The organism is Pantoea sp. MT58, from assembly GCF_014495885.1.
Lineage (GTDB): Bacteria > Pseudomonadota > Gammaproteobacteria > Enterobacterales > Enterobacteriaceae > Pantoea > Pantoea eucalypti.
In genome coordinates this window covers 3,262,301-3,319,971 of sequence record NZ_CP061083.1, presented here as the reverse complement: position 1 = coordinate 3,319,971, position 57,671 = coordinate 3,262,301, and the positions used below count along the sequence as shown (strand labels likewise).

The following is a 57,671-nucleotide window of genomic DNA, read 5'->3' as shown; positions in this document are numbered from 1 at the left end:
TTGATCTGGCGTCTGACCTGCTCACGTTGCCTCACGGGATCAAAGGCACCTTCACGATCAAAGGTGGTGACGATGGCGGTCAGTACGCCGTTTATTTTCTTATTCATGACAATCCTCATTACGCCTGGCAGGAAGGGAACAGCGTCAGGTAGACGGCGCGCACATCGTCGGCGGTGACCGCCATCGGCACGTTTTTTATCAGACGCTGAACGTCGAGTGCCGCTTCCACTAAATAGGGCAGGTGATCCGGACCGATGCCCAGCGCTTCCAGGCTGGCAGGCAGCTGCAGTCGCACCACCAGCGCGGTGAAGTAGTCGACTAGCGCATGTGATTTTTCTTCATCGTTCAGACGAAGGTTGGCATCGGGCAACAGGTCATAGGCCTGAGCAAATTTACTCACTGCGGCCGGACGGACAAAACGCATGCAAGGTGCCAGCAGAATGGCGTTGGCGACGCCGTGTGGCAGGTGGTATTTGCCGCCGAGAGGATAAGACATTGCGTGTACCAGATGTGTACCCGCGTGGGCAATCGATGCGCCGCCATAATAGGAGGCCCAGAGCATCTCCAGCCGCGCCTGCAGATTCTCTGGCTCGCGCAGGGTGGTTTCAAGATGAGCGAACAGCTTCTTCATGCCAATCAGCGCATAGTTGTCGCTGACCGGATTGGCCACGTTGGCGGTGAAGCACTCGATCAGGTGACACAGGGCATCAATGCCGGTAGACGAGGCGATGTGCGGTGGCATGCTGGTGGTGAGTTCCGGCACCAGCGCCACCACATCGGGCAGCATCACTGGTGAAATAATGCCGACTTTGGTCTCTTTCTCCGGGATCGCCAGAATCGCATTCGGCGTCGCTTCAGAACCGGTGCCGCCAGTGGTCGGGATGAGCATTGAACGGGTGCGGCGCTGCGGTTTTTCGCCTGCCAGCAGAGCGTCCAGCGACGGTGCTCCGTCGATGCACAGCACCGAGAGCAGCTTCGCCACATCCAGCACGCTGCCACCGCCGATGCCAATCACCATGTCGGCCTGGCGCTGCGCGAGCGTTTCTATAATCGCGGCCACATCATGCTGGCTCGGCTCGGGCGGCACGCTGTTGACCACGCTGATACGCGGAATCTGATCCCGGAGTTGCCCCATCAGCGCCTGAACCGCCGGAATCGCTTCAATGTTCCGGTCTGTCACCACTATCGCTGTCGTTACGCCATTCAGCAGATAGCGCATGTCGTTTAACGCCTGATAACCGCTAATCACCGTGCTGTTAATATTCATTTCATACCCTTTTTTCTGTCATGACTGAGCAGATGATTAATTTTGCTCAGCGCAATGCGAAGTCAGTCACTCTCTGTGGCTAATTTTATAAGGCATATCGATTTCGATTAATTTGAACTTGCTCACATATAATCAATCATGATTGAATATAATCAAATACAGCGGCAATAGCCTGACAGGAGTGAGGATGGGCTCATCAATATGGAAAACCCCGGTGCTGGTCATCGCCGATGACTTTACCGGTGCTAACGATGCAGGTAGTGGACTGGCACAGGCCGGTGCCCGTGTACATGTGCTGTTCGGCACCGCCGCGCCGCAGCCCGACGAGGCGGCGGATGTGCTGGTAATCAGTACTGACAGCCGGGCGGTCAGCATCAGTCAGGCGGCAGAGCACGTCACGCAGGTGGTACAGCATTACGCGGCACAGTTTCAGCAGGGCTGGCTGTTCAAAAAGATCGACTCCACGCTGCGTGGCAACGTCGGTGCTGAAACGGTGGCGGCACTGCGCGCCAGCGGCAAAAGGCTGGCGCTGGTGGCACCGGCCGTGCCGCGCCTGGGCCGCACCACACGTGAGGGCAGCGTGTGGGTGAATCAGCGGTTACTGACGGATACCGAATTTGCCAGCGATCCCAAAACCCCGATCCTCAGCGCCCGGATTCTCGATCAGATGCAGATCGACGGTATGGAGATCGATCTCGCCACGCTGCGCAGCGATCGGCTGGATGCCGTGCTGGCAGCTGCGCAGGGCGTGGTGGTGGTAGATGCCGAAACGGAGGCCGACCTGGCGCGACTCATTACCGCTGCGGCGCGGCTGGCAGAGAAGCCTCTGCTGGTCGGGGCCGCCGGATTAAGCGATGCGCTGGGTGCTGCGCTCTCAGTTCGTCCTTCTTGTCCTTCGCGGCCTGTGCTGGCGGTGGTGGGATCGATGAGTCGTCAGGCAGAGCAGCAGATCGCCACGCTGCTTAACCAGCAGGCAGTGGAAATCGTGGATGTTGATATTCGTCAGCTGTTTCAGCAGCCCGCCTGGTGTGGCCGGGATAGCTGGATTGAACAGGCGGCTGCCGCACTGCGTGCCGGTCGCCACACGGTGATCCGTACCTGCCAGCATGAATCCCAGCGACACGCGATCGAGGATCTCTGCCAGCAGCACAGCGTGACGCGCCAGCAGCTGGGTGAGGCGATCTGTCAGCTGCTGGGCGAAATGACCCTGAGTCTGTGCCGGGCACAGCTGCCGCATGCGCTCTATCTGTCGGGCGGCGACGTGGCGATAGCCGTTGCTCAGGCGCTGGGGGCCAGCGGCTTTAAAATTCAGGGTCTGGTGGCGGGCTGTGTGCCGCACGGGGTTCTGCTTAACAGTGAATTTACTCTGCCGGTGATGACCAAAGCGGGTGGCTTTGGTGATGAAAATACCCTGGTAGCAGCCATTGGTTTTATTGAGGAGAAGTCGAGTGAGTAAAATTATTGCGATCACCATGGGCGATCCGGCGGGCATCAGCCCGGAAATCATCATTAAAGCGCTCTCTGAAGGTGAGCTGAATGGCATTCCTGCCGTGGTGATTGGCTGTGCCAGTACGCTGCGCCGCATTATGGCGATGAACATCACGCCACAGGCCGAGCTGCGGGTGCTGGATCGGGTACAGGATGCACGGTTTGCGCCCGGCATTATCAATGTGATCGATGAGCCGCTGGCCGATCCCGACGCGCTGAAACCTGGCGTGGTGCAGAAAGAGGCGGGGGATCTGGCATGGCGCTGCGTAAAGCGTGCCACCGAACTGGCATTGGCCGGTGAGGTGCATGCCATAGCCACCGCGCCGCTGAACAAAGAGGCGATGCATGCGGCGGGCCATCTCTATCCGGGTCATACCGAACTGCTGGCGCACCTGACTGACACCAAAGATTACGCCATGGTGCTCTACACCGATAAGCTGAAAGTCATTCATGTCACAACCCACATTGCACTGCGTAAGTTCCTCGACACGCTCAATCAGACGCGCATCAAAACGGTAATTGGTATGGCGGACACCTTCCTGCGTCGTGTCGGCTACAGCGCCCCGCGTATCGCCGTGGCAGGTGTTAATCCGCACGCTGGCGAGAACGGGCTGTTTGGCGATGAGGAGATCACCACCGTTGCCCCCGCGATTGAGGCGATGAAAGCGCAGGGGATTGATGTCTCCGGGCCTTGCCCGCCGGACACGGTGTTTCTGCAGTGCCAGGATGGACGCTATGACATGGTGGTGGCGATGTACCATGATCAGGGGCACATCCCGCTTAAACTGCTGGGCTTCTATGATGGCGTGAACATTACCGCAGGCCTGCCGTTTATCCGCACCTCTGCTGACCACGGCACGGCATTTGATATCGCCTGGACAGGTAAAGCGAAGTCTGACAGCATGGCGATCTCGATTAAACTCGCGATGCAGCTCGCATAGGGAAATATGAAGGGACAGAGCCGTCTTGACCAGATTATGGATTACCTGAAAAGCCATAATCTGGTGACTGTTGAGCAACTGGTCAGTGCGATTTCCGCCTCACCCGCCACGATTCGACGTGATTTAATTAAGCTGGATAAAGAGGGCGTGATCAGCCGCAGTCATGGCGGCGTCACCCTGAATCGTTTTATTCCTGCCCAGCCGACTACGCTGGAGAAAATGCAGCGGAACCTGGCCGAGAAGCAGGCGATCGCCGCATGCGCCGCCAGTTTTGTCCGGGCGGGCGATGCGGTGGTGCTGGATGCAGGAACCACCATGCTGGAGCTGGCGCGACAGCTCACCCATCTGCCGCTGCGGGTCATTACGGCCGACCTGCACATTGCACTGTTTCTGTCTGAGTTTAAGCAGATCGAAGTGACGATTATTGGCGGCCGGATCGACGACTCCAGTCAGTCCTGTGTGGGTGAACATGGACGGCGGTTGCTGCGCAGCATCAATCCCGATATTGCGTTTGTCAGCTGTAACTCCTGGAGCCTTGAGCGCGGTATTACCACGCCGACTGAAGAGAAAGCGGGGCTGAAACATGACCTGCTGGCCAATGCGGCGCGTCGGGTTCTGCTGGCGGACAGCAGTAAATATGGCTCCTGGTCGCTGTTCTGCGCGTCACCGGTGGATGATCTGACCGATGTAGTGACCGACAGCCGGTTAGACGAGGATGTCTGTCGCACGCTGCGCGAGCGCGGTATTACGCTGGCGCTGACCTCTGCCTGAACTGAACGCGCCGTGCTTCTCTGACCTCATCGTAAAGCAGGGTGAGAGCAGCACTGCGCGTTTATCTTCTGCAGTCGCCGTTAACGCGCGTAGGCGTCATGCTCTTCGCGCGTCATTGCCGGCGCGTCTACCGTAACCCGCTCAAACCTCAGATTCGTTACGCCCGCTATTTTGCCAAACTCCTGCGCCTGCAGCGTAATATCGCTGAAACTCAGCTGTTCGATTGGGTTTTCCGGCGTGCCTTCAACAAAAAAGGCGCGGGAAAACGCCGCTGGCTGAGTCAGGCTGCTGCTGATATGACTGATACTGATATTCTCAACCCGCGTCAGGCCAGCATCACCCGTGACGCCTGATGCCAGCTTACGCCAGTGTGGCGGCTGTTTGGTGTCGGCGGGCTGTTCGCTGTAGCTGTACTGCGGGAACCAGTTCAGCTGCAGCATAAACGGATAACAGACATCCTCCATCTTCAGATGGCGAACCACGATGTTTTTGATCCAGCCGCCGCGATTTCGGGCGGACTTGATGCGAAAGCCGACGCCAGTGCCGGAAAAACGGTTGTGTTCGATGATGACATTTTCGATACCGCCAGAGGTTTCGCTGCCCAGGGTAATGCCCGAACCTTTCAGCAGAGTGCAGTCGCGAATAATGATATCGCGTGCGGTTCTGCCGAGCTGCTGTGCTTCCGCGCCGCGACCCGATTTCACGCAGATATTGTCGTCATTGCAGGAGACCGTACAGCTCTCCACACGCACTAACTGGCTGGAATCAATATCAATGCCGTCGGTGCTGGGGCCGGTGGCGTTCATGACACGTAGCCTCTGCAGATTCACCTGTTTCGAATAGCAGACGTGCAGGTTCCAGAAGCCGGAATCCTGTGAGGTGAAGTCCTCCAGCGTCACGCATTCGCTCTCGTAAACCACTACGTTACGTGGACGCCTGCAGTCGTAATCCACCACCCAGCGCAGGCCGCGACGGGTATAGTCCGCCAGCATCCCGCTGTTCTCGTCGTCGCCCCAGAATTTATGCCACCAGACGGCACCCTGTCCGTCGAACGTGCCGCTGCCGCAGACGGTGACGTTGCGACAGTGATTAATGTTAAGCATCGCCGCGGGCCAGACCATATCAATTCCCGCCACGCGCGTAGGGATGTCCGGGTAGTCCTCCAGCCGCTGGCTGCCGAGCAGCATGGCATCTTTCGCCAGCTCCAGCGTCATCTCACTTTTCAGAAACAGCGCACCGGTCAGAAAGCGGCCAGCCGGGATCAGCACCGTGTCGCCTGCTGATGCGCTATCAATCGCGCGCTGTATCGCCTGAGTGGAAAGTGAGGTGGCGTCCGGGACGGCAGCGAAATCAATAATGTTAATTCTTGCCATTTTTTTTGCCTGTAGTGGTTGAGAAATGAGCGTTCAGCGCTGAAAGTAGCACGCTCTGGCAGGCAAATTATTGCTGGCGATCAGGGAATTACGGCGGTTGCCGTGATGAAAAGTCGGAGGGATAAGTGGGAAGAGACGCGCAGGTTATGGGGTGTCACGCTGCGCGCCGGATCATCAGAGGGTTTTCAGGCCCACTGAGGGGATATTTCTGCCGTAGTAGATCTCACGCATCTCTTTCCACAGCAGGTCAGTAATACGCTTATGCTCCTGCGGGCTGAGATCTTCCGGGCGGGTGTTAAACAGGTAGTGTTTCAGGTCGAACTCTTTCAGCAACATCTTGGTGTGGAAGATGTTCTCCTGATAGACATTCACATCCACCATGTCATACATCGCTTTCATATCGTCAGACATGAAGTTCTGAATCGAATTGATCTCGTGATCGATAAAGTGCTTCATCCCTTTCACATCACGGGTAAAACCGCGCACCCGGTAATCGACGGTAACGATGTCTGACTCCAGCTGGTGGATCAGGTAGTTCAGCGCCTTGAGCGGTGAGATCACGCCACAGGTTGAGACTTCAATGTCCGCACGGAAGGTGCAGAGCCCGCCTTCAGGATGGCTCTCCGGATAGGTATGCACGCAGATATGGCTTTTATCGAGATGCGCCACTACCGAGTTTGGCAGCGGGCCTGGATGCTCGGAGTTATCGATATCTTTGGGATCGATCGGCTCTTCACTGACCAGAATCGTGACGCTGGCTCCCTGCGGTTCATAATCCTGGCGTGCAATGTTGAGCACGTTAGCCCCGATAATTGAGCAGGTCTCCGTCAGGATTTCCGTCAACCGGTTAGCGTTATATTGTTCATCAATGTAGGCGATGTAACCATCGCGTTCAGCTTCAGTATTCGCGTAACAGATATCGTAAATACAAAAACTCAGGCTTTTCGTCAGGTTATTGAAGCCATGTAGTTTTAGCTTTTGCAATTTTGTTAACCCCTTAAAAATGCCCGATCAGCACGCGGCAGATAAAGCATTTAACAGATATTGAGGCAGAGCAAAGCTGCCGGTATGAATCGCTGGTGTGTAATAACGGCAGGTCAGGCCAGCAGCCTTGAAACGTGTCTGCAGAGTGGCGGTATCAAGCTGGCGCAGCGCCGGATTATCACTCGCCCAGGCAAAGGTCATAATACCGCCGTAGTAGGTCGGAATCGCCGCCTGATAGAAACTGACATCGCCAAAATAGTGGCTCAGCTTGCGATGGCTGTTGACGGCTTCATCCTGCTGAAGGAAGCAGACGCCATTCTGCGCCACGAAGATGCCATTTTCATTAAGGGACGCTTTGCAACCCGCATAAAATTCGGAGGTAAACAGACTCTCGCCCGGACCAATTGGATCCGTACAGTCAGAGATGATGACATCGAATTTTTCCTGGGTCTGATTGACGAAATTAACGCCGTCATCAATCACCAGCGTAAAGCGTGGGTCGTCATAGGCGCCTGCACTGTGGTTTGGCAGATACTGGCGACAGAAGGTTACGACGCCCGCATCGATCTCCACCATAGTAATCTTTTCGACTTCAGGATGACGTGATACTTCACGCAGCATTGCGCCATCGCCGCCGCCGATAATCAGGACGCTCTTCGCCGCGCCATGCGCCAGCAGTGGAACGTGAGTCATCATTTCATGATAGATAAATTCGTCGCGTTCGGTGGTCTGAACAACGCCGTCCAGCGCCATAACACGGCCCATTGCGGCATTTTCGAAAATGATTAAATCCTGATGCGCAGTCTTTTCACGGTAAAGCTCTTTGTCTACCGTGAAATACTGGCCAAAACCAGCATGAAGGGTTTCATACCACGTTTCATTTTGGGCCATGGTGCTCTCCTCTGATGACATCGCCATGAAGATGGGCGGCACATGATAGCTAACACTGACCGCCGTTGCACGGTCAATGTCCGGCTGCAGAGGGCAGAGCTGTTACCTGACGTAGGCCAGCAGGCTCAGGGAATCGCGGGCCAGTGACTTACATTTTTTATCGTTGGTGATGGCGATGCCGCTGAGATCGCGATAGCTATCTTCGCCCAGCGCCTTCATGTTGTAGTTGCTGTAATTACTTAAATCCCAGCGGTTCTGCTGAGCAAAAAAGACCAGCGCTTTGCGAATCTGCGCGTCCGGTAAATCCTGATAGCCACAATCATTTTTCAGATAGACGAAAACCGCCGTGAGATCAGCCAGATCTTCCGCTTCGGATTCACTCAGGGCAAAACTGGTGGAGGAGAAGCCAAGGAGTCCCGTCAACAGCAGGATCCTGATACTTTGCTTCATAGTCTTTCTCTTCAATGGATATTGCTCATGACGTTAGCACAGTTATTCTCAGATTTTCGATTAATTTGGCGCTGCAGGGCGCTGTACCGCCTTTTTTCGTCAGATTCTCACGGGTAAGACTTGACCTTCCCATAAGGTCAGGGTTTAGGCTGTCTGCACTGATGCCACAAGGATGATCACCATGCAACGTCGCCATTTCCTGAAACTCACCGCCACACTGAGTGCAGCCGGAGCTTTGCCGCTCTGGAGCCGTTCGCTGATGGCGGCCACCCGTCCACTGTTGCCGATCCCGTCGCTGCTGGAACCTGATGCCAGGGGAAGCTACAGCCTCACCGCGATGCAGGGCACCACCCAGTGGAACGGCAAAGCGGTGCCGACCTGGGGCTATAACGGCAGCCTGCTGGGACCGGTGCTGAAGATGCAGAGTGGTAAACCGGTTACGGTCAACATCTATAACCGCCTCAATGAGGCGACCACCCTGCACTGGCACGGTCTGGAAATCCCCGGCGCCGTCGATGGCGGCCCGCAAGCGGTGATTGCGCCTGGTGGTTCGCGTCAGGTCTCTTTTACGCCCGATCAACCCGCCGCCACCTGCTGGTATCACCCGCATTTGCACGGTAAGACCGGGCATCAGGTGGCACAGGGGCTGGCGGGCCTGATCCTGCTGGAAGACAAAGAGAGCGGAACGCTGCGCTTGCCTTCGCAGTGGGGCGTGGATGATGTGCCGCTGATTTTCCAGGATAAGCAGCTGACCAAAGATGGCAGCCATATTGATTATCAGCTCGACGTGATGCGCGCCGCGGTGGGCTGGTTTGGCGACATGATGCTGACCAACGGCGTGCAGTATCCGCAGCATGCAGTACCGCGGGGCTGCATGCGTCTGAGGCTACTCAACGGCTGTAACGCCCGTTCGCTGAACATTGCCGCCAGTGATAAACGTCCTCTTTATATCATCGCCAGCGATGGCGGTCTGCTGGCTGAGCCCGTAAAGCTCGACGCGTTACCGCTCCTGCCGGGCGAACGTTTTGAGGTAATGATTGATACCTCTGATGGCAAGGCCTTTGATCTGGTCACGCTGCCGACAGAGCAGATGGGCATGACGCTACCGCCGTTTGACCAGCCGTTGCCATTGGTGCAGATCCTGCCGCTGCGGGTGATGGCCAGCGCCACGCTGCCGGATCGGCTGGCGACGCTGCCCGCGCTGCCGGCCACCGACGGACTGACGACACGCTGGCTGCAACTGATGATGGATCCGCAACTGGACCAGCAGGGCATGCAGGCATTGATGCAGCGCTACGGCGAGAAAGCGATGGGCAAGGGCGGTCATCATTCGATGCCGCAGACGCCGAAGAAAAAGGCGGCAGAGCCGATGGACGGTATGGAAGGTATGGAAAACATGGAAGGTATGGATCACAGCATGCACGGCAATGCGCCGCCCGCCGGTTACGATTTCCACAACGGCAACAAGATCAACGGCCAGGCCTTTGACATGAAAAAACCGTCGTTTGCGGTGAAACTGGGTGATTATGAAAAATGGACGATTTCAGGGGAGGGCGATGCCATGCTGCATCCGTTCCACATTCATGGCACTCAGTTCCGTATTCTCTCTGAAAATGGCAAACCGCCCGCTCCGCATCGGCAGGGCTGGAAAGATATGGTGAATGTCGACGGCTGGCGCAGTGAAGTGCTGGTACGCTTCAATTATGTCGCCGCCGCCGAACACGCTTACATGGCCCATTGCCATCTGCTGGAGCATGAAGATACCGGCATGATGCTGGGCTTTACCGTGAGCTGATTACACCTGATCGAGCGCCAGTTTGATGTCTTCAATCAGGTTGCCGGCGTTCTCGATGCCAATCGACAGCCGCACCGTGGCGTCAGTGATACCAATACGCTGACGCACCGCCTGCGGCACGCCGGAGTGGGTGGTACTGCCAGGATGGCTGGCCAGCGACTCGGTACCGCCCAGGCTCACCGCCTGCTTAAACAGTGACAGCGCATTGAGAAAACGGAACGCCGCAGCCTGGCCGCCGGTGATATCAAATGAGAAGGTTGAACCCGCGCCGCTGCACTGTTCACGATAAGTCTTCCCTTCGGCGCTCTCCGCATCCAGATAAGGTAGCCAGTGCAGCTTCGCCACTTTCGGGTGATCGCGCAGAAACGCCGCGACCGCTTCCGCATTTTGAAAAGCTTTCTCCATCCGCAGCGACAGGGTTTCCAGCGAGCGGCTAAGCATCCAGCTTGAGTGCGGATCCAGCTGCGTGCCGATGGCGCTGCGCAGGGCGCGCACTTTCGCCATCAGCGCCTTACTGCCCATTGCGGCACCCGCAATAAGGTCAGAGTGACCGCCTACATATTTGGTTAACGAATAAAGCGATAGGTCAGCGCCCAGCGTCAGCGGCTGCTGGAACAGCGGGCCGAGCAGGGTGTTGTCACAGGCGATAATGGGTCGTGAACCCTGCTGCTGGTCAATCTCATCGGCAATACGCGCCATCAGGCGGATATTGACCAGGCTGTTGGTTGGATTCGCCGGCGTTTCAATCAGGATCACCGCCACCCGGCCCTGCGCCATCGCCTGCTGAGCGGCATCCCGCACTTTGACTTCATCATTACCGTCGCTGAAACCCACGGCCTGAATATCCAGATTGTGAAGCGTTTTGCTGAGCAGCGTTTCGGTGCCGCCATAGAGCGGCTGGGAGTGCAGGATCACCTCGCCTGGACGGGCAAACGTCAGCAGAGCAGTGGAGATGGCGGCCATGCCGGAAGAGAAAAGCGAACAGCTTTCTGCCTGCTCATAAACCGCCAGCCGATCTTCAACAATTTCGCTGTTAGGGTGATTAAAGCGGGAATAGACCAGACCACCAGATTTGCCTTCCGGTGGCTCACGTCGGCCAGAAACGTAGTCAAAGAAGTCCCGCCCCTCTTCGGCGCTGTCGAAGACAAATGTTGACGTCAGAAACACGGGCGGCTTCACCGCACCTTCAGAGAGGCGGGGATCATAGCCATAGTTCAGCATCTGAGTTTCAGGGTGAAGTGGCCTGTCGCCAATATGCGTTTTTTTGCCTGAATATGAAGTCATTGTGATCTCCGGCCAGCGGCGCGAGTAGAGTAACGATCTGTTGGATAAAGGCTACCATGCAGCGAATCATGCTGGTAAATGCCAGAATGTTCTAAGGTAATGCGCATTTCTGTGAGCTGCAGACCCTGTATGATAAATTTCGCGACGTAATCGTTTGCTTCGGGTGCCGCACAGCCGTCGCGGCTGCGTCTGTGATAGACTTCGGGGCTTTCTGACGTAACCGGGCTGAACGCAATGAAACACACTGTTGAAGTGATGATCCCTGAACAGGCAATCGCCACGCGCATCGCTGAACTGGGCAAAGAGATTAACGAGCACTACCGCGACAGCGGCAGCGATATGGTGCTGGTAGGGCTGCTGCGCGGCTCATTCATGTTCATGGCTGATCTCTGCCGCGCCATTGATGTGCCGCATGAAGTCGACTTTATGACGGCTTCCAGTTACGGCAGCGGCATGTCCAGCACACGTGATGTGAAAATCCTGAAAGATCTGGATGAAGACATTCGTGGCAAGGATGTGCTGATCGTCGAAGATATCATCGACTCGGGTAACACCCTGAGCAAAGTACGTGAGATTCTGCAGCTGCGTCAGCCAAAATCACTGGCGATCTGTACCCTGCTGGATAAGCCAGAGCGCCGTGAAGTCGATGTAAACGTTGAGTATGTCGGCTTTGCGATTCCGGACGAGTTCGTGGTGGGCTTTGGTATCGACTATGCTCAGCACTATCGCCATCTGCCTTATATCGGCAAAGTGGTGCCGCTGGAATCCTGATCCCGCTCTGACCGCACATTCTTCCAAGGCCTGCACCGGTTAGCTGGTGTAGGCTATGTCGCGCTTTACGCCGCGATCGGCTCAGGATTCGCCGTTCATCCGCAGATTAGCAATGCCATTACGGTAGCGCTGTTCGAGGATCTCCCGGCTGTTTGCCGTGACATTAAGGTTACGCAGGCAGCCGTCCTGAATGCCATAGACCCAGCCGTGCAGGGAGACATCTTTGCCGCGTTTCCAGGCAGATTGCAGCACGGTCGAGTGACCCAGGTTATAGACTTGTTCAATAACGTTGATTTCGCACAGTTTGTCCAGGCGCTTATCCGGCGGGAGTTCCCCCAGCAACACGCTATGCTTGTACCAGAGGTCGCGGATGTGCAGCAGCCAGTTGTCGATTAATCCCAGCTCCGGGTTATCCATTGCCGCCTGCACACCGCCGCAGCCGTAGTGGCCGCACACGATAACGTGTTCCACTTCCAGCACTTCAATAGCGTACTGCACCACGGACAGACAGTTCAGGTCAGTGTGGATCACCAGATTGGCAACGTTGCGGTGAACAAAAAGTTCGCCAGGTTCCAGTCCGGTCAGGCGTTCGGCAGGGACACGGCTATCAGAGCAGCCAATCCACAGAAAGCGCGGTTTTTGTGCCTGGGCGAGACGCTCAAAAAAGCTGGGATCTTCTTCAACCAGTAATTTTGACCATTCGCGGTTGTTTCTGATCAGGGTATTAATGTCTGTCATGGCGTTGAGCGACCGGTTACTGCGCAAAGTGCGCGCGCGTACTATATGCCAGGGTCTGATAAATTTAAACGGCATTGCAATGCCACCAAAACAGGGTATGGATGCAGAATGACTTATGCACTGGAACTTTCCCGGCTGACCAAGACCTATCCCGGCGGCGTGCAGGCGCTGAAGGGCATCGATCTTAACGTTGAAGCGGGTGACTTTTATGCACTGCTGGGGCCAAACGGTGCCGGCAAATCCACCACCATCGGCATTATCAGCTCGCTGGTTAATAAATCCGAAGGCAGCGTGCGGGTGTTTGGCTACGATCTGGAAAAAGATGTGGTGAATGCCAAACGCCAGCTCGGCCTGGTGCCGCAGGAGTTTAACTTCAACCCGTTTGAGACGGTGATGCAGATTGTCGTGAGTCAGGCGGGCTACTACGGCGTTGAGCGTCGTGAAGCCAATGAGCGTGCGGAGAAGTATCTGAAGCAGCTTGATCTGTGGGGCAAACGCACCGAACGTGCGCGCATGCTCTCCGGCGGCATGAAACGTCGTCTGATGATCGCCCGCGCGCTGATGCATGAGCCTAAACTGCTGATTCTGGATGAGCCGACCGCTGGCGTGGATATCGAACTGCGCCGCTCCATGTGGGTGTTCCTGAAAGATCTTAATGCCAAAGGCACCACCATCATTCTCACCACCCATTATCTGGAAGAAGCGGAGATGCTGTGTCGCAACATCGGCATTATCCAGAGCGGTGAGCTGGTGGAGAACACCTCGATGAAAGGGCTGCTGTCCAAGCTCAAATCAGAAACCTTTATCCTGGATCTGGCACCGCGCAGTCCGCTGCCCTCGCTGGAAGGGTTTCAGTACCGGCTGACTGACACCTCAACGCTTGAAGTGGAAGTGCTGCGTGAGCAGGGCCTCAACAGCGTCTTTAGTCAGCTGAGCGCGCAGGGAGTGCATGTGCTGAGTATGCGCAATAAAGCCAACCGTCTGGAAGAGCTGTTCGTTGGCCTGACGACGCAGGGAAAAACAGGAGCAAAAGCATGACACATTTGTACTGGGTGGCGCTGAAAAGTATCTGGGCCAAAGAGGTTAACCGTTTCGCCCGCATCTGGATCCAGACGCTGGTGCCGCCGGTCATCACCATGACGCTCTATTTCATCATCTTCGGCAACCTGATTGGTTCGCGTATCGGTGAGATGCATGGCTTCAGCTATATGCAGTTCATCGTGCCGGGATTGATCATGATGGCGGTGATCACCAACGCCTATGCCAACGTGGCGTCGTCGTTCTTCAGCGCCAAGTTCCAGCGCAACATTGAAGAGCTGTTGGTTGCACCGGTGCCGACCCACATTATTATTGCCGGTTATGTTGGCGGTGGCGTAGCGCGTGGTGTCTGCGTGGGCATTCTGGTGACGGCGATCTCGCTGTTCTTTGTGCCGTTTCAGGTGCACTCCTGGTCGATGGTCGCGATCACGCTGCTGCTGACCGCCATTCTGTTTTCACTGGCCGGCCTGCTGAACGCCGTGTTTGCCCGCACCTTTGACGATATCAGCCTGATCCCGACCTTTGTGCTGACGCCACTGACTTATCTGGGCGGCGTATTCTATTCACTGAGTCTGCTCCCGCCAATCTGGCAGGCGGTCTCTAAACTGAATCCAATCGTTTATATGATTAGCGGATTCCGTTATGGCTTCCTGGGCATTAACGATGTGCCGCTGGTGTTTACGCTCACGGTACTGGTGGCCTTTATTCTGGTGTTCTACTGGCTGGTCTATGCGCTGATACAGCGCGGGCGCGGATTACGCACCTGACGTTAACCTGAATCATAAGGGCCACGCTTCGATAAGGGCGTGGCTTTTTTTTGCTGAGTAAAAAACATCCATACCTGCGGTTCTGGCTGGCCTTAAAATTCCCCCTGAAACCCACCCTGACGTTTCTGTTATGCCACTGAAGCCGCCTGGCGCCTCGCTTACATCCTTTCTCACAAAAAATAACCCTAAGTATTATCAGATAATAATCTGACACCTTTCTCTATCTTAATGATTCTTAACTGTTAAATTTTTTTTAAGAATAGCCTTAAGTTCTGACTGTTGTTTATTTTATTACGAATTATCAAAATACCGCCGGAATAAGGTTATTCCTCTGCTCAGGGATGAAAGGGTGGGCTTGGGATGTTCTCAATAAGAAAAATGGCATCGAATTCAGGGCCAGTTTTTAATAAAAGGCAGGAAAAGATGAATCGTATAACGTGGATCGATAATCTGCGGGGATTAAGTATTCTCGCAATCATTTTTTTGCACAGCACTATCGCCGTACATAATAACGCCGGACATTTTACCGCCTTTAGCAGCCTGTTGAACGAGATGCTGGCACCGGTAAGACTGGGGCTGATGTTCTTTGTTTCGGGTTTATTTGTCGATGCAGGGTTGAGAAAAGGCCTGAGGCCTTTTTTTAATAACAAAGTACGCAGTATTCTCTATCCTTTTGTGGTCTGGGTAGCCGTCTACGGCGGATTAAAAATCCTGTTCAGCTCAATGGCTAATACGCCGCAATCACCGATGAATATTATTCTCTCCCACCTGACCGGTGGCGGTGATATGACCTGGTTCCTGCATTCACTGTTTATTTTCTTTATTGTGATTATCTTTGCGCGTCACCTGCCATTCCTGCTGGTGTTTGCCATCTGTATGACGCTGAGCTGGGCGCTGCCGGCGATTGAGGCGGATGGCGTGTTTGCCAGCTTCGACAATACGCACATCAACAAATCGCTTTATCTGTTTGTCTTCTTCTATCTCGGCGATTACGTAGTGAGAAAGCAGGTGGATATTGCAGAGAAAGTGCAGCATGGTCCGACGCTGCTGATTTCAGTAGTGAGTTTTGTACTTCTTTCCTGCCTGAATATCTTTATACTGGAACGTCATTCCCAGGCGTTATTATCACCGCTGGCACTATTGTCGGTTCCGTTTTTTGTCTGGATTGCGCTTAAGCTGAAATCTGACCTGGTTTACTACATTGGCGTCAACTCTATTGTCTTTTACCTGTCGCATTATCTGGCGATTCAGTTCTTCAGTAAGATTGTGAAGTTTGAAAGCCCGTCAGCCTGGGTAAATGACCTGAAGTTTATTTCAGCGTTTCTGGTGGCGCTGGCATTGCCGTGGACATTATGTCTGATGAGAAAACACGGCTGGTTTAATTTCCTCTTTACGATGAAAAAGTCATCAAAGCCGATGACAACCAAACCGGTTTAATTGCTGGAGCAGAATTGAAAAGGGCCACCGTTTTATCGGCGGCCCTTTTTTTAGATAAACGATTAATCAGGCGATCTGTACTGGCAGTGCTTTCGCCAGACGTTTCATCTGGTTGTCACCTTCAAAATAGGCGACTTTAGGCAGCCACTGACGCGCTTCGGCATCCTCAACCTGCACATAGGAGCAGATAATTAATATATCGCCCTCGCAGGCGCAGCGGGCTGCTGCACCGTTGACTGAAATGATTTTCGATCCGCGCTCAGCCGCGATAGCGTAGGTGGAAAAGCGCTGGCCATTGGTGACGTTATAAATATCAATCGCTTCATATTGCAGAATGCCGGAAGCATCCAGGAAATCCTGATCGATAGCGCAGGAACCTTCATAGTTGAGGTCCGCCTGCGTCACCTTGACGCGGTGCAATTTGCCTTGCAGAACAGTGCGAATCATAGCCAGAAACCTTGTCAGAGAAATAAAACAACCTGCCGCAGAAAGAGTTACAGCGTCAGGTCAACAGTTTGATTATCAATCAGGCGGGCTTTACCCAGCCAGGCGGCCATCAGTACCACCGCGCGCTGACTGTCCACCGTCAGCGGCTGCAGTGTGTCCGCATCACAAATCGCCAGGCCATCAGGACGCAATCCCTGCGCCAGCAGTGCCTCGCTGGCGGCCTCGATGATCTCGTCAATCTGACGCTCGCCATTCTCCAGCCGTGTCGCCATCTGACGCATTACCTGGCTCAGCAACGGTGCCAGCTTACGCTCATCGGCTGTCAGGTAGCCGTTGCGTGAACTCAGCGCCAGGCCATCTTTAGCCCGCACGGTGGGCACACCCACAATCTCAATGTCAAAGCCCATATCGGCCACCATCTTACGAATGATAGCCAGTTGCTGAAAATCCTTTTCACCGAAACAGGCAATATCGGGCTGCACCAGATTAAACAGTTTGCTGACGATGGTCGCCACGCCGCGAAAATGGCCTGGTCGCATCGCGCCTTCCAGCAGGGAAGAGAGCACCGGCACCTCAACAAAGGTCTGATTCTGAGTACCCTGCGGATAGACTTCAACCGGTGAAGGCGCAAAAACCACATCCACCTGGTGACGGTTCAGCTTTTCACAATCTTCCTGCAGCGTGCGCGGATAGCGCGCGAGGTCATCTTCGCGATCGAACTGCATGGGATTGACAAAGATCGAGACAATGACGATGTCGCCGCGGGCGCGCGCTTCATCCACCAGTGTCAGATGGCCTTCATGCAGGTTGCCCATGGTCGGCACCAGCGCAATGCGTTTACCCTGCTGACGCCAGCGACGGACTTCCTGGCGCAGCATCAACAGCGTTTCAATGATCAACACGGTGACTCTCCTGGATTACTGGAAACTGTGCTCTGCCGCCGGGTAGGTACCGGCCTCGACTTCGGCGATATAGTGGCGAATCGCCGCGCGAACATCGCCGGTCTCCGCCAGGAAATTTTTAGCAAATTTGGGAATGTGACCGCCAGTCACGCCCAGCGCGTCATGCATGACCAGAATCTGACCATCGGTGACGTTACCGGCACCGATGCCAATCACCGGTATCGTGAGTGCGTCGGTAATCTGCTGCGCCACCGACACCGGCACGCACTCCAGTACCATCAACTGCGCGCCAGCGGCTTCCAGTGCCAGCGCATCGGCCAGCAGCTGCTCTGCGCCTGCTTCATCACGCCCCTGTACTTTATAGCCGCCAAAGATATTCACCGACTGTGGCGTCAGGCCAAGATGACCACACACCGGCACGGCCCGTTCGGTCAGCATCTGCACGGTCTCAGCCAGCCAGCTGCCGCCTTCCAGTTTCACCATATTGGCGCCGGCACGCATCAGCTGTGCGGCACTCTCAAAGGTCTGCTGTGGCGTGGCATAACTCATAAATGGCAGATCGGCGAGCAGCAGTGCCTGCGGCGCACCCCGGCGTACGGCGGTGGTGTGATAAGCGATATCGCTGACCGTGACCGGCAGCGTGGAGTCGTGCCCCTGCACCGTCATTCCCAGTGAATCACCAACAAGCAACACCTGAATACCTTCATCGGCAAACAGACGGGCAAAACTGAAATCGTAGGCGGTCAGCGTCGCGAACTTTTTACCGCTGGCTTTCGCCTGACGCAGATGTGAAATCGTGGTGGGTTTCATGGCGCTCTCAACTCAGGAATTCTGATGGGCGCAGTTTACTGGATAGCGTGAAAGAGCGGAATCAGAGAGTTGCGTTTGTCTGATCAGCCGTGCCACAGCGCGATGCTGCTGCTGTCGAGGGCGGCAAGAAGAGTGCTGAGTGCGCGGCCGTCGGGCAGGTGGGCATCCGGGGCAATCGCCAGCAGCGGCACCAGCATAAATGCGCGGTTCTGCAGATCATAATGCGGCACAATCAACCGCTCCGTGTTGATCACCGCTTCGCCAAACAGCATCAGATCGATGTCGAGCGTGCGGGGGCCCCAGCGTTCTGCCTTGCGCACCCGGCCATGCTCCAGCTCAATCCGCTGGGTATGGTCAAGCAGCGCGTCTGCGCTTAGATCGGTTTCAAGTGCCACTGCGGCATTGAGAAAATCAGGCTGATCGGGTGGGCCATAGGGCGGCGTGCGGTAGAACGGAGAGGTGGCGATGCGTTGCGTCTGCGGCAACGCATCCAGTGCGGTCAGCGCTGCATCAACCTGATGCAGCGGATCGGCCAGGTTACTGCCTAACGCGAGATAAACCCGTGTCATGAGGCGTTTTGATTGTCACGACGCGGCGCGGAAGGACGGCGGCGCGGACGACGCGATTTATTGCGTGGCACCGGATCATCACCCAGGTTATTCAGCATGTTTTTCTGATGCGGCGGCGCAGCCACCTGGAATTCACCCCACCACTGGCTCAGGCGCAGCAGTTCAGGGTTATTTTCCACTTCTGCCCGCAGCGCCAGCAGATCGTAAGCGGCGCGGAATTTCGGATGCTCCATCAGTTTCCAGGCACGTTTACCGTGACGGCGTGACATGCGTAACTGCAACAGCCAGATATCGCGGATAAGCGAAGTAATACGCTTCGGAATCGCCAGCGCACGGCAGGCTTCATCCAGCGTATCGTTCATCGCCATCGCAAAAGCTTCGAAGTAGGTCAGGCCACTTTCCTGCGCGATGCGTTCGGCCGCTTCAAGCTGCGGATACCAGAACATCGCGGCAAACAGAAATGCCGGATTAACGCGCATATCGTTGTGAATGCGGTTATCGGTATTTTTCAGCACCTGAGCCAGCATCCGCTCCATGTGACTGTCGCTGTTTTCCGTGAAGTTGCGTGCCAGCGTCGGGAACAGCGGCTGGAACAGCTGATATTCACACAGTTTAAGATAGGTGCTGTAACCGTATCCGGCCTGTAGCAGTTTCAGTGACTCTTCAAACAGGCGTGCAGGCGGGATATCACGTAGCAGTGAGGCGAGACGCGGAATCGGCTCGGCGGTCTCCGGCGCAATACGCATATTGAGCTTGGCGGCAAAACGCGCAACGCGCAGCATCCGCACCGGATCTTCACGGTAGCGGGTTTCCGGATCGCCAATCAGGCGGATAATGCCCTGTTCGAGATCGCTGATGCCGCCGACATAGTCGCGCACGCTGAAATCAGCCACGCTGTAGTAGAGGCTGTTGATGGTGAGATCGCGACGCTGGGCATCATCTTCGATAGAACCAAAGATATTATCGCGCAGCAGCATGCCACTCTGGGCGCGCTGCGAACTGTTACGATCTTCTGCAATCTCTTCCACCTGATGATGGCCACGGAACGTTGCGACTTCGATCACTTCCGGGCCAAACATGACGTGTGCCAGACGGAAACGACGACCGACCAGGCGACAGTTGCGGAACAGCTTACGCATTTGCTCTGGTGTGGCGTTGGTGGTCACGTCGAAATCTTTGGGTTTTTGCCCCAGTAGCAAATCGCGCACGCCACCGCCTACCAGATAGGCTTCATAACCGGCTTTGTTCAGGCGATAGAGCACTTTGAGGGCATTTTCGCTGATGTCTTTACGTGAGATGGTATGGCTTTCACGAGGGATGATGGTCATCAGACGCTCTGGTTCAACCTCTGCTGGGGCTTCCTCTTCATCACGCTTCAGGACTTTCCGGCAAAAATTAGCTACTCGGGTAAAAATGGGACACCTCGACAGTGGCAATTAGGGTGTAGGTAAAATCAGCGGCTAATCATAGCCTGTTGAGAACCGTTTGAGAATGCTGTTGTCTATGCATCCGGTTTCAGGGCGTTCTGTTGCGGCATCAAAGCGATATTCCACTGCGACACCGCATCAGACAGCAGTTTGTCCTGCGTTAAGTCCTGCCAGCCGTCTGAAACAGGCTGTCCAAGGAAACGCAATGCTGCCACCAGCAGCGGTCTGGCATCGCCATCCGGCAGCGAAGGTGCATGATTCTGCTTTGATAACTTATTGCCATCATGGTTAAGCGCCAGCGGCAGATGTAACCAGGCAGGCTCCGGCCAGCCAAATTGCTGATAGAGCGCAATCTGTCGTACCGTCGGCTCAATAAGATCTGCGCCGCGAACCACTTCGGTAATACCCTGAAAATGATCATCGACAACCACCGCCAGGTTATAGGCAAACAGGCCATCACGACGGTGAATGATAAAGTCTTCCTGTGCCAGGCGTCGGTCCGCCTCCACATGGCCGCGCAGTCGATCCTCAAACGCAAAGACCGGCGCATGCTGTCGCAAACGTAGCGCGGCGTTTGCGGGTCCGCGTTGTCGTTCCCGGCAGTAACCATCATAGAAACCGCCAATCTCCTGGATGCGACGCCTCGGGCAGGTGCAGAAATAGCTCTGGCGATGCTGCTGCAGCCAGGCCAGCGCCTCCCGGTAGGCTTCATGACGCTGTGACTGCCACAACACATCGCCATCCCAGGTTAAGCCGTAGTGTTCCAGCTGATGCAGGATACGGCTGGCGGCACCGGATACTTCCCGTGGCGGATCGATATCTTCAATTCTTACCCGCCAGATGCCGTTTTGCGCGCGTGCGCTCAGGTAACTGCCCAGGGCAGCAATAAGCGAGCCAAAATGGAGTTCACCAGAGGGAGAAGGGGCGAAGCGACCGATACAGGAGGATGGCATAGGATTCAGAAGTGACCACGCAGCGGACAAACAAACATTTGTTCCGCTGCGTGGTAACAGGCTGGACGCGGCATTAGCCGGCCATTTGTTTCTCACGAATTTCTGCTAACGTCTTACAGTCGATGCAGAGATCGGCAGTAGGACGCGCTTCGAGACGGCGAATACCAATCTCAACGCCACAGGAATCGCAATAACCGAAGTCGTCATCTTCGACTTTCTTCAGCGTCTTCTCGATCTTTTTGATCAGTTTACGTTCGCGATCGCGGTTACGCAGCTCCAGACTGAATTCCTCTTCCTGCGCGGCACGGTCAACCGGGTCCGGGAAGTTAGCGGCTTCATCCTGCATATGCGATACAGTACGATCGACTTCGTCCCGCAATTGATTACGCCAGGCTTCCAGAATCTTGCGAAAATGGGTCAGCTGCGCGTCGTTCATATACTCTTCGCCTGGCTTCACCTGATAAGGTTCAACACCAGCGATAGCGAGAATACTCAGGGACGATGTTTTACGGTTTTGACCTTCTTGCATGTTGCTTCTCCTGGATAACACGCACTATACCCTCTGACTTCCGTCTCGCAGTGGCGTTGCTGCCAGCCTGCATTTAACGTCTGCGGGGTACATCGATCCCCCATTGGGGAAAAAAACAGGCCGCTATAAATAACAGAAGCAGTCAGGGTTGGCAATTCTTCATGAACACACCTTGACAAGCCTGTGAGGAACAGCGTATTCAGCCCTTAGCTCAGAACATTCTTAACACATAAAATTGCAAAAGATATTACAAGGTTACGTTGATCGGCGATTTAAGAAACATTCCCTCCGCCGATAAGTCTGCCTGATACGCTAAAATCTCTACGCCTTCCTGTTGCGCCTGAGCCAGTTGTTCTGCATACACCGCATCAATGTGGCGTGCCGGGGAAACGTCCTCAATCCCCGAGTGCAAAACGGCAAACAACAAAACGGCCCGATGACCCTCTGCTGCAACTGTCGCCAGTTCACGCAGGTGCTTCTGTCCTCGAATCGTCACCGCATCCGGAAAATAACCTTTTCCTTCATGGAGAAGGGTTACGGATTTCACCTCAATATAGCAGTTGCGCCGGGCATCTGCCTTGAGCAGGAAATCAATTCTGCTTTTTTCACTGCCATATTTTACTTCCGCCTGACGCTGGGAATACCCCGCCAGCGCGGGCAGCCTGTTTTGATCCAGCGCTTCAGCCACCAGCTGGTTAGCGCGCAGAGTATTGACACAAATCCAGTGGCCCTGCTGCGTTTCGGTCAGCTCCCAGCTGTGAGGGTATTTGCGGGTCAGGCTGTCGGACGTTGAATACCAGACCCGATCGCCCGGCGTAGCACAGCCCGTCATGGCGCCGGTGTTGGCACAGTGGATCGTCAGAACCTCACCGTCCGGCGTCATAACATCGGCAAGGAAACGTTTGTAACGGGCAATCAGGCGGGCGGGTTTAAGAGGAGGAGAGAAGTGCATGCGGATCCTGAGACGTTAATGGCCAGCTGGCCAGAGCGCGATAGCGGGTGCGGCCCCGGGAATATTCAGAGGCAAACAGGGAAAACGTGGAGACGCGAAAACGCCAGTGAAAGCCGCGTGGCGGTAACGCAACCGGCTGAGTGGCATGGCGTAACAGCGTGATATGTGGATGAAACGGCTGCGGACTCTGGTAACAGCCATGTCGGGCGGCCTGCGCACGGAGCAGGCTGGCGAGCTGCAGCACACCCAGTGGTGCGCGCTGGCAACCCAGCCAGACCACGCCCGGACGTGGCCAGTGTCCGGCATCATCCAGGTCGAGATCAAAACCGGGCTGGATAATGCGGGAAGCCAGCGTTTGCAGTTGCTGGGAGGTTTGCGGCGCGACCTCACCCAGAAATGCCAGCGTCAGATGCAGATTCGCTGCGACCACTGGCTGGCCCGCCTCGGCAGGAAAGTTGTCTGCCCGCCAGTGCACCAGTTGCTGCTGCATCTCGTCAGGCAGGCTGATGGCAAAAAATAAGCGTTGTGTCGCCATGGCGCTCTCCGGCAAATATCACGTGCTACAATGCGCGCCATCTTAGCACAGGCAGAAGCGGAGTTTGCTGTGAGCGATTTACCGGTCAGCGTGGTGCTGCCTGACATCCTGGCGGCGCTGCGTGACGCCTCTCAAATCCTGCTGGCCGCGCCCACCGGCGCGGGAAAATCGACCTGGCTGCCCTTGCAGTTACTACAGCATGCAGCCTTGCCGGGACGAATCATTATGCTGGAGCCACGCCGGCTGGCGGCGCGTAATGTCGCGCAGCGGCTGGCGGAGCAGCTCGGTGAGCAGCCGGGAGCCACGGTGGGGTTCAGGATGCGTGGCGAAAGCTGCGTCGGGCCACAGACCCGGCTTGAAGTGGTGACCGAAGGCATGCTCACGCGCATGCTTCAGCACGATCCGATGCTGGAGGGCGTGTCGCTGGTGATCCTTGATGAGTTTCACGAGCGCAGCCTGCAGGCCGATCTGGCGCTGGCGCTGCTGCTCGATGTGCAGCAGGGGCTGCGCGAAGACCTTAAAATCATGCTGATGTCCGCCACGCTGGATAATGCCCGGCTGGCGGCGCTGCTGCCGGACGCGCCATTCATTGTCTCAGAAGGGCGCAGCTATCCGGTTGAGCGACGTTACGCGTCGCTGAATCCGAACGTGCGTTTTGAAGAGGCGGTCGCGCGTGAAGTCGCCCAGCTGCTGCGCGATGAAGCCGGATCACTTCTGCTGTTTCTGCCGGGCGTGGCGGAAATTGAACGGGTGAAACGCGAACTGGAATCACGCATCAGCGACGACGTGGACCTGACACCGCTCTATGGGGCACTGCCGCTGGCGGCGCAGCGCCGGGCGATACTTCCCGCTGCTGCCGGACGCCGCAAAGTGGTGCTTGCCACCAATATCGCTGAGACCAGCCTGACCATTGAGGGGATCCGGCTGGTGGTCGACAGCGCGCTTGAGCGCAGCGCTCTGTTTGACGCCCGCAGCGGCGTGACGCGGCTGCAGACCCAGCGAATCAGCCAGGCATCCATGATCCAGCGTGCAGGTCGCGCCGGGCGACTGATGCCGGGACTCTGTCTGCATCTGTTACCGCAGGAGCAGGCATCCCGTGCGGCGGCGCAGAGCGAACCGGAAATTGTGAACAGCGATCTCTCGTCGCTGTGGCTGGATCTGCTGCAGTGGGGCTGTACCGAGCCGCACCAGTTACAGTGGCTGGATCAGCCGCCCGCCAGAAATCTGGATGCCGCAAAACAGCAGCTGACTCGCCTGGGTGCGCTGGACAGCAACGGCCTGCTCAACACGCTGGGACGGCGCATGGCGCAGCTGGGCTGCGATCCCCGACTGGCTGCTATGCTCTGTGCCGCAGGCGATGAACCGGATGCGGTTGCCAGCGCCGCGCTGCTGGTGGCGATTCTGGAAGATCCTCCGCGTAGCGGCAGTGCCGATCTGCGGGATGCCCTGCATCGGCCACAGTCTCCATGGCAGCGACGCGCGCAGCAGTGGCAGCAACGACTCAAAATTCGTGGCGGACGGGTCGATGAAGATCGTTTCGCCTACTTGCTGGCGGTGGGCTTTGGCGATCGGCTGGCGCGGCGACGTGACCAGAGTGGCCGTTATCAACTGGCCAACGGCCTGGGTGCCAGACTGGATGAGCAGGATGGCCTGACACGCAATGAATGGCTGATTGCGCCTGCTCTATTACAGGGCAGTACCACGCCGGATGCCCGGATGTTGCTGGCGCTACCGGTCGACATTGAGACGTTGTGCCAGCAGCAGCCCGCATTGATTGAGCGCCGCACTGAAGTGGAGTGGGACGAAGAGAAAGGCACACTGCGCGCGTTCAGACGCGAGCAGATTGGCGCGCTGATACTGAAGACACAGCCGATGGCGCGCCCGGAACCGGCGGTGCTGCACGCAGCCATGTTGCGCTGGATTGCCGAAAAAGGTCTGTCAGTGCTGGGCTGGACGCCGGATGCCGAACAGCTGCGCCTGCGCATCCAGTGTGCGGCGCAGTGGTTGCCGGAAGAGAGCTGGCCCGCCACAGACGATGAGAGCCTGCTTAAGATCCTGCCACAGTGGCTATTGCCGCAGATGTCAGCAGTGCGCGATCTCCGCAGCCTGCAGGCGGTGAACCTGACGACGGCACTCTTACATTTACTCACATGGTCGCAACGTCAGCGGCTGGATACTGTGCTGCCAACTCATTACACTGTGCCGACCGGAAGCCGGCTGCCGATCCGCTATGATGCGGACAAGCCGCCCGCGCTGGCGGTCAGGATTCAGGAGATGTTTGGTGAGGCGACGAATCCTGCCGTGGCGGAAGGACGTATTCCGCTGGTGCTGGAGCTGTTATCGCCCGCCCAGCGCCCATTGCAGATCACCCGCGATTTGGCGGCGTTCTGGCGCGGTGCCTGGCCTGAAGTCAGGAAAGAGATGAAGGGGCGTTATCCTAAACATCCCTGGCCAGAGGATCCGGCCAATGCCTTGCCAACAAGGCGAACCAAAAAAATGTCCCCGCAGGGTTGAGTCCGCTGGATCGAATTCAGAGGGTTCTGCCATGCGGCACGCGAGAAAGCAGTTAGAGTAGCGGCGCTGCCGTAAGCACTGCCTGGAGAAAAAAAGTCATGTCTGGGAACGATCGCGAACCAATAGGGCGCAAAGGTAAACCGTTGCCGCCGCGCAGCAGTGCGGGCCGGGGACGACGCAGGGATATCGAACAGGATATCGATCAGGACGATTTTAATGATGACGAGGAGGAAGCGCCGGTGCCACGTAAAGGTAAAGGTGGAAAACCGCCGCGCGGCAAACGCCGTTGGCTGGGATGGTTAATTAAACTGTTCCTGGTGTTTGTGGTGGTCATGGTCGCATGGGGCATCTACCTCGACTCAGAAATTCGCAGCCGTATTGACGGTAAAGTGTGGCAACTGCCCGCGACCGTCTATGGTCGCATGGTCAGCCTGGAACCGGGTATGGCCTACAACAAAAGTGAAATGGTGGCGCTGCTGGAAGGAACCCAGTATCGCGAAGTCTCCCGAATTACCCGCCCTGGCGAGTTTTCGGTGAAGGGCAACACCATCGATCTGCTGCGTCGCCCGTTTGATTTCCCCGACAGTAAAGAGGGACAGATCCACGCGCGCATGAGCTTCACGAAAGATGAGCTGAGCGAGATTAAAAACCTCGAAACCGGCCGTGATTTTGGCTTTTTCCGCCTCGATCCACGCCTGATAACCATGCTGCAGTCGCCGAATGGTGAACAGCGTCTCTTTGTGCCACGCGCCGGTTTCCCGGATCTGCTGGTCGATACGCTGATCGCTACCGAAGATCGCCATTTCTATGAGCACGATGGCATCAGCCCGTACTCCATTGGTCGCGCCTTCCTGGCGAACATCACGGCCGGGAAAGCGGTGCAGGGCGGCAGTACGCTGACCCAGCAGCTGGTGAAGAACCTGTTCCTCACCAACGAGCGTTCACTGTGGCGTAAAGCGCGTGAAGCCTATATGGCGGTGATCATGGATGCGCGCTACAGCAAAGATCGCATTCTGGAACTCTATCTGAACGAGGTCTATCTCGGTCAGGCAGGGAGTGATCAGATCCGCGGCTTCCCGCTGGCGAGCCTTTACTACTTTGGCCGCCCGGTGGATGAGCTCAGTCTGGATCAGCAGGCGATGCTGGTTGGCATGGTGAAAGGTGCGTCGCTCTATAACCCGTGGCGTAACCCGAAACTGGCGCTGGAACGACGCAACCTGGTGCTGCGCCTGTTGCAGCAGCAGAAAGTGATCGACCAGGAGCTGTATGACATGCTGTCGGCGCGTCCGCTGGGCGTGCAGCCGAAAGGGGGCGTGATCACGCCGCAGCCTGCCTTTATGCAGATGGTGCGTAACGAGCTTCAGGCGAAACTGGGCGATAAGATTAAAGATCTCTCCGGCGTGAAAATCTTCACTACGTTGGATCCGGTGTCACAGGATGCAGCCGAAAAAGCCGTTATTGATGGTATTCCGACGCTGAAAAAACAGCGTGGCCTGAAAGATCTGGAAACCGCGATGGTGGTGGTTGACCGCTTTAGCGGTGAAGTCCGCGCCATGGTCGGCGGTGCCGATCCGCAGTACGCCGGTTACAACCGTGCGTTACAGGCGCGCCGCTCTATTGGTTCACTGGCGAAACCCGCCACCTACCTCACCGCGCTGAGCCAGCCAAACAGCTACCGGCTGAACAGCTGGATCGCCGATGAGCCGATTGCGCTGAAGCAGCCAAACGGCAGCGTCTGGAAACCGATGAACGACGATCGTCGCTTCAGCGGAAAAGTGATGCTGGTGGATGCGCTGACCAACTCCATGAACGTGCCGACGGTTAACCTCGGTATGACGCTGGGGCTGGATGCGGTGGTGGATACCTGGAGCAAGCTGGGTGTGCCGAAAGATCAGCTGCATCCGGTTCCGGCGATGCTGCTGGGTGCCATGAACCTGACGCCGGTTGAAGTGGCGCAGGCGTTCCAGTCAATCGCCAGCGGCGGTAACCGCGCATCGCTCTCTGCAGTACGTTCGGTGATTGCGGAAGATGGTAGCGTGCTCTATCAGAGCTATCCGCAGGCAGAACGGGTTGAACCCGCGCAGGCGGCCTATCTGACGCTCTACACCATGCAGCAGGTTGCTGACCACGGTACCGCCCGTGCACTGGGTGCGCGCTTCCCGAATGCGCATCTGGCCGGTAAAACCGGTACCACCAACGACCTGGTCGACAGCTGGTTTGCCGGTATTGATGGCAAAGAAGTCGCGATCACCTGGGTGGGGCGCGATAACAACCAGCCGACCAAACTCTATGGTGCCAGTGGCGCGATGCAGCTTTATCGTCGTTACCTCGACATTCAGGCACCGATGCCGTTGCAGCTGACGCCACCGGAGGATGTGTCGATGATGAATGTCGATTCAGCCGGTAACTTTGTCTGTGGCACGGGCAGCAGCACCTGGCGTTCTCTGCCGGTGTGGGCGCTGGATCCGAATGCGCTGTGTCAGCAACAGCAGCAGCAGGTTCAGCAGCAGCAACAGCTGTTTGATCAACAGCAGCAGCAGCAGCCGCAACAACAACCGGCCCAGCAACCGCAGGAGCAGAAAGACAGCGACGGCGTAGCAGGCTGGATCAAAGATATGTTTGGCAAATAAATCAGTCAGACAGGTTTATAAGGGCGCTTCGGCGCCCTTTTTTTGTTGCTGATTAATACGCATCAATCGCCCTGCAAACGGCGTCACGACTGGGATTTCTTCTTGCAGTGTCCGCTGAAGTTCGCATATTATCTAATCCGTTATAATAATCATTATCGTTTCGATTCGCCCTTAAGGGCCTATTTTCTGAGACACATTTATGAATGCGCGAACGACTTTTGCAGCCGACACCAAAAAAACATTTTCCCGACCGCTTCTGGGCATCATGATCTCTCTCAGTCTGAGCACCTCACTTTACGCCGCACAGGCGGAGACGATGGTGGTTTCAGCGGATGGCGGCAGCGGCGCCGAGGCGGAAAGCGCCTGGGGCCCGGCACCCACTGTGGCAGCCAAACGCAGCGCCACCGGTACGAAAACCGATACGCCGATTGAAAAAAATCCGCAGTCTGTCTCCGTGGTCACCCGCGAAGAGATGGAAATGCGCAATGTCACCAGCGTGAAAGGGGCATTTAACTATACGCCTGGCGTACTGACCGGTAACCGTGGCAGCTCAGATGTGATTGATGCGTTGTCGATTCGCGGCTTCAGCGAAACTAATACCAATCAGTATATGGATGGCCTGAAACTGCAGGGGGATAACTACTCTGAGTTTGCTATCGATCCTTATTTCCTGGAGCGCGCCGAACTGCTGCGCGGTCCGGTATCGGTACTCTACGGCAAAAGCAATCCTGGCGGTGTGGTCTCGCTGGTGAGCAAGCGTCCGACCCAGGAAACCCTGCGCGAAGTGCAGTTCCAGATGGGCAACGATAACCTCTTCTCGACTGGCTTTGACTTTGGCGGCGCGCTGGATGATGACGGTGTCTACAGCTATCGTCTGACCGGTCAGGCGCGCAGTCAGGATGCGCAACAGGCGATGAACAAAGAGAAGCGCTACACCATCGCACCGGCTTTCAGCTGGCGTCCCGACGATCGCACTCGCGTTGACCTGCTGACCTATTTCCAGAACGAGCCAGAAACCGGCTACTACGGCTGGCTGCCGCGTCAGGGCACCGTAGTGCCTATCACCCGTGCCGATGGCAGCCAGTACAAGCTGCCGACCAACTTCGATGAAGGCGAGCAGAGCAACAAGATTTCACGCACCACCAAAATGGTGGGCTATAACGCCGAGCACAGCCTCAACGACACCTGGACGTTGCGCCAGAACCTGCGTTACGCCGACCTGCGCACCGATTACCGCAGTATCTATGGCAATGGGTTTACCCCGGAGACTCAGGAAATTACCCGTGGTTCGGCCGTTTCCCATGAGAAGCTCAACCAGTTGGCGGTCGATACCCAGGCGCAGGCGAAGTTTGCCACCGGCCAGGTTGATCATACGCTGCTGCTGGGGGTGGACTTCCAGCGGACCCGCAATGATATCGACGCACAGTTTGGCTCGGCATCGAACCTGAACGCGGTAAATCCGCAATATGGCGATAACAGCGTCACACCTTTTGCCGATCCTTATCAGCATCTCAACAAGCAACGTCAGACCGGCCTCTATACGCAGGATCAGATGGAGTGGAACCGCTGGGTGCTGACGCTGGGCGGCCGATACGACTATGCCATGAACTCGGTTTACGATCGGGTGGCGGATAGCGTTGATCGCCAGAACGATCAGGCGTTTACCTGGCGCGGCGGTGTGAACTATGTGTTTGATAACGGCATCGCACCTTATTTCAGCTACAGCGAAGCCTTTATTCCAAACGCGGGTTCGACCTATGATGGTCAGGCGTTTGATCCGTCACGCGCTAAACAGTATGAAGCGGGCGTGAAATATGTACCGAAAGATCGCCCGGTGGTGCTTACCGCAGCACTTTATCAGCTGACCAAAACCAAAAACCTGACGGCCGATCCTGATACGAAGAATCACCCAAACTTTAGTGTTCAAAGCGGTGAAATCCGGTCGCGCGGCGTAGAGCTGGAAGCGAAAGCGGCACTCAATGCCAACGTTAACCTCACGGCGTCCTACACCTACACCGATGCGGAATATACCGAAGACACGCAGCTGAAAGGCAAAACGCCGGTGAGCGTCCCTAAAAATATGGCCTCACTGTGGAGCGACTACACCTTCCACGAGACAGCCCTGTCGGGCGTGACAGTGGGCGCGGGTGTGCGTTATGTCGGCGAGAGCCAGGGTCTCTATAGCACTGGCACCGAGCAGAACCAGAACTTTAAGGTTGCCGGTTACACCACGGTAGATGCGGCGCTTAAATATGACCTCGGTCGTTTCGGTCTGCCGGGCTCAACGGTGGGCGTTAACGTCAACAATCTGTTCAACCGCGAGTATGTCGCCAGCTGCTACCGGGAATACGCCTGCTACTGGGGCGCGGAGCGTAAGATTGTCGGCACCGCGACCTTCAGATTCTGATTTAACCGGGCGCTTCGGCGCCCGTTCGTTCACAGGGATAACCATGCCGCATCCGCACGCAGAAGAGGCGACTTTTACGCTGGCAAACGCCAGTTTTGAAGTGCCCGGCCGAACTCTCCTTCAGCCCCTCTCGCTGACCTTTCCACCTGGCAAAATGACCGCGCTGATTGGTCATAACGGTTCCGGTAAGTCGACGCTGTTGAAAATGCTGGGCCGTCATCACGTGGCCAGCGGCGGAGAGGTGCTGCTGAATCAGCAGCCGGTCGGGCGCTGGAACAGCAAAGCGTTTGCCCGCGAGGTGGCCTATCTGCCGCAGCAGTTACCGGCAGCCGAAGGGATGACGGTGCGTGAACTGGTGGCGATTGGTCGCTATCCCTGGCACGGCGCGCTGGGCCGTTTCGGGCAGGACGATCGGGACAGGGTAGAAGATGCGATTGCCCAGGTCGGGCTAAAGCCCTTTGCCGGGCGACTGGTGGACAGTCTGTCGGGCGGTGAGCGTCAGCGCGCCTGGCTGGCGATGATGGTGGCGCAGAACAGTCGCTGTCTGCTGCTGGATGAACCGACGTCGGCGCTGGATATCGCTCATCAGGTTGAGGTGCTGGCGCTGATAAAAGATCTGAGCCAGCAGCGCGGCTTAACCGTGATTGCGGTGCTGCACGATATCAATATGGCAGCCCGCTACTGCGATCATCTGGTGGCACTGCGTCAGGGCGCGATGATTGCCGAAGGTAACGCGCAGGCGATTATGCAGCCTGCGGTGCTCGGCGCGATCTATGGCATCCCGATGGGCATTTTACCGCATCCGCAGGGCGGCGCGCCGGTCAGTTTTGTTTGTTAAGGAAAGGATGATGCCCGATCTTTATCGCCGCCGACTGTTGCTGGCACTCGCGGCCTCGCCACTGTTTTGTGCACTTCCCCTGCGTGCTGCCACGCCCAATCCGGGCCGGATTATTGCACTGGAGTGGCTTCCCACCGAACTGTTGATCGCTCTGGGCGTTACGCCCTGGGGCGTGGCTGATCTGCACAACTACAACATCTGGGTCGGGGAGCCGCCGCTGCCTGCGGACGTGATCGATGTGGGTCTGCGCACCGAACCTAATCTTGAGCTGATGGCACAAATGCAGCCGTCGCTGATCCTCTGTTCAAATGGCTATGGCCCGCCTGAAGAGAAACTTACACGCATCGCACCGATCATGGGCTTTGACCTTCACAGCGGCGACGGGAAACCCTTCACCGCCGCGCGGGCATCGCTGCGTAAGCTGGCGGCGAGACTTGGATTACGCGATCGCGCTGAGCAACATCTGCGCGAGGTCGATGCGCAACTGGCACAGGCGCGTCAGCGGCTGGCGCCCTATGCCGGACGCACGATTCTGCTGATGTCGCTGCTCGACAGCCGTCACGCCATCACCTTTGGTAAAAACAGTCTGTTCCTGGAAGTAATGACGCTGCTGGGCCTGAAAAATGGCTGGCAGGGCGAAACAAATTTCTGGGGTAGCGCGGTAATCGGCATCGAGCAGCTGGCGCAGGCTGGAAATGTGGATGTCATCTGTTTTGATCATGACAATGACGCAGAGATGCAGCAGTTGATGCGCAGCCCGCTGTGGCAGGCCATGCCGTTTGTTCGCACCGGACGCTTTCAGCGCGTCCCTGCAGTCTGGTATTACGGTGCTACGCTTTCGGCGCTGCACTTTGTTCGCGTGCTGGAACGCGCGCTGGAGACGCACTGATGCGCCATGCTCTGTTTCCCGCAGGTCTCCTCAGCCTGCTGTTTCTGCTCTCACTCAGCCTGACGCTGGTTAATCTGCACCATGCGCTGCCGCAGCATGAGTGGTGGCAGGCATTCTGGTCACCGACGGTCGATAGCCTGCCGCAGATGGTGTTTCACTACAGCCTGCTGCCGCGCACGGCGCTGGCGCTGCTGGTGGGCGCCGGGCTGGGGCTTGCCGGTCTGCTGTTTCAGCAGATATTGCGGAACCCGCTGGCCGAACCCACCACGCTGGGTGTCTCTTCCGGCGCACAGCTGGGCATTACCGTGGCGACGCTGTGGCATCTGCCGGGCGGCGCGCTGACACAGCAGTTTGCCGCGCTTGGCGGAGCGTTGCTGGTGGCCGCGCTGGTGTTTGGTGTGGCCTGGGGCAAACGTCTGTCGCCGGTGACGCTGATTCTGGCCGGGCTGGTGCTGAGCTTCTACAGCGGTGCGGTAAATCAAATCTTCGCTATCTTCAATCACGATCAGCTGCAGAACATGTTTCTGTGGAGCACCGGCGCGCTGAATCAGATGAGCTGGGAAAATGTGCAGCAGCTCTGGCCGCGCCTGCTGCTGGCGTTTCTGCTGGCACTGGCGCTGCTGCGTCCGCTGACACTGATGGGGCTGGATGATGGTGTAGCAAAAAATCTGGGGCTGGCGCTCTCGGTGGCGCGTATCGGTGGCCTCGGGCTGGCAATCCTGCTTAGTGCACAGCTGGTGAATGTCGCCGGTATCATCGGTTTTATCGGACTGTTTGCGCCGCTGCTGGCGAAGCTGCTGGGTGGTCGACGGCTCCTCAGCCGGATGCTGCTGGCACCGCTTACCGGCGCGCTGCTGCTGTGGCTGGCCGACAGTTGCGTGTTATGGCTTAGCGCACACTGGCGCGATATCCCGACCGGAACGGCCACGGCACTGCTCGGTGTACCCATTTTGTTGTGGCTGCTGCCGCGACTGCGTACGGGTTCAGTGCCGCCCGCCCTGAATCAGGGCGACAACGTACCCGCCGAGCGACAAAACCTGTTGCGCTGGACGCTGACGGGTCTCGCGGTGCTTGCCCTGCTGGTGTGGGGTGCGCTGGCGTTTGGGCGTGATGCGCTGGGCTGGGTCGGGTCATCGGGCGAGATGCTGCACTCTTTGCTTCCGTGGCGTGCACCGCGCGTGCTGGCTGCGCTGGTGACCGGCCTGATGCTGGGCGTGGCGGGGAGCCTGATCCAGCGGCTGACCGGTAATCCTATGGCCAGCCCGGAAGTGCTGGGCATCAGTTCAGGTGCCGCCTGTGGCGTCGTCGTCATGATGTTCTTTGTGCCGGGCGATGCGATGGCATGGCTGCTGCCCGCCGGTGCGATGGGGGCCGCGCTGACGCTGCTGGTGATCATGGCGGTAGCCAGTCGTGGCGGCTTCTCACCTGAGAGAATGCTGCTGGCGGGTATGGCGCTTAACAGCGCCTTTGTCACCCTGCTGATGCTGCTGCTGGCAAGTGGCGATCCCCGCATGGGCGGGCTGCTGAGCTGGATCTCCGGCTCAACCTATAACATCAGCGGCAGTCAGGCGATCCAGAGCGCACTCTGTGCGCTGCTGCTGGTCTCGCTGGCACCACTGGCGAGCCGCTGGCTGACGCTGCTGCCGCTGGGAAGTGCTACCGCACGCTCGGCCGGCATGGCATTAACGCCCGCGCGGCTGAGTCTGCTGCTGCTGGCAGCCGCGCTGACCGCCAGCGCAACGCTGACTATTGGTCCGCTGAGTTTTGTTGGATTAATGGCGCCGCACATGGCGCGCATGCTGGGGTTCCGGCGTGCCTTGCCGCAACTGCTGCTGTCGGGATTACTGGGGGCGGGACTGATGGTGCTGGCTGACTGGTGCGGGCGGATGCTGGCATTCCCGGATCAAATTCCTGCCGGGCTGATGGCGACGTTTTTAGGTGCACCTTACTTTATCTGGCTGCTGCGTCGTTCAGGTTAAAAAAAAGACCAGCGCAAGCCGGTCTTCATCTTTAACGTTACCGAAATTACAGCTTCGCGAAACAACGACGCGCGGCATCAACCGTGCGCTGAATATCCTCTTCGCTGTGCGCCAGTGACATGAAGCCCGCTTCATAAGCTGATGGCGCAAAGTAAACGCCTTCCTCCAGCATCAGATGGAAGAAGGTTTTAAAGCGTTCCACATCGCAGCGGGTCACATCGGCGTAACAGGTCACGCTGTCAGCATCGGTGAAGAACAGGCCAAACATCCCGCCAACATGGTTAATCACCAGCGGAATATTTTGCTGTTGTGCGGCTTCGCGCAGACCCTCTGCCAGCTTGCGGGTCAGGGTATCGAGCTTCTCGTGCGTGCCCGGCTGCGCGATCTGCGTCAGGCAGGCAAAACCGGCAGCCATCGCGATCGGGTTACCGGAGAGCGTTCCTGCCTGATAAACCGGGCCGGTCGGCGCCAGTGCAGCCATCACGTCGCGACGGCCACCGAATGCACCGACTGGCATCCCGCCACCGATAATTTTTCCGAGGCAGGTCAGGTCAGGACGTACATTGTAGTGAGCCTGCGCGCCACCCAGCGCCACACGGAAGCCGGTCATCACTTCATCGATAATCAGCAGTGCGCCGAACTCATCGCAGAGCGCGCGCAGGCCCGGCAGGAATTCTGGCTGCGGCGGGATGCAGTTCATATTACCGGCAACCGGCTCAACGATGATGGCAGCGATGGCATCAGGATATTGCTCGAAGGCGCTGCGCACGGAGTCGAGATCGTTGAAAGTGCAGGTCAGGGTATGTTTAGCGAAATCTGCTGGTACGCCCGGCGAGTTTGGCTGACCCAGCGTCAGGGCACCGGAACCGGCTTTCACCAGCAAATGATCGGCATGGCCGTGATAGCAGCCTTCAAACTTAATAATTTTATCGCGGCCGGTAAAGCCTCGAGCCAGACGGATTGCGCTCATGGTCGCTTCGGTACCGGAGTTAACCATCCGCACCATCTCCATGCTCGGCACCAGCTCACACACCAGCTGCGCCATGGTCACTTCCATTTCGGTCGGTGCGCCAAAGCTCAGGCCGCGCTGGGCTGCTTCGATCACCGCATTACGGATCGCCGCGTTGTTATGGCCCAGCACCATCGGTCCCCATGAGCCGACATAGTCGATATAGGCTTTGCCATCAGCGTCATACAGATACGCACCATCAGCATGTTCAATAAACAGTGGAACGCCACCCACACCGGTAAATGCGCGTACTGGCGAGTTTACCCCACCCGGAATCAGGCGTTGTGCCTCGGCAAACAGTTGTTCGGACTTACTCATTTTCGGCTCCAGCGTTTCAGAAAAATATTGCGCCATTCTACGGAAGAGCAGCAGCAGACGAAAGGTGGATTCACCCACAGCGTCCTGAACGGAGGGGAAAGCGGCACAGAGTGCGAAGGGCAGAGCTTGATTGCGCTGAGGTGCTGACTGATAATAGCGTTATTAAGGTCGTTTTCTGACCTGGGCGTTTACCGGAGTAAAACATGAGTGATGAAGTAGTAGCACTGCCGTTGCAGTTTACCGACGCCGCAGCCACCAAGGTGAAAAACCTGATTGCCGATGAAGAGAACCCGGCGCTAAAACTTCGCGTCTATATCACCGGTGGCGGTTGCAGTGGTTTCCAGTATGGCTTTACGTTTGACGACCAGCTGAACGATGGCGATATGACAATTGAAAAGCAGGGCGTCTCACTGGTCGTTGATCCAATGAGCCTGCAATATCTGGTGGGCGGTTCGGTTGATTATACGGAAGGCCTGGAAGGATCGCGCTTTATCGTGACCAACCCGAATGCCAAAACCACCTGTGGCTGTGGCTCATCCTTCAGTATCTGATCGCGCAGGCCGTCACTCCGACGGCCTCATTTACCACTCTATTGTGACCAGCCGGTTACTCTGCTTCAGGCTTCCCTGCGATTGAATCTGACTTTGGGTTACGCGTGGCTGCGCGCTTGCCTGTCTGCCACAGTTGATTTGCGGCAAAAGCGGACCGTTAGCCGTGTTGATTTCACAGCGTGAATAGATGACAAGCCTGGCGCCTATAGAGCCATTTATCGATCCCGCAAAAGCAGATCCGGTGATCAAAAGCCCTATGGCCAGCAGCAGTGCTCTGGTCATATAAGGTTCCTGGTGTTTTAAAAAGCGCCGCGGCGCTAAAAGGACGGCGAGCATACGTGGCCCGCTCGTCTCTGGTATTGATTAACGGCAAAAAAGGCTGTTTCTTTAATCGATGCGTGGACTTATTGTGCGGGATGCAACGCGGAACAGAGTTGCTGCGCCGCCAGCAGCAGCCGCGGACCCGGCCGGCTTAACCAGTCCTCGTTAATGGCGATCACCGGCACCGTGAGCTGTGGACGCCAGAAAGCACGAATGTTCTCCGCCTGCTGTGCGCCTCCGGCTATAACTACGGCCTGAGGATGGCGCATCAGCACCTGCTCACGGCTGACCTGCGGCCAGCTGACGCGGCTGTCAGCAAAAATATTCCTGCCACCACATAACGTAATAACTTCATTTTGCAGCGTGGCTCTGGCGGCGGTAAAAAGCGGCTGCTGACCAAACTGCAAAAAAAGCGGAACCGCAGTCAGATGAGTATAGCGCTGTCGCAGCGCCGCTGCCTGCTGTCGTAGCGCTCTGGCCGCGCTGGCGGCCTGCTCTGGCCTGGGACTCCAGCGGCCCAGATCGGCCAGTGCCGTGAACATCTCATCCAGTGTCAGTGGATCAATCCATTTAATGGGTACGCCGAGCTGCTGCAACTGCTCAATCTGCCGCTGCGGATTACCGCCGCGCCAGGCCAGGACCAGATCCGGCTTGAGCTGCAGAATACGCTCGGCTTTGATGCCCTGCCAGTTGGCGACCTGTTCAATCTGTTTCGCCTGCGGCGGATAGTCGGACCAGGCGCTGACTGCGATCGGCGTAATCCCGGCAGCAAAGGCGAGTTCGGTAAGGTGTGGAGCGAGGGTGATAACACGCGGTGGGGAAGCGAGCAGGCTGCCGCTTAATAGCAGCAGCCAGCAGAACAGCAGCGTTTTAGCCACGCGCCAGATGCGCCAGCAGGTTCTCCACCATCAGCGACGATTGCGTCGCTGCAACGCTCAGGAATTCATCAAAGCTAAGGTGCGATTCTTTATCGGCCACGTCTGAAATCGCGCGGACCACCACAAACGGCACCTGGAACTGATGACAGACGTGACCGATAGCGGTCGCTTCCATCTCAACCGCAATCGCCTGCGGGAACAGACTACGAATGCGCGCCAGCGGCTCAGCGCCATTGATAAAGGCATCACCGCTTACCACCAGACCGCGTACAGCATTCAGGTCCAGCTGCTTAATGCAGGCTTCGGCAGCCGCGATAAGCTTGCTGTCTGCCACAAACGCAGCAGGGCAACCCGCCATCTGGCCTGGCTCATAACCAAAAGCGGTGACGTCAGCATCGTGATAACGCACTTCATCTGATACCACGATATCGCCGACGCTCAGTGACGGTGCTAAACCGCCTGCCGACCCGGTGTTGATCACCACATCCGGCTTGCAGAGCTGCAGCAGCAGCGTGGTACCCAGCGCGGCAGAGGTTTTACCAATGCCCGATTTCAGCAGTGCCACTTCAACGCCCTGCAGGGTGCCGGTATAGATTTCACAACCCGCCAGTGTCAGCGTTTGACGGTTTTCAATTTTGTCACGCAGCAGTGTGACTTCCTGCTCCATCGCGCCAATAATGCCTGCTTTCATAGTGAGTTCCGCTAATGTAAAGAATCAAAATTTAGGGCATAGTCTACCATGGCATTCAGGGGATTAATTCACGAAAAAGTCAGGGGTAATTCATGTCGGCGATCAATTTCAGGAAGAAGATCAGCTTCTCACGCCCTTATAACAGCCGAAAAGATCCGGAAGGTGAATATTACATTACCCGCCATTTTGAGAGCGACCGTGGACGAATTATCAACTCGGCCGCTATCCGGCGTCTGCAGCAGAAAACGCAGGTCTTTCCACTGGAGCGCAACGCCGCCGTTCGCTCCCGCCTGACGCACTCGCTGGAGGTGCAGCAAACCGGGCGCTACATCACCAAAGAGATTCTGCAAACCCTGAAGATGCAGGGCGGGCTGGCGCAGTATGGACTGGATGAGATGGAAGGCGCGTTTGAAAGTCTGATCGAGATGGCGTGTCTGCTGCATGACGTCGGTAATCCGCCGTTTGGCCATTTTGGCGAGGCCGCCATTAACGACTGGTTTGAAGAGAACCTCTCTGCCGAACTGGTGGATCCGCTGGTAGCGGGCGTTGAAGGAGAAGAACAGCGGAAGGCTTTTGATCAGCTGAATGCCATGATCCGCCAGGACCTCTGCCATTTTGAGGGCAATGCGCAGGCCATTCGTATGGTGCATACGCTGCTGCAACTCAATCTCAGTTATTCTCAGGTCGCCTGCATCCTGAAATATACCGCACCCGCCTGGTGGCAGGGTGAAAAACCTGCCGAATTTAGCGTCTTAATGAAGAAGCCCGGCTTTTATCTCTCTGAGCAGGAGTATATTGCGGATTTACGTGCTGCCACCAATATGGAAGAACACCATCGCTTTCCGCTTACCTATATAATGGAAGCGGCGGATGATATCTCCTATTGTATTGCCGATTTGGACGACGCTGTAGAAAAAGATATCTTTAATGTTGAGAGTTTGTTTGAGTTTCTCAATAAAGCCTGGGGGCCGGTTAAAAATAATGACGCCTTCAGCCGGACTATTGGTGAAGCCTGGCGCGAAGCCTGCAGTAAAAAACGGCGAAGCCGCAGCGATCAATTTTTTATGTCATTACGCGTAAATGTTCAGAGCGTGCTGGTAAGTTATGCCGTGAAACGTTTCGTTGATAATCTGCCTGCTATATTCGATGGCAGTTTCAATCACGCGCTGCTGGAAGATGAGGGTGAAGAGGGCCGGTTACTGCAACTGTTTAAAACTGTTGCGCGCCAGCAGGTCTTTAATCACTCTGAAGTCGAGCAGCTGGAGTTGCAGGGATACCGCGTAATCAAAGGGCTGCTGGAGATCTATCAGCCGCTGATGCGCCTGAACTATGAGGCTTTCACCACGCTGATAAATGAAGACTTCCTGCGTCAGCATCCGATTGAAACCCGGCTTTTTCATAAGCTTTCTGGTAAACACCGTAAAGCCTATTTGCAAAAGATGCGTACCCTTGTGGTAGAGCATAAATATCAGCGGCTGCTGTGGGAACGTTATTATCGCTTCCGGCTTATTCAGGATTATATCAGTGGAATGACCGATCTCTATGCCTGGGATGAGTATCGCCGACTGATGGCTGTAGAATAAGCCGGCGTTTGTAAAGGCCGCGAATAAATTTTTACCTTTGACTTAAACTTTTAAAGGAATTTCGCGCTAAAACATTTATCTCACCTTTCGACCACAGCAATGGTCTGAACAGTAATCTTATCGAGAAATGAAAATGAAAAAAAAGACTTTAGTGTTAAGTGCGCTGGCGTTGAGCCTGAGCATGGCGCTCGCCCCAGTTACTGTTTTTGCTGCGCAAACGGCCTCTTCCGATAGCCAGCAACTCCCTAGCCTGGCGCCTATGCTGGAAAAGGTAATGCCGTCTGTGGTCAGTATCAGCGTTGAGGGTACCACCACCGTGAAAACCCCGCGCATGCCGCAGCAGTTTCAGCAATTCTTTGGCGACAACTCGCCCTTCTGCCAGGACGGTTCTCCGTTCCAGGGATCACCCATGTGTCAGAGCGGTGACGGCGCGGGCGGTAACGGTGGCGCGCCAGGCCCTGATACCCAGCAGGAAAAATTCCGGGCTCTCGGGTCGGGCGTCATCATCAACGCTGAAAAAGGCTATGTGGTGACGAACAACCACGTGGTGAACAACGCCACTAAAATTCAGGTGCAGCTCAGCGATGGTCGTCATTATGACGCCAAAGTCATTGGTAAAGATCCCAGCTCTGACATTGCACTGATTCAGCTGAAGGACGCTAAAAATCTGACTGCTGTGAAAATCGCTGACTCCGACAGCCTGCGCGTCGGTGACTACACCGTGGCGATCGGCAACCCGTATGGTTTGGGTGAGACCGTCACCTCCGGGATCGTCTCGGCGCTGGGACGCAGCGGCCTGAACGTGGAAAACTACGAAAACTTTATCCAGACGGATGCGGCAATTAACCGGGGTAACTCCGGTGGTGCGCTGGTTAACCTTAATGGTGAACTGATAGGGATTAACACCGCTATTCTGGCGCCGGATGGCGGCAACATCGGTATCGGCTTTGCTATCCCAAGCAACATGGTTAAAAACCTGACGGCTCAGATGGTTGAGTTTGGTCAGGTGAAACGTGGCGAGCTGGGCGTGCAGGGGACTGAACTGAACTCCGAGCTGGCAAAAGCGATGAAGGTTGATGCACAGCGTGGTGCCTTTGTCAGCCAGGTGCTGCCAGACTCTGCGGCGGCTAAAGCGGGTATTAAAGCGGGTGACGTGATTGTTTCAATGAATGGCAAACCGCTGAGCAGCTTTGCTTCTCTGCGTGCGGAAGTGGGTTCGCTGCCGGTTGGCACCACACTGAAACTGGGCCTGCTGCGCGACGGCAAACCCGTTGATGTCTCGGTTACCTTGCAGCAGAGCAGCCAGGCGAAAGTGCAGTCCGCCACCATTTACAACGGCATTGAAGGGGCTGACCTCAGCAATGTTGAAACCGGTGATAAAGGTGTTCGCGTGGATAATGTGAAACCCGGCAGCGCCGCAGCGCGTATCGGCCTGAAAAAGGGTGACGTGATCCAGGGAGTTAACCAGCAGCCGGTAACCAACCTCGGTGAGCTGCGAAAAGTTCTCGACACCAAACCAGCCGTTCTGGCGCTGAATGTGAAACGTGGTGACAGCAGCATCTATCTGCTGATGCAGTAACGGTATAACAACTGTTCATGAGGTGGACTGCGGTCCGCCTTTTTTATGCCCGCCTTCCGCGCCGCCAGAGTGTGATGCTCTCCGCAAATTCGGTAAATGATTGCCCGGCTCTGTGCAGTTGCACAATGCTCTGTGCGCAACCCATGCGTATTCTGTTTCTCACCCTCTTTTCCAGGAGTAATGGATGGCTACCTATCACCTTGATGCCCGGCTGGCGCAGGATATCGTGGCACGCACCATGAAAATTATTGACAGTAATGTCAACGTGATGGATGCGCGGGGCCGAATCATCGGCAGCGGTGACCGGGAGCGTATTGGGGAGTTGCACGAAGGTGCGTTGCTGGTGCTCTCTCAGGGGCGTGTTGTCGATATTGATGAGGCGGTGGCTAAACATCTTCATGGTGTGCGGCCCGGCATTAATCTGCCGCTGCGCATCGACGGTGACATTGTCGGGGTCATTGGGCTGACGGGCGAGCCACTGACGCTGCGACATTATGGCGAACTGGTCTGCATGACCGCAGAGATGATGCTGGAACAGGCGCGATTGCTGCATATGCTGGCGCAGGACAGCCGTCTGCGTGAAGAGCTGGTGCTGAACCTGATCCGCAGCGATACCCTGTCGCCACAACTGACTGAATGGGCACAGCGGTTGGGCATCGATCTCAATCAGCCGCGTGTGGTCGCCGTGCTGGAAGTGGACAGCGGTCAGCTCGGCGTCGACAGCGCGATGTCAGAATTACAGCAGCTGCAAACGCTGCTGACCACGCCGGAGCGCGATAATCTGATCGCTATTGTGTCGCTGACCGAAATGGTGGTGCTGAAGCCCGCACTGAATGGACATGGACGCTACGACCAGGAGGATCATCGCCGCCGCGTGGAACAGTTACTGCAGCGGATGAAAGAGAGCGGACATTTACGGATGCGTATCGCACTGGGCAACTTCTTTACCGGGCCTGGCAGCATTGCACGCTCTTACCGGACCGCACGCACCACAATGATGGTGGGCAAGCAACGTATGCCCGAGTTACGCAGCTATTTTTATCAGGATCTGGTGTTGCCGGTGCTGCTCGACAGCCTGCGTGGCGGCTGGCAGGCCAACGAACTGGCCCGGCCACTGGCGAAGCTTAAGAGCATGGATAACAACGGCTTGCTGCGACGCACGTTAATCGCGTGGTTCACCCATAATGTCCAGCCAAGCGCCACCGCGCGTGCGCTGTTCATTCATCGCAATACGCTGGAATATCGGCTAAACCGGATTTCTGAACTCACCGGACTGAATCTTGGCCATTTCGATGACAGGCTGTTGCTCTATGTGGCTTTACAGCTGGATGAGCAGGGATAGGAGCCGAATTCAGGGCATAAAAAAAGGCCAGCAAAGCTGGCCTCTCTCGTCGGACAAAAAATTAACGGCTGTTACGGGTTAATTTTTCCAGATCCGATTCAATTTCAGTGATCTTGTGGGAAACCACGCTTTCTAGGTGACGCAGGTCATCCAGAATTTTGCGTTTCAGATCCACTTCAACCTGGTCACGCTGGCAAATCTGGTCCAGTTCATCGATGACATAACGCAGATTCGGGCTGATTTCCTGAACTTCTTTGTAGCCCTGGGTTGCGTGATCGGCAACAACAGTTTTGCGCTGACGCGGATATTTGAATTTGACGCTCTTTGCGAAAAACTCGCCTTTATCTTTGCGGAAGTAAATCTTCAGAATGTCGTTGTTGGCTTCCTGACGCAGGCTGTAGCGGTCAATGTCGTCCGGGTTACTGATACCTAAGCTTTTCAGATTGTCATACATAGCGTTGTTTCCATCAAAAGTGAGAAGCGCGCAGACTTGTTCATGACGTCCGTCAACTGTAGACATAAATAAGCGGGATGAACATTGCGCGACAGGATTTAACTGGCGCGGATTATGACCTGGATGAAAACTAAACGCACCAGTTAATTCGCGACGCGAAGCATGTTGTCCAGGAATAGCTGTAAAGAAAAGATGACGGGCTGCTTTCCAGCCCGTCATTTTACTCAGTCGATGGTGCGCAGCAGTTCGTTAATGCCGGTTTTACCCAGCGTCTTCGCATCCACTTTCTTCACGATCACGGCACAGTAGAGGCTGTAGCTGCCATCTTTAGACGGCAGGTTACCTGAGACCACGACGGAACCGGCAGGAACACGGCCGTAGTGGACTTCACCGGTTTCGCGGTCATAGATTTTGGTGCTCTGACCGATGTAAACGCCCATTGAGATCACTGAGCCTGCTTCAACAATCACGCCTTCAACGATTTCAGAGCGTGCACCGATGAAGCAGTTGTCTTCGATAATGGTCGGGTTTGCCTGCAACGGTTCCAGCACACCACCGATACCCACGCCGCCAGAAAGGTGAACGTTTTTACCAATCTGCGCACAGGAGCCGACAGTCGCCCAGGTGTCCACCATAGTGCCTTCATCCACGAAGGCGCCGATGTTGACGTAAGAAGGCATCAGGACCGTGTTGCGGGCGATATAAGCACCCTGACGAACAGCTGCAGGCGGCACGACGCGGAAACCCGCTTCTTTGAAACGCGCTTCATCCCAGCCAGCAAATTTCATCGGGACTTTGTCGTAGAAGCGGGTTTCTGAACCTTCCATTACCTGATTGTCATTAATGCGGAAAGAGAGCAGCACTGCTTTCTTCAGCCACTGATGCGTTACCCACTCGCCGTCGATCTTCTCAGCAACGCGCAGCTCACCGCTGTCCAGCAGGGAGATAACCTGGTTGATGGCATCGCGGGTTTCGCTGTCGACGCTGGCAGGGGTAATGTCAGCGCGACGTTCGAAGGCGGATTCAATAACGCTCTGTAACTGTTGCATATTTTTTTCCTGATCTGTCATGTGCGGTGCCGGACAACAGCCCGACACAAGTAAATAGAGTAATGTCTACAAATTGAATCTGGTCACACTTTATCGTTTGGATTAAGGGCCTCTGTCAACCGTTGTTGCAACGCTTTGCGCATTTCTTCATCCAGTGCCTGACGTTCGCTGTTGGCCAGAATAAATAAATCTTCGACCCGCTCGCCGATGGTGCTGATGCGTGCACCGTGCAGTGAGACACCCAGATCGGCAAAGACTTCGCCGACCCGCGCCAGCAGGCCTGGCTGATCCAGCGCCACCAGTTCCAGGTAGCTGCGACGGTCAGTGTGCGTTGGCAGAAAGTTCACTTCGGTATCCACGCTGAAATGCCGCAGTTTGGCCGACGGACGACGGGTACGCGGCGGCACCCAATCTGACTGAGTGATTGCCTGTTCCAGCGCCTGAATGATCATCGGATGGCGATCGGGGGAGAGCGGGCTGCCATCCGGTTCCAGCACAATAAAGGTATCCATTGCCATGCCGTCCCGGCTGGTGAAGATTTGCGCGTCGTGAACGCTGAGGTTACGACGGTCGAGTTCACCGGCCACAGCAGCAAACAGATGAGGCCGATCGGGACTCCAGATAAAAATTTCGGTCCCGCCACGGGTGGCCTGCGGGCTGACCAGCACCAGCGGTTTTTTCAGATCGTGAACCAGCAGGTGGCGGGCATGCCACGCAATCTGATTCGGCGTATGGCGCAGGAAGTAGTCCGCGCGGCAACGATTCCAGATCTGGTGCAGACGCTCTTCATCAATGTTATCCATCCGCAGCAGTGCCAGTGCCTGCAGGCGATGATGACGCACCCGTTCCCGCAAATCCGGACTGTTTTCCATACCGCGTCGTAACTGCTTCTCGGTGGCGAAAAACAGCTCGCGTAACAGGCTCTGCTTCCAGCTGTTCCACAGACTTTCATTGGTGGCGCAGATATCGGCCACGGTCAGACAAACCAGATAGCGCAGCCGGTTCTCATTCTGCATCACCTCAGCAAACTGCTGGATCACCGTCGGATCCTGAATATCGCGACGCTGCGCCGTGACAGACATCAGCAGGTGATGACGAACCAGCCAGGCCACCAGTTGAGTTTCACGTGAGTTAAGGCCATGCATTTCAGCGAACTCAAGCGCATCCTGCGCGCCAAGAATAGAGTGATCGCCGCCGCGCCCTTTGGCAATATCATGCAGCAGCGCAGCCATCAGTAACAGCTCCTGCTGCGGCAGGCGTGGCCATAACTCGACACACAGTGGATGCTGCGGACGGGTGGCTTCATTGGCGAAGCTTTCCAGCTTCTGCAGGACACGAATAGTATGCTCATCCACGGTGTAGGCATGGAACAGATCAAACTGCATCTGTCCGACGATATGCCCCCACAGCGGTGTATAGGCCCACAGCACGCTATGACGATGCATCGGCACCAGCGCCCGGCTCACCGCGCCGGGATGGCGCAGAATTGACATAAACGTGCGTCGCGCTTCCGGAATCTGACACAGCGGCTGTTTAAGATGTCGACGTGCATGGCGCAGGTGACGCAGGGTGGTGGAGTAGATCCCTTTGATACTGTCGTTACGCACCATCACGTAGAACATGCGCAGAATCGCCTGCGGTTCGCGGGTGAACAGCGTTTCGTCGCGCAGGTCGATCAAATCACCCCGCAGCTGGAAATCGTCATCGATAGATCTGGGTTTTTCACTGGTGGAAAGCGCCAGAATCGCCTCATCAAACAGCTGCAGCAGCATCTGGTTCAGTTCACCGATACGCCGTGTGACCCGATAGAAATCTTTCATCATGCGTTCGACAGGCTCATTGCCTTCGCCCTGGTAATTCAGGCGCTGCGCCACACTGAGCTGGCGATCGAATAGCAGGCGGTTATCGTAGCGGGGGAGGGAAAGATGCAGGGCAAAGCGGATGCGCCAGAGAAACTCCTGACATTCGTTGAGTTCGCTGCGCTCAGCGTCAGTGAGGAAACCAAAGCCGACCATCTCATCCAGGGTAGTGGCACCAAAATGGCGTCGGGCAACCCACTGCAGCGTATGGATGTCTCGCAGGCCACCGGGACTGCTTTTGATATCGGGCTCGAGGTTATAACTGGTGCCGTGATAACGCTTGTGGCGCTCCTGCTGCTCATCAATTTTGGCGGCGAAAAAGCGGGATGAGGGCCAGAAACCGTCGCTGAAGATATTTTTCTGCAGTTCCAGAAACAGCGCCACATCGCCAGTCAGCATCCGTGATTCGATCAGGTTGGTGGCGACGGTCAGATCAGACAATCCCTCCAGCAGACACTCTTCCAGCGTGCGGACGCTGTGGCCCACTTCCAGTTTAAGATCCCACATCAGCGTTAAGAGATCGCTGGTGCGTTGCGCAGCCTGTTCATCCAGCGGCTGGCGGCTGAGGATCAGAACATCGATATCAGAGAGCGGATGCAGTTCGGCACGGCCATAGCCGCCAACGGCGACCAGCGCGGTAGACGGCATTTCATCAAAGCCAAAGAAGCGCCACAGGCGACGCAGCAGCCGATCAATAAACAGCGTGCGGGCATCGATCAGCGGCTCAACGGGTTCACCGGCATCAAACGCGGCAGCCAGATGTTGCTGAAACAGCTCCAGCCTCGGCTTCAGAATGTCGCGGGTCAGCTGGTCGTCACCCCATTCGGCTGGCGAATCAACCAGACCGTTTTTCACATCTTCCGACAGACTCACGCTCATGCAGCTCTTCTCTTTTTTAGCCAAAAAAAAGCCGGCTCAGCGCCGGCTTGATCTGTTTTGGGGGAATTACCCTTCGGCGACGAGCACAGCGGGCAGCGTGTCGTCTTTGCGCAGGGTTAAAATCTCACAGCCGTTTTCCGTCACCACAATAGTATGCTCATACTGCGCGGACAAGCTGCGATCTTTGGTTTTTACCGTCCAGCCATCTTTCATGGTGCGGATGCGGTAATCCCCGGCATTGACCATCGGTTCTACTGTAAAGGTCATACCCGCCTGTAACACGACGCCGCTATCATCGGCATCGTAATGCAATACCTGAGGCTCTTCGTGGAATCCCTTGCCGATGCCGTGACCGCAATATTCGCGTACGACAGAGAAGTCGTTTGCTTCAACATACTTCTGAATGGCACGACCCAACTCGCGCAGGCGGATGCCGGGCTTAATCAGACGCAGGGAAAGATAGAGGCTCTCCTGCGTGACGCGGCACAGGCGCTCACCCTGAATAGTGGGTTTACCAACAATAAACATCTTTGAGGTATCACCGTGGTACTCATCTTTAATGACGGTGACATCGATATTGACGATATCGCCATCTTTCAGAGGGCGATCGTCACTGGGAATCCCGTGGCAAACCACTTCATTCACCGAGATGCAGACTGATTTCGGAAAACCGTGATAGCCAAGGCAGGCAGAGACGGCCTGCTGCTTCTGCGTGATGTGTTCGTGGCAGATACGGTCCAGCTCGCCGGTGGTGACACCCGGTTGAACATGAGGCTCGATCATCTCCAGCACTTCGGCGGCCAGTCGGCCCGCGACGCGCATTTTTTCGATTTCTTCAGGGGTTTTGATTGAAATTGCCATTAAATTAATCCGCAGTTGTCGAAATTTTCGACAATAATAAGGTCTGTGCTGTCATGTTAGCAGCCAGCAAATGGGCTGCCAAATAGAGAACGCGCTGGCGCTCATCAGTGATCATTTATTGGCGTCCCATGGTGGTTTGTGGTATAAAGCGCGCCGACGATTCTCTGTATGGCTGTTTCGGTCAGCAGGAAACGCATAACTCTCATTATGTGTAATAAAACACACATGTATCGACACATACGCCGGGGTGCCTTGAAAGAGGTCGGTCGTATGGGATACATGGAGGCCCAACCCCAATCAAACTTTAGAGGTTTTATCATGGCAACTGTTTCCATGCGCGACATGCTCCAGGCTGGTGTTCACTTCGGTCACCAGACCCGTTACTGGAACCCAAAAATGAAGCCATTCATCTTTGGTGCACGTAACAAGGTTCACATCATCAACCTGGAAAAAACTGTACCTATGTTCAACGAAGCTCTGGCTGAACTGAACAAGATCTCTTCCCGTAAAGGTAAGATCCTGATCGTAGGTACTAAGCGCGCTGCTGCCCAGGCAGTAAAAGAGTCTGCACTGAGCTGCGACCAGTTCTTCGTAAACCACCGCTGGTTGGGTGGCATGCTGACCAACTGGAAAACCGTGCGTCAGTCAATCAAGCGTCTGAAAGATCTGGAGATTCAGTCTCAGGATGGCACTTTCGACAAACTGACCAAAAAAGAAGCGCTCATGCGTGCGCGTGAGCTGGCCAAGCTGGAAAACAGCCTGGGCGGTATCAAAGACATGGGCGGTCTGCCAGACGCACTGTTTGTTGTTGATGCTGATCACGAACACATCGCAATCAAAGAAGCAAACAACCTGGGTATCCCGGTATTTGCTATCGTTGATACCAACTCAGATCCAGATGGCGTTGATTTCGTTATCCCAGGTAACGACGATGCGATCCGTGCTGTAAACCTGTACCTGACTGCCGTTGCGACTACCGTTCGCGAAGGCCGCTCTCAGGACCTGGCTGAGCAAGCTGAAGAAGCGTCTTTAGAAAACGCTTAATTAAGGTTTGCTCTGCATAAGAGCCCTTAGCATTCAGATGTGATCTGTAAGGGGCCTATACTGGCCCCTTTATTTTATCTAAGTCTGTCACGCCCCCAACCGGACGGCGGGACAGAGTAAATTTTCCGCAAATAAGTGTCTGCTGGTGCAAACGTACTCAGGCACGAACCGAGGATTCTGGAATGGCTGACATTACCGCTGCATTGGTAAAAGAACTGCGCGAGCGTACTGGCGCTGGCATGATGGATTGCAAAAAAGCGCTGACTGAAGCGAACGGCGACATTGAGCTGGCGATTGAGAACATGCGTAAGTCTGGCGCAATCAAAGCAGCGAAAAAAGCAGGCAACGTTGCTGCTGATGGCGTAATCAAAACCAAGATCGTTGGCGACTACGGCGTGATTCTGGAAGTGAACTGCCAGACTGACTTCGTTGCAAAAGATGGCGGTTTCCAGGCGTTCGCAGACAAAGTTCTGGAAGCGGCTGCCGCTAATCGCGTTACCGACGTTGAAGTTCTGAAAGCGCAGTTCGAAGAAGAGCGCGTTGCACTGGTTGCTAAAATCGGTGAGAACATCAACATCCGTCGCGTTGCAATCCTGGAAGGCGCAGAGCTGGGCAGCTACCTGCACGGCGCACGTATCGGCGTTCTGGTTTCAGCGAAAGGCGCTAACGAAGATCTGATCAAACAGATCGCAATGCACGTTGCAGCAAGCAAACCTGAATTCGTTAAGCCAGAAGACGTTTCTGCTGACGTGGTTGATAAAGAGTACCAGGTTCAGCTGGACATCGCGATGCAGTCTGGCAAGCCAAAAGAGATCGCAGAGAAGATGGTTGAAGGCCGTATGAAGAAATTCACCGGCGAAGTCTCTCTGACAGGTCAGGCTTTCGTTATCGACCCAAGCAAAACCGTTGGCCAGGCTCTGAAAGAGCAGGGCGCTGACGTGATTAACTTCATCCGCTTCGAAGTGGGTGAAGGCATCGAGAAAGTTGAGTCTGACTTCGCTGCAGAAGTTGCAGCAATGTCCAAACAGTCTTAATGCTTTGAAAGAACCGCCATCCGGCGGTTCTTTTTTGTCTGTGAATCGCAACAGACACGTTTTCAGTTTCATCCCAATAGCATTTTCTTTGCGGTAAGCGGATGATCGATCAGAATTTACTTCTCCTTTACACCCAATCTTCCAGGAAGAACTGACCATGGCGACCAACGCAAAACCTGTTTATCAACGTATCCTGCTTAAACTCAGCGGCGAAGCTCTGCAAGGCGCTGAAGGTTTTGGTATCGACGCGAGTGTGCTTGACCGCATGGCACAAGAGGTAAAAGAGCTGGTTGAACTGGGCATCCAGGTTGGCGTAGTGATTGGCGGAGGGAACCTGTTCCGTGGCGCAAGCCTGCAGCAGGCAGGGATGAACCGCGTCGTGGGTGACCACATGGGTATGCTGGCAACCGTGATGAACGGCCTGGCGATGCGTGATGCACTGCACCGCGCCTATGTGAACGCACGCCTGATGTCAGCGATTCCACTGAATGGCGTCTGCGACAACTACAGCTGGGCAGAAGCGATCAGCCTGCTGCGTAACAACCGCGTGGTGATTTTCTCCGCCGGTACCGGTAACCCGTTCTTTACCACCGACTCTGCGGCGTGTTTGCGCGGCATTGAGATTGAAGCGGACGTGGTGCTGAAAGCGACCAAAGTTGACGGCGTCTACTCTGCCGACCCGGTGAAAAGCCCGGACGCAACGCTTTATGAGCAACTGAGCTATGCTGAAGTACTGGATAAAGAGCTGAAAGTGATGGATCTGGCGGCCTTTACCCTGGCGCGTGACCACAAATTGCCTATCCGTGTTTTCAACATGAATAAACCTGGCGCACTGCGTCGTGTAGTGATGGGTGAAAAAGAAGGGACTCTGATTACGCATTAATACCCGAGGCGAGATAAAATAAGGTATATTCTGTCAGCGCGATGAGAATGCATCGCGCACCAGTCAGGATTATCGATGATTATCGATCCCGCTTCCGGTTATGCCGGAACTGGCCAGGTCAAACCGAATCCAAGGGTTTCAACGTGATTAACGACATCAAAAAAGATGCTGACACGCGCATGGAAAAATGCGTTGAAGCATTCAAAACTACCATCAGCAAAGTGCGCACCGGTCGTGCTTCACCTTCGCTGCTTGACGGCATCGTCGTCGAATATTACGGCACGCCGACGCCACTGCGTCAGCTGGCTTCTGTCACTGTGGAAGATTCACGCACGCTGAAAATCAACGTGTTTGACCGTTCACTGAGTCCGGCAGTCGAAAAAGCGATCATGAAGTCTGATCTCGGTCTGAACCCAAGTTCAGCCGGTACCGACATCCGTGTTCCGCTGCCTGCCCTGACAGAAGAGCGTCGTAAAGATCTGATTAAAATCGTGCGCGGCGAAGCCGAGCAGGGCCGTGTGTCGGTACGTAACGTCCGTCGCGATGCCAACGATAAAATCAAAGCGCTGCTGAAAGATAAAGAGATCAGCGAAGACGACGAACGTCGTGCGCAGGATGAAGTGCAAAAAATGACCGATGCGTACATCAAGAAAGTTGATGCCGCACTGTCTGAAAAAGAGTCGGAGCTGATGGATTTCTAATCCCATCACTGCCGGACAAAACGCCGTACAGAGAGGTATTCGTATGAATGCGACATCTGGCGGCGTTTTACATTGTGCCTGAGGGCACGCTGACTTCACACGGATAGCCTCATGAAGCGATTAACTCTGCTGGGATCCACCGGCTCGATCGGCACCAGTACGCTGGCAGTGGTTCGCGCCAACCCGGCGCTTTATCAGATTACTGCGCTGGTCGCTGGCCACAATGTGGCGCTGATGGCCGAACAGTGTGCGGCTTTTACGCCGCGCTACGCCTGCATGGCAGATGAGGCATCCGCCGCTGCGCTGCGTGAGCGACTGAGAGCAATCAGGATCGATACTGAAGTGCTCTCCGGCGTTCAGGCAGCCTGTGAGCTGGCTGCGCTGGATGACGTGGATCAGGTGATGGCGGCAATTGTCGGCGCATCCGGTTTGCTGCCGACGCTGGCAGCCATTCGCGCCGGAAAAACGGTGCTGCTGGCCAACAAAGAATCGCTTGTCACCTGCGGCCGTTTGTTTATGGAGGCGGTGCGTCATCATAACGCGCAGTTACTACCAGTCGACAGTGAGCATAACGCCATTTTTCAGAGTTTACCGGCTACCATCCAGCATCAGTTAGGTTACGCTGACCTGCGGGATAATGGCATTGAGTCGATTATCCTTACGGGATCGGGTGGTCCTTTTCGTGACACAGATTTAGCTGATCTTAGCGCCATGTCGCCGGATCAGGCCTGTGCACATCCGAACTGGTCGATGGGGAGAAAAATCTCTGTTGATTCGGCCACCATGATGAATAAAGGTCTTGAGTACATTGAAGCCCGTTGGTTGTTTAATGCCAGCGCAGCGCAGATGGAAGTGATACTTCACCCACAGTCGGTGATTCACTCCATGGTGCGATACTGCGATGGCAGCGTGCTGGCTCAGTTAGGTTCTCCCGATATGCGTACGCCTATTGCCCACAGCATGGCCTGGCCATCGCGCATCAATGCAGGTGTGACGCCGCTGGATTTTACCCGCATGTCGGCGCTCTCTTTTGCAGAACCTGACTTTAGTCGCTATCCCTGTCTGAAACTGGCCATTGATGCCTGTGAGGCAGGGCAGGCGGCGACCACCACGCTAAATGCTGCCAATGAGGTTGCCGTCGCGGCTTTCCTGAATCACCAGATCCGCTTCACCGACATTGCCGCGCTTAATAGCGCAGTGATGGCGGCACAAGTGTGTCCGGAGCCGGATTCGGTGGACGCTGTCCTTGACATCGATCGCACTGCGCGCGCGCTGGCAACAGAAATGTTGCCGCGCTTCACGTCGTGAAACCGATCGTTATGAGGCCATTTGTTCGCTTCAGGTGAAAATGGTATAGTCGCTGGCTCGCGTTTCACGGTCTGTCACCGAATTCGGTGTAGCCCGGCACTAAGCGTGTGCCGGGATTTGAATCGGGCGCAATGTATTCAGAAAACACAGCATTTCTGATGAAAGGAATTGGTTAAGCGTTATGTCGTCTAACAATCACAACAACACTGATGACCAGCAGGGAAACGGTCCGCGCCACGTCGCTATCATCATGGATGGCAATGGTCGCTGGGCCAAAAATCAGGGAAAATTGCGTATTTCAGGCCACAAAGCCGGTGTTAAATCGGTGCGTCGTGCCGTCAGCTTTGCGGTCAATAACAATCTTGAAGCCCTGACGCTTTATGCCTTCAGTAGTGAAAACTGGAGCCGTCCTGCGCAGGAAGTCACCGCGTTAATGGAACTGTTTGTCTGGGCACTCGACAGTGAAGTAAAGAGCCTGCATAAACACAACGTTCGCTTACGTGTCATTGGCGATACCAGCCGTTTCAGCCCCCGCATTCAGGAACGTATTCGTCGTTCTGAGACCCTGACTGCAAATAATACCCGTCTGACGCTCAACATTGCTGCCAACTATGGCGGCCGTTGGGATATTATCGAAGGCGTGAAAAAACTGGCTGAACAGGTTCAGGAAGGATTACTGCGACCTGACCAGATTACCGAAGAGAGCCTGACGTCGCAGCTCTGCATGCAGGAGCTGGCGCCAGTGGATTTAGTGATAAGGACCGGGGGAGAGCATCGGATTAGCAACTTCCTGCTGTGGCAGATTGCCTATGCTGAATTCTATTTTACCGATGTGCTCTGGCCGGATTTCGATGAACACGTTTTTGAAGGTGCACTGAATGCATTCTCTCTGCGGGAGCGTCGTTTTGGCGGCGCTGCACCAGGCGGCGCCTGAGCAATCTGGGGGTAACCTTTGCTGAAGTCTCGTCTTATTACCGCGTTGATATTAATTCCGCTGGTAATAGCTGCACTATTCTGGTTACCGCCTGTTGGCTTCGCCCTGACAACGATTGTTATCTGCATGCTGGCAGCCTGGGAATGGGGTCAGTTTGCAGGCATGGCATCACGGCAACAGCGTGTCTGGCTGGCTGTACTTTGTGGTCTGTTGCTGGCGCTGATGCAGTTTACGCTGCCACCTTATCAACACACGGTGCATCTGCCACAGATTGCGACATCGCTTTGGGCGTCGCTGGTGTGGTGGGTCGCGGCACTGCTGCTGGTGCTTACCTATCCCGCTTCCGCGGCTTTCTGGCGTCATTCGCGTCCACTTCGCTTACTGTTTGGCGTATTAACGCTGGTGCCCTTTTTCTGGGGCATGGTGGCGCTGCGCCAGTATCACTATGAAACCGACCACTTCGCCGGAGCCTGGTGGCTGCTGTTTGTGCTGCTGCTGGTGTGGGGAGCGGATTCCGGTGCTTACATGTTTGGCAAGATGTTCGGCAAGCACAAGCTGGCGCCGAAAGTCTCACCAGGCAAAACCTGGGAAGGCTTCCTGGGCGGCCTGGTTTCATCGGCGCTGATTGCGCTGCTGTTTGCCACGCTGGCGCCGCTGACGGTCTCCACCGGTACGCTGGTGATTTGCGCGGTTATCGCGACGCTGGCCTCTGTTCTGGGTGACCTCACCGAGAGTATGTTTAAACGTGAAGCGGGCATTAAAGACAGTGGTAATCTGATCCCCGGTCATGGCGGCATGCTTGATCGTATTGATAGTCTGACTGCGGCGGTGCCGGTGTTTGCCTGTTTATTGCTGCTGGTGTTCCGCACCCTTTAAGGACAGGCAAAGATGTTGAGTATAATCTGGAGTTTCTTCGCCTTTATCGTTGCGCTGGGCGTGTTGATTACCGTGCATGAGTTTGGCCACTTCTGGGTCGCTCGTCGCTGTGGTGTCAAAGTTGAGCGCTTTTCTATTGGTTTTGGTAAGGCGCTCTGGCAGCGCCGTGATCGTCACGGCACCGAATTTGTCATCGCGCTGATCCCGCTCGGCGGCTACGTTAAAATGCTCGACGAACGTGTCGAAAGCGTGCCCGCCGAGCTGCGTCATCAGGCTTTTAATAACAAAGCCGTCTGGCAACGCGCCTCCATTATTGCGGCAGGGCCTGTCGCTAACTTTATCTTTGCCATCTTTGCCTACTGGGTTGTGTTTATTCACGGCGTACCAGGTGTACGCCCGGTAATCGGTGAAATTTTAAACGGTTCGGTCGCTGCAGAAGCGCAAATTACGCCCGGCATGGAACTTAAGGCTGTTGACGGTATCGAAACGCCTGACTGGGATGCTGTGCGTATGGCGCTGGTGGGTAAAATCGGCGATAGCAGCACCACGTTAACCGTGGCCCGATTTGGCGAAGATGCAACCCAGCAGAAGCAGCTGGATTTGCGTAACTGGCAGTTTGAGCCTGATAAGCAGGATCCGGTCGTTGCATTAGGGATTCAGCCACGCGGTCCGCAAATTGAGACCACACTGGCAGAAGTGCAGGCGAACTCGCCAGCGAGTGAAGCCGGTTTGCAAGCAGGCGACAGGATCGTTAAAGTCGATGGTCAGCCATTATCGCAGTGGCAGACTTTTGTCACGCAGGTCCGGGATAATCCCGGTAAAAGCATGGCGCTTGAAGTGGATCGCGGCGGTGAATCAATTGCGCTGACGATGACGCCAGAAGCGAAAAATGGCAGTAAGGCGGGCTTTGCGGGAGTGATTCCGCGTATCGTCCCGCTGCCAGAAGAGTACAAGACGGTAAGGCAGTATGGCGCATTTGCGGCAATCGGTGAGGCCAGTGTAAAAACCTGGCAATTGATGAAGCTCACTGTTTCCATGCTGGGCAAGTTAATAACCGGTGATGTGAAGCTGAACAACCTGAGCGGGCCAATTTCGATTGCGCAGGGTGCAGGATTGTCAGCTGAGTACGGGTTGATTTACTACCTGATGTTCCTGGCGTTGATTAGCGTCAACCTGGGCATCATCAACCTGTTCCCTTTGCCGGTTTTAGATGGTGGGCACTTGCTCTTCCTTGCGATCGAAAAGATCAAAGGTGGACCGGTGTCCGAGCGAGTTCAGGACTTTAGTTATCGCATCGGTTCGATTTTACTGGTGCTGTTAATGGGGCTTGCACTTTTCAATGATTTCTCACGTTTGTAACCGCTGGAACGCGAACATTCGAGGGATGTGTTAGGAAAACGCATAACAACGATGGCGATGAAAAAGTTGCTCATAGCGTCGCTGCTGTTTAGCAGCGCCACCGTTTACGGTGCAGACGATTTCGTGGTGAAGGATATTCATTTCGAAGGGCTGCAGCGAGTCGCCGTCGGCGCGGCTCTGCTGAGCATGCCAGTACGGGTTGGCGATACGGTGAATGACGATGATGTCAGAAATACCATTCGCTCGCTGTTCGCTACTGGCAACTTTGAGGATGTTCAGGTCCTGCGAGACGGTACAACGCTGATTGTCCAGGTCAAAGAACGTCCTACCATTGCCAGCATTACCTTCACCGGTAACAAAGCGGTGAAAGAGGATCAGCTCAAACAAAATCTGGAAGCCTCAGGTGTGCGTGTCGGCGAAGCGCTGGACCGCACCACTATCTCTTCTATTGAGAAAGGCCTTGAGGATTTCTACTACAGCGTCGGTAAATACACCGCCAACGTGAAAGCGGTGGTGACACCCCTGCCGCGTAACCGTGTCGATCTGAAGCTGGTCTTTACCGAGGGTGTCTCTGCCAAAATTCAGCAGATCAACATTGTCGGTAATAAAGCCTTTAGCTCTGATGAACTGATCTCCCGTTTCCAGCTGCGTGATGAAGTGCCGTGGTGGAACGTAGTAGGCGATCGTAAATACCAGAAGCAGAAACTGGCAGGTGACCTTGAGACTCTGCGCAGCTTCTATCTGGATCGCGGCTATGCACGCTTCAATATCGATTCGACACAGGTCAGCCTGACGCCAGATAAAAAAGGCATCTACATCACGGTGAACATCACCGAGGGTGACCAGTACAAAATTGCTGGCGTAATCGTCAATGGCAGCATGGCGGGTCACTCCGCAGAAATTGAACATCTGACCAAAATTCCGGCAGGCGAGCTCTATAACGGCGCCAAAGTCACGAAAATGGAAGATGACATCAAGAAACTGCTGGGCCGCTACGGCTATGCCTATCCGCGTGTAGTCACACAGCCAGAAATCAACGACGCCGACAAAACCGTGAAACTGCACATCAACGTGGATGCGGGTAACCGTTACTACGTGCGTAATGTTCGTTTCGAAGGTAATGACACGTCAAAAGACTCGGTGTTACGTCGCGAAATGCGTCAGATGGAAGGCGCATGGCTGGGCAGCGATCTGGTTGAACAGGGTAAAGAGCGTCTGAACCGCACCGGTTACTTTGAAACCGTGGATGTGGATACCCAGCGTGTACCAGGCTCGCCTGACCAGGTTGACGTGGTCTACAAAGTTAAAGAGCGTAACACCGGTACTTTCAACTTCGGCGTCGGTTACGGCACTGAAAGTGGTGTGAGTTTCCAGGTTGGCGTAACGCAGGATAACTGGCTGGGCACCGGTAATACCGTGGGCATCAGCGGGACCAAAAACGATTACCAGACCTATGCTGAATTCTCGCTTACTGACCCTTACTTCACCGTTGACGGTGTGAGTCTGGGTGGTCGTCTGTTCTACAACGACTTCAAAGCAGACAATGCTGACCTTTCTGACTATACCAACAAGAGTTATGGTCTGGATGGCACACTTGGCTTCCCGGTTAACGAAAACAACACCCTGCGTGTCGGTCTGGGCTATGTCCACAATGACCTGTCAAACATGCAGCCGCAGGTTGCGATGTGGCGTTACCTTGACTCGGTTGGTAAGCCGCAGCAGCTTAATGACAAAGGCGAATTCTCAGCAGATGACTTCACCTTTAACTACGGCTGGACTTAC

At 55.6% G+C, this 57,671-nt stretch carries 52 protein-coding genes (2 of these 52 running past the window's edge); 27 read left to right on the top strand and 25 right to left on the bottom strand.

Translation table 11 applies throughout. From position 1 onward, the window contains the following. Both IAI47_RS15745 and IAI47_RS15740 read right to left on the bottom strand, forming a co-directional pair. Positions 1 to 107: the 5' portion of a dihydrodipicolinate synthase family protein gene (locus tag IAI47_RS15745; protein ID WP_008925599.1), read on the bottom strand. Its footprint begins 778 nt before the window's first position; the window shows 107 of its 885 coding nt (coding positions 1-107); it begins with the start codon at positions 105 to 107; the stop codon falls past the left edge of the window. A gap of 11 nt (positions 108 to 118) precedes the next feature. Continuing rightward, the gene (locus IAI47_RS15740; RefSeq protein WP_008925600.1) at positions 119 to 1,267 is read right to left on the bottom strand and encodes an iron-containing alcohol dehydrogenase; all 1,149 of its coding nucleotides are present in this window, start codon (positions 1,265 to 1,267) and stop codon (positions 119 to 121) included. A gap of 187 nt (positions 1,268 to 1,454) precedes the next feature. Here IAI47_RS15740 and IAI47_RS15735 point away from each other — a divergent pair, with 187 nt between their 5' ends. The 3 genes from IAI47_RS15735 to IAI47_RS15725 are packed head-to-tail and all read left to right on the top strand — an operon-like array spanning position 1,455 to position 4,467. Continuing rightward, positions 1,455 to 2,723: a four-carbon acid sugar kinase family protein gene (locus IAI47_RS15735; protein ID WP_008925601.1), complete on the top strand. Its 1,269-nt coding sequence runs from the start codon at positions 1,455 to 1,457 to the stop codon at positions 2,721 to 2,723. Then, complete coding sequence (locus IAI47_RS15730; protein WP_003854687.1) at positions 2,716 to 3,696, top strand: D-threonate 4-phosphate dehydrogenase; 981 nt, start codon at positions 2,716 to 2,718, stop codon at positions 3,694 to 3,696. The genes IAI47_RS15735 and IAI47_RS15730 overlap by 8 nt, the downstream gene beginning before the upstream one ends. A gap of 6 nt (positions 3,697 to 3,702) precedes the next feature. Continuing rightward, positions 3,703 to 4,467 (top strand): DeoR/GlpR family DNA-binding transcription regulator, encoded by a 765-nt coding sequence (locus tag IAI47_RS15725; protein WP_003854682.1) that lies wholly within the window; start codon positions 3,703 to 3,705, stop codon positions 4,465 to 4,467. Between the two features lie 80 nt (positions 4,468 to 4,547). On the opposite strand, the gene IAI47_RS15720 is transcribed toward IAI47_RS15725, so the two are convergent. The 4 genes from IAI47_RS15720 to IAI47_RS15705 all read right to left on the bottom strand — a co-directional run bounded on the left by IAI47_RS15720 (position 4,548) and on the right by IAI47_RS15705 (position 8,165). Continuing rightward, a complete protein-coding gene (locus IAI47_RS15720) occupies positions 4,548 to 5,840 on the bottom strand; it encodes a glycoside hydrolase family 28 protein (RefSeq protein ID WP_008925602.1) in 1,293 nt (430 codons plus the stop codon). A gap of 174 nt (positions 5,841 to 6,014) precedes the next feature. Next, positions 6,015 to 6,824, bottom strand: coding sequence for an adenosylmethionine decarboxylase (speD, locus tag IAI47_RS15715; RefSeq protein ID WP_003854677.1), 810 nt, complete (start codon positions 6,822 to 6,824; stop codon positions 6,015 to 6,017). Between the two features lie 27 nt (positions 6,825 to 6,851). Beyond that, entirely contained in the window at positions 6,852 to 7,715 is an 864-nt protein-coding gene (speE, locus tag IAI47_RS15710; protein ID WP_008925603.1) for a polyamine aminopropyltransferase, read from the bottom strand. Between the two features lie 102 nt (positions 7,716 to 7,817). Further along, complete coding sequence (locus IAI47_RS15705; protein ID WP_003854673.1) at positions 7,818 to 8,165, bottom strand: YacC family pilotin-like protein; 348 nt, start codon at positions 8,163 to 8,165, stop codon at positions 7,818 to 7,820. Between the two features lie 181 nt (positions 8,166 to 8,346). On the opposite strand from IAI47_RS15705, the gene cueO reads away from it, so the two are divergent. Continuing rightward, the gene (gene cueO, locus IAI47_RS15700; RefSeq protein WP_008925604.1) at positions 8,347 to 9,960 is read left to right on the top strand and encodes a multicopper oxidase CueO; all 1,614 of its coding nucleotides are present in this window, start codon (positions 8,347 to 8,349) and stop codon (positions 9,958 to 9,960) included. Here cueO and IAI47_RS15695 read toward each other — a convergent pair whose 3' ends face one another. After that, the gene (locus tag IAI47_RS15695) at positions 9,961 to 11,244 is read right to left on the bottom strand and encodes a cystathionine gamma-synthase family protein (RefSeq protein ID WP_187961152.1); all 1,284 of its coding nucleotides are present in this window, start codon (positions 11,242 to 11,244) and stop codon (positions 9,961 to 9,963) included. It abuts the gene before it with no gap. Between the two features lie 234 nt (positions 11,245 to 11,478). Here IAI47_RS15695 and hpt point away from each other — a divergent pair, with 234 nt between their 5' ends. Beyond that, positions 11,479 to 12,015 (top strand): hypoxanthine phosphoribosyltransferase, encoded by a 537-nt coding sequence (hpt, locus tag IAI47_RS15690; protein WP_008925605.1) that lies wholly within the window; start codon positions 11,479 to 11,481, stop codon positions 12,013 to 12,015. Positions 12,016 to 12,096: 81 nt separating this feature from the next. Here the strand turns inward: hpt and can are convergent, their stop codons facing one another. After that, entirely contained in the window at positions 12,097 to 12,753 is a 657-nt protein-coding gene (gene can, locus IAI47_RS15685) for a carbonate dehydratase (RefSeq protein WP_003854664.1), read from the bottom strand. A 108-nt stretch (positions 12,754 to 12,861) separates the two neighbouring features. Between can and IAI47_RS15680 the strand changes: the two genes are divergently transcribed. The 3 genes from IAI47_RS15680 (at position 12,862) to IAI47_RS15670 (ending at position 15,995) form a co-directional block, all read left to right on the top strand. Beyond that, complete coding sequence (locus IAI47_RS15680) at positions 12,862 to 13,791, top strand: ABC transporter ATP-binding protein (RefSeq protein ID WP_003854662.1); 930 nt, start codon at positions 12,862 to 12,864, stop codon at positions 13,789 to 13,791. Then, positions 13,788 to 14,558, top strand: a complete 771-nt coding sequence (locus IAI47_RS15675) for an ABC transporter permease (protein ID WP_003854661.1) — start codon at positions 13,788 to 13,790, stop codon at positions 14,556 to 14,558. Before IAI47_RS15680 ends, IAI47_RS15675 begins: the two co-directional genes overlap by 4 nt. A 423-nt stretch (positions 14,559 to 14,981) precedes the next feature. Continuing rightward, the gene (locus IAI47_RS15670; RefSeq protein WP_187961151.1) at positions 14,982 to 15,995 is read left to right on the top strand and encodes an acyltransferase family protein; all 1,014 of its coding nucleotides are present in this window, start codon (positions 14,982 to 14,984) and stop codon (positions 15,993 to 15,995) included. 66 nt (positions 15,996 to 16,061) lie between these two features. Here IAI47_RS15670 and panD read toward each other — a convergent pair whose 3' ends face one another. From panD to thpR, 9 genes are all read right to left on the bottom strand, one after another. Continuing rightward, positions 16,062 to 16,442 carry an aspartate 1-decarboxylase gene (gene panD, locus IAI47_RS15665; protein ID WP_008925609.1) on the bottom strand — a complete coding sequence of 127 codons (381 nt, stop codon included), beginning with the start codon at positions 16,440 to 16,442 and terminating at the stop codon, positions 16,062 to 16,064. Positions 16,443 to 16,489: 47 nt separating this feature from the next. Then, positions 16,490 to 17,344: a pantoate--beta-alanine ligase gene (gene panC, locus IAI47_RS15660; protein ID WP_008925610.1), complete on the bottom strand. Its 855-nt coding sequence runs from the start codon at positions 17,342 to 17,344 to the stop codon at positions 16,490 to 16,492. 15 nt (positions 17,345 to 17,359) lie between these two features. Further along, on the bottom strand, positions 17,360 to 18,154 hold the full coding sequence (panB, locus tag IAI47_RS15655; protein ID WP_008925611.1) for a 3-methyl-2-oxobutanoate hydroxymethyltransferase: 795 nt from the start codon (positions 18,152 to 18,154) through the stop codon (positions 17,360 to 17,362). A gap of 83 nt (positions 18,155 to 18,237) precedes the next feature. Further along, the gene (gene folK / locus IAI47_RS15650) at positions 18,238 to 18,723 is read right to left on the bottom strand and encodes a 2-amino-4-hydroxy-6-hydroxymethyldihydropteridine diphosphokinase (RefSeq protein WP_008925612.1); all 486 of its coding nucleotides are present in this window, start codon (positions 18,721 to 18,723) and stop codon (positions 18,238 to 18,240) included. Then, positions 18,720 to 20,138: a polynucleotide adenylyltransferase PcnB gene (pcnB, locus tag IAI47_RS15645; protein ID WP_219848844.1), complete on the bottom strand. Its 1,419-nt coding sequence runs from the start codon at positions 20,136 to 20,138 to the stop codon at positions 18,720 to 18,722. Before pcnB ends, folK begins: the two co-directional genes overlap by 4 nt. An 86-nt stretch (positions 20,139 to 20,224) precedes the next feature. Beyond that, positions 20,225 to 21,103, bottom strand: a complete 879-nt coding sequence (gluQRS, locus tag IAI47_RS15640) for a tRNA glutamyl-Q(34) synthetase GluQRS (protein ID WP_008925614.1) — start codon at positions 21,101 to 21,103, stop codon at positions 20,225 to 20,227. A 73-nt stretch (positions 21,104 to 21,176) separates the two neighbouring features. After that, the gene (gene dksA / locus IAI47_RS15635; RefSeq protein ID WP_008925615.1) at positions 21,177 to 21,632 is read right to left on the bottom strand and encodes an RNA polymerase-binding protein DksA; all 456 of its coding nucleotides are present in this window, start codon (positions 21,630 to 21,632) and stop codon (positions 21,177 to 21,179) included. A gap of 247 nt (positions 21,633 to 21,879) precedes the next feature. Continuing rightward, positions 21,880 to 22,584, bottom strand: a complete 705-nt coding sequence (gene sfsA / locus IAI47_RS15630; protein ID WP_008925616.1) for a DNA/RNA nuclease SfsA — start codon at positions 22,582 to 22,584, stop codon at positions 21,880 to 21,882. Then, positions 22,562 to 23,119, bottom strand: coding sequence for an RNA 2',3'-cyclic phosphodiesterase (gene thpR / locus IAI47_RS15625; RefSeq protein ID WP_008925617.1), 558 nt, complete (start codon positions 23,117 to 23,119; stop codon positions 22,562 to 22,564). The genes sfsA and thpR overlap by 23 nt, the downstream gene beginning before the upstream one ends. Positions 23,120 to 23,149: 30 nt before the next feature. On the opposite strand from thpR, the gene hrpB reads away from it, so the two are divergent. The 6 genes from hrpB to fhuB all read left to right on the top strand — a co-directional run bounded on the left by hrpB (position 23,150) and on the right by fhuB (position 34,376). Beyond that, positions 23,150 to 25,633, top strand: a complete 2,484-nt coding sequence (gene hrpB / locus IAI47_RS15620) for an ATP-dependent helicase HrpB (protein WP_008925618.1) — start codon at positions 23,150 to 23,152, stop codon at positions 25,631 to 25,633. 98 nt (positions 25,634 to 25,731) lie between these two features. Then, positions 25,732 to 28,263 carry a bifunctional glycosyl transferase/transpeptidase gene (gene mrcB / locus IAI47_RS15615; protein WP_008925619.1) on the top strand — a complete coding sequence of 844 codons (2,532 nt, stop codon included), beginning with the start codon at positions 25,732 to 25,734 and terminating at the stop codon, positions 28,261 to 28,263. A 199-nt stretch (positions 28,264 to 28,462) separates the two neighbouring features. Then, positions 28,463 to 30,670: a ferrichrome porin FhuA gene (gene fhuA / locus IAI47_RS15610; RefSeq protein WP_008925620.1), complete on the top strand. Its 2,208-nt coding sequence runs from the start codon at positions 28,463 to 28,465 to the stop codon at positions 30,668 to 30,670. Between the two features lie 43 nt (positions 30,671 to 30,713). Then, entirely contained in the window at positions 30,714 to 31,508 is a 795-nt protein-coding gene (fhuC, locus tag IAI47_RS15605) for a Fe3+-hydroxamate ABC transporter ATP-binding protein FhuC (protein ID WP_008925621.1), read from the top strand. A 10-nt stretch (positions 31,509 to 31,518) separates the two neighbouring features. Continuing rightward, positions 31,519 to 32,397, top strand: a complete 879-nt coding sequence (gene fhuD, locus IAI47_RS15600) for a Fe(3+)-hydroxamate ABC transporter substrate-binding protein FhuD (protein ID WP_008925622.1) — start codon at positions 31,519 to 31,521, stop codon at positions 32,395 to 32,397. Continuing rightward, entirely contained in the window at positions 32,397 to 34,376 is a 1,980-nt protein-coding gene (gene fhuB, locus IAI47_RS15595; protein WP_008925623.1) for a Fe(3+)-hydroxamate ABC transporter permease FhuB, read from the top strand. The genes fhuD and fhuB overlap by 1 nt, the downstream gene beginning before the upstream one ends. 46 nt (positions 34,377 to 34,422) lie before the next feature. On the opposite strand, the gene hemL is transcribed toward fhuB, so the two are convergent. After that, a complete protein-coding gene (hemL, locus tag IAI47_RS15590; protein ID WP_008925624.1) occupies positions 34,423 to 35,703 on the bottom strand; it encodes a glutamate-1-semialdehyde 2,1-aminomutase in 1,281 nt (426 codons plus the stop codon). 203 nt (positions 35,704 to 35,906) lie between these two features. Here hemL and erpA point away from each other — a divergent pair, with 203 nt between their 5' ends. Beyond that, positions 35,907 to 36,254 carry an iron-sulfur cluster insertion protein ErpA gene (erpA, locus tag IAI47_RS15585; protein WP_008925625.1) on the top strand — a complete coding sequence of 116 codons (348 nt, stop codon included), beginning with the start codon at positions 35,907 to 35,909 and terminating at the stop codon, positions 36,252 to 36,254. 30 nt (positions 36,255 to 36,284) lie between these two features. Here erpA and IAI47_RS15580 read toward each other — a convergent pair whose 3' ends face one another. From IAI47_RS15580 to mtnN, 3 genes are all read right to left on the bottom strand, one after another. Then, positions 36,285 to 36,536 carry a hypothetical protein gene (locus tag IAI47_RS15580; protein ID WP_008925626.1) on the bottom strand — a complete coding sequence of 84 codons (252 nt, stop codon included), beginning with the start codon at positions 36,534 to 36,536 and terminating at the stop codon, positions 36,285 to 36,287. Positions 36,537 to 36,658: 122 nt separating this feature from the next. Beyond that, positions 36,659 to 37,453 carry a vitamin B12 ABC transporter substrate-binding protein BtuF gene (gene btuF, locus IAI47_RS15575; RefSeq protein ID WP_008925627.1) on the bottom strand — a complete coding sequence of 265 codons (795 nt, stop codon included), beginning with the start codon at positions 37,451 to 37,453 and terminating at the stop codon, positions 36,659 to 36,661. Further along, a complete protein-coding gene (gene mtnN / locus IAI47_RS15570; protein ID WP_008925628.1) occupies positions 37,446 to 38,144 on the bottom strand; it encodes a 5'-methylthioadenosine/S-adenosylhomocysteine nucleosidase in 699 nt (232 codons plus the stop codon). Before mtnN ends, btuF begins: the two co-directional genes overlap by 8 nt. A 92-nt stretch (positions 38,145 to 38,236) precedes the next feature. Here mtnN and dgt point away from each other — a divergent pair, with 92 nt between their 5' ends. From dgt to IAI47_RS15555, 3 genes are all read left to right on the top strand, one after another. Continuing rightward, entirely contained in the window at positions 38,237 to 39,727 is a 1,491-nt protein-coding gene (dgt, locus tag IAI47_RS15565; protein ID WP_008925629.1) for a dGTPase, read from the top strand. A 133-nt stretch (positions 39,728 to 39,860) separates the two neighbouring features. Further along, positions 39,861 to 41,306 (top strand): serine endoprotease DegP, encoded by a 1,446-nt coding sequence (degP, locus tag IAI47_RS15560; RefSeq protein ID WP_008925630.1) that lies wholly within the window; start codon positions 39,861 to 39,863, stop codon positions 41,304 to 41,306. A gap of 184 nt (positions 41,307 to 41,490) precedes the next feature. Then, positions 41,491 to 42,648 (top strand): CdaR family transcriptional regulator, encoded by a 1,158-nt coding sequence (locus IAI47_RS15555; protein ID WP_008925631.1) that lies wholly within the window; start codon positions 41,491 to 41,493, stop codon positions 42,646 to 42,648. A 61-nt stretch (positions 42,649 to 42,709) separates the two neighbouring features. On the opposite strand, the gene IAI47_RS15550 is transcribed toward IAI47_RS15555, so the two are convergent. The 4 genes from IAI47_RS15550 to map all read right to left on the bottom strand — a co-directional run bounded on the left by IAI47_RS15550 (position 42,710) and on the right by map (position 47,750). Continuing rightward, positions 42,710 to 43,102: a DUF3461 family protein gene (locus IAI47_RS15550; protein ID WP_008925632.1), complete on the bottom strand. Its 393-nt coding sequence runs from the start codon at positions 43,100 to 43,102 to the stop codon at positions 42,710 to 42,712. A gap of 224 nt (positions 43,103 to 43,326) precedes the next feature. Next, positions 43,327 to 44,151, bottom strand: a complete 825-nt coding sequence (gene dapD, locus IAI47_RS15545; protein ID WP_008925633.1) for a 2,3,4,5-tetrahydropyridine-2,6-dicarboxylate N-succinyltransferase — start codon at positions 44,149 to 44,151, stop codon at positions 43,327 to 43,329. A gap of 83 nt (positions 44,152 to 44,234) precedes the next feature. Continuing rightward, positions 44,235 to 46,889: a bifunctional uridylyltransferase/uridylyl-removing protein GlnD gene (gene glnD, locus IAI47_RS15540; RefSeq protein WP_008925634.1), complete on the bottom strand. Its 2,655-nt coding sequence runs from the start codon at positions 46,887 to 46,889 to the stop codon at positions 44,235 to 44,237. Between the two features lie 66 nt (positions 46,890 to 46,955). Continuing rightward, positions 46,956 to 47,750: a type I methionyl aminopeptidase gene (map, locus tag IAI47_RS15535; RefSeq protein WP_008925635.1), complete on the bottom strand. Its 795-nt coding sequence runs from the start codon at positions 47,748 to 47,750 to the stop codon at positions 46,956 to 46,958. 318 nt (positions 47,751 to 48,068) lie between these two features. Between map and rpsB the strand changes: the two genes are divergently transcribed. The 9 genes from rpsB to bamA all read left to right on the top strand — a co-directional run. Next, a complete protein-coding gene (rpsB, locus tag IAI47_RS15530; protein ID WP_008925636.1) occupies positions 48,069 to 48,794 on the top strand; it encodes a 30S ribosomal protein S2 in 726 nt (241 codons plus the stop codon). A 182-nt stretch (positions 48,795 to 48,976) separates the two neighbouring features. Next, positions 48,977 to 49,828 carry a translation elongation factor Ts gene (tsf, locus tag IAI47_RS15525; protein WP_008925637.1) on the top strand — a complete coding sequence of 284 codons (852 nt, stop codon included), beginning with the start codon at positions 48,977 to 48,979 and terminating at the stop codon, positions 49,826 to 49,828. Positions 49,829 to 49,985: 157 nt separating this feature from the next. After that, on the top strand, positions 49,986 to 50,711 hold the full coding sequence (gene pyrH / locus IAI47_RS15520) for a UMP kinase (protein WP_003852654.1): 726 nt from the start codon (positions 49,986 to 49,988) through the stop codon (positions 50,709 to 50,711). A 143-nt stretch (positions 50,712 to 50,854) separates the two neighbouring features. Next, a complete protein-coding gene (frr, locus tag IAI47_RS15515) occupies positions 50,855 to 51,412 on the top strand; it encodes a ribosome recycling factor (RefSeq protein ID WP_003852653.1) in 558 nt (185 codons plus the stop codon). A 111-nt stretch (positions 51,413 to 51,523) separates the two neighbouring features. After that, on the top strand, positions 51,524 to 52,720 hold the full coding sequence (gene ispC, locus IAI47_RS15510; protein ID WP_008925638.1) for a 1-deoxy-D-xylulose-5-phosphate reductoisomerase: 1,197 nt from the start codon (positions 51,524 to 51,526) through the stop codon (positions 52,718 to 52,720). A gap of 181 nt (positions 52,721 to 52,901) precedes the next feature. Next, on the top strand, positions 52,902 to 53,654 hold the full coding sequence (gene ispU, locus IAI47_RS15505; protein ID WP_003852651.1) for a (2E,6E)-farnesyl-diphosphate-specific ditrans,polycis-undecaprenyl-diphosphate synthase: 753 nt from the start codon (positions 52,902 to 52,904) through the stop codon (positions 53,652 to 53,654). An 18-nt stretch (positions 53,655 to 53,672) separates the two neighbouring features. Beyond that, positions 53,673 to 54,530, top strand: a complete 858-nt coding sequence (gene cdsA, locus IAI47_RS15500; RefSeq protein ID WP_033743116.1) for a phosphatidate cytidylyltransferase — start codon at positions 53,673 to 53,675, stop codon at positions 54,528 to 54,530. 12 nt (positions 54,531 to 54,542) lie between these two features. Next, positions 54,543 to 55,889 (top strand): sigma E protease regulator RseP, encoded by a 1,347-nt coding sequence (gene rseP, locus IAI47_RS15495; protein WP_003852647.1) that lies wholly within the window; start codon positions 54,543 to 54,545, stop codon positions 55,887 to 55,889. 51 nt (positions 55,890 to 55,940) lie between these two features. Further along, positions 55,941 to 57,671, top strand: the 5' portion of a protein-coding gene (gene bamA, locus IAI47_RS15490) for an outer membrane protein assembly factor BamA (protein ID WP_003852645.1). 681 nt of this gene lie beyond the right edge of the window; the window shows 1,731 of its 2,412 coding nt (coding positions 1-1,731); the start codon lies at positions 55,941 to 55,943; its stop codon lies beyond the right edge, outside the window.

Bases quoted from the DNA above. Each gene is read 5' to 3' on its own strand.
- dgt (WP_008925629.1), top strand. From the start codon at position 38,237: ATGTCGGCGATCAATTTCAGGAAGAAGATCAGCTTCTCACGCCCTTAT.
- mtnN (WP_008925628.1), bottom strand. From the start codon at position 38,144: ATGAAAGCAGGCATTATTGGCGCGATGGAGCAGGAAGTCACACTGCTG.
- rseP (WP_003852647.1), top strand. From the start codon at position 54,543: ATGTTGAGTATAATCTGGAGTTTCTTCGCCTTTATCGTTGCGCTGGGC.
- dapD (WP_008925633.1), bottom strand. From the start codon at position 44,151: ATGCAACAGTTACAGAGCGTTATTGAATCCGCCTTCGAACGTCGCGCT.
- ispC (WP_008925638.1), top strand. From the start codon at position 51,524: ATGAAGCGATTAACTCTGCTGGGATCCACCGGCTCGATCGGCACCAGT.
- IAI47_RS15670 (WP_187961151.1), top strand. From the start codon at position 14,982: ATGAATCGTATAACGTGGATCGATAATCTGCGGGGATTAAGTATTCTC.
- hpt (WP_008925605.1), top strand. From the start codon at position 11,479: ATGAAACACACTGTTGAAGTGATGATCCCTGAACAGGCAATCGCCACG.
- thpR (WP_008925617.1), bottom strand. From the start codon at position 23,119: ATGGCGACACAACGCTTATTTTTTGCCATCAGCCTGCCTGACGAGATG.
- folK (WP_008925612.1), bottom strand. From the start codon at position 18,723: ATGACACGGGTTTATCTCGCGTTAGGCAGTAACCTGGCCGATCCGCTG.
- IAI47_RS15725 (WP_003854682.1), top strand. From the start codon at position 3,703: ATGAAGGGACAGAGCCGTCTTGACCAGATTATGGATTACCTGAAAAGC.
- gluQRS (WP_008925614.1), bottom strand. From the start codon at position 21,103: ATGCCATCCTCCTGTATCGGTCGCTTCGCCCCTTCTCCCTCTGGTGAA.
- map (WP_008925635.1), bottom strand. From the start codon at position 47,750: ATGGCAATTTCAATCAAAACCCCTGAAGAAATCGAAAAAATGCGCGTC.
- IAI47_RS15680 (WP_003854662.1), top strand. From the start codon at position 12,862: ATGACTTATGCACTGGAACTTTCCCGGCTGACCAAGACCTATCCCGGC.
- panD (WP_008925609.1), bottom strand. From the start codon at position 16,442: ATGATTCGCACTGTTCTGCAAGGCAAATTGCACCGCGTCAAGGTGACG.
- panB (WP_008925611.1), bottom strand. From the start codon at position 18,154: ATGAAACCCACCACGATTTCACATCTGCGTCAGGCGAAAGCCAGCGGT.
- speE (WP_008925603.1), bottom strand. From the start codon at position 7,715: ATGGCCCAAAATGAAACGTGGTATGAAACCCTTCATGCTGGTTTTGGC.
- fhuA (WP_008925620.1), top strand. From the start codon at position 28,463: ATGAATGCGCGAACGACTTTTGCAGCCGACACCAAAAAAACATTTTCC.
- hrpB (WP_008925618.1), top strand. From the start codon at position 23,150: ATGCGCGCCATCTTAGCACAGGCAGAAGCGGAGTTTGCTGTGAGCGAT.
- fhuB (WP_008925623.1), top strand. From the start codon at position 32,397: ATGCGCCATGCTCTGTTTCCCGCAGGTCTCCTCAGCCTGCTGTTTCTG.
- can (WP_003854664.1), bottom strand. From the start codon at position 12,753: ATGACAGACATTAATACCCTGATCAGAAACAACCGCGAATGGTCAAAA.
- IAI47_RS15720 (WP_008925602.1), bottom strand. From the start codon at position 5,840: ATGGCAAGAATTAACATTATTGATTTCGCTGCCGTCCCGGACGCCACC.
- IAI47_RS15735 (WP_008925601.1), top strand. From the start codon at position 1,455: ATGGGCTCATCAATATGGAAAACCCCGGTGCTGGTCATCGCCGATGAC.
- degP (WP_008925630.1), top strand. From the start codon at position 39,861: ATGAAAAAAAAGACTTTAGTGTTAAGTGCGCTGGCGTTGAGCCTGAGC.
- IAI47_RS15580 (WP_008925626.1), bottom strand. From the start codon at position 36,536: ATGACCAGAGCACTGCTGCTGGCCATAGGGCTTTTGATCACCGGATCT.
- IAI47_RS15550 (WP_008925632.1), bottom strand. From the start codon at position 43,102: ATGTATGACAATCTGAAAAGCTTAGGTATCAGTAACCCGGACGACATT.
- ispU (WP_003852651.1), top strand. From the start codon at position 52,902: ATGTCGTCTAACAATCACAACAACACTGATGACCAGCAGGGAAACGGT.
- mrcB (WP_008925619.1), top strand. From the start codon at position 25,732: ATGTCTGGGAACGATCGCGAACCAATAGGGCGCAAAGGTAAACCGTTG.
- IAI47_RS15705 (WP_003854673.1), bottom strand. From the start codon at position 8,165: ATGAAGCAAAGTATCAGGATCCTGCTGTTGACGGGACTCCTTGGCTTC.
- IAI47_RS15740 (WP_008925600.1), bottom strand. From the start codon at position 1,267: ATGAATATTAACAGCACGGTGATTAGCGGTTATCAGGCGTTAAACGAC.
- fhuD (WP_008925622.1), top strand. From the start codon at position 31,519: ATGCCCGATCTTTATCGCCGCCGACTGTTGCTGGCACTCGCGGCCTCG.
- erpA (WP_008925625.1), top strand. From the start codon at position 35,907: ATGAGTGATGAAGTAGTAGCACTGCCGTTGCAGTTTACCGACGCCGCA.
- sfsA (WP_008925616.1), bottom strand. From the start codon at position 22,584: ATGCACTTCTCTCCTCCTCTTAAACCCGCCCGCCTGATTGCCCGTTAC.
- dksA (WP_008925615.1), bottom strand. From the start codon at position 21,632: ATGCAAGAAGGTCAAAACCGTAAAACATCGTCCCTGAGTATTCTCGCT.
- fhuC (WP_008925621.1), top strand. From the start codon at position 30,714: ATGCCGCATCCGCACGCAGAAGAGGCGACTTTTACGCTGGCAAACGCC.
- IAI47_RS15675 (WP_003854661.1), top strand. From the start codon at position 13,788: ATGACACATTTGTACTGGGTGGCGCTGAAAAGTATCTGGGCCAAAGAG.
- cueO (WP_008925604.1), top strand. From the start codon at position 8,347: ATGCAACGTCGCCATTTCCTGAAACTCACCGCCACACTGAGTGCAGCC.
- IAI47_RS15695 (WP_187961152.1), bottom strand. From the start codon at position 11,244: ATGACTTCATATTCAGGCAAAAAAACGCATATTGGCGACAGGCCACTT.
- IAI47_RS15555 (WP_008925631.1), top strand. From the start codon at position 41,491: ATGGCTACCTATCACCTTGATGCCCGGCTGGCGCAGGATATCGTGGCA.
- tsf (WP_008925637.1), top strand. From the start codon at position 48,977: ATGGCTGACATTACCGCTGCATTGGTAAAAGAACTGCGCGAGCGTACT.
- glnD (WP_008925634.1), bottom strand. From the start codon at position 46,889: ATGAGCGTGAGTCTGTCGGAAGATGTGAAAAACGGTCTGGTTGATTCG.
- pyrH (WP_003852654.1), top strand. From the start codon at position 49,986: ATGGCGACCAACGCAAAACCTGTTTATCAACGTATCCTGCTTAAACTC.
- rpsB (WP_008925636.1), top strand. From the start codon at position 48,069: ATGGCAACTGTTTCCATGCGCGACATGCTCCAGGCTGGTGTTCACTTC.
- hemL (WP_008925624.1), bottom strand. From the start codon at position 35,703: ATGAGTAAGTCCGAACAACTGTTTGCCGAGGCACAACGCCTGATTCCG.